The organism is Burkholderia sp. S-53 (assembly GCF_025560745.1).
Taxonomy (GTDB): domain Bacteria; phylum Pseudomonadota; class Gammaproteobacteria; order Burkholderiales; family Burkholderiaceae; genus Burkholderia; species Burkholderia pyrrocinia.
Genome location: NZ_CP090483.1, coordinates 2,730,660 through 2,784,394, shown reverse-complemented (window position 1 = coordinate 2,784,394; position 53,735 = coordinate 2,730,660). Strand labels below are relative to the sequence as shown.

Sequence of the window (53,735 nt, the reverse complement as noted above, 5' to 3'; positions counted from 1 at the left end):
ATACAAGCTCCTCGACTCACAGGGGATCATCTGGGTGGCCGTCGGCGTGGGAGTCTTGAGGCGCCGATTCGCCGCTGACCACCTGCCGCTTGCGGCGAACGTGATACGCCGTCAGGAGCCCGTGAGCAACCATATCGAGCGCCGGCTTCACGAGGCCATTCTTGTCAGTCCAGACCTTCGGCGTAAGCGCGCCTGAGAGCGATACGCTATCCGCGTCTCCGAGAGCGAGCAACGCGGTCTGGACGTCGTCGTTGAATGCGATCACATTCACGAATAGTGTTTCGCCGTCACCAGCAGTCGCGCGGACCTTGCATGTCACGAACCGCTTTCCATTCTGTCCTGTCCCGATCTGGGCTTCGCCGTAGAGGCGCCCACTCACCAAACCATCGATCATCATTTACCCCTCTGGTCGTGTGTTGCATCGAGCGGTGCTCTGCCACACCCGCATATGATCCCATGCCGTCAAGCTGAAGAGTCCGTCCTTCGTCGCCGACTCGCGGCTGCGTGTGTCGACGGCAATCATCGATGGAACTTCCATGCTCGCCGGCTTCAGTACACGGCCAGCGGTGGGAAAGGCGTCGACCGGAACGAACTGACCATCTTCAGTTGGGCCGATGCGGCGCAGCCGATGGGGCTGTTCTAACCGACGATGCCGACGCGGACTATCGCGCCGGCATCGCGCTTGCAGATCCTTGCAGGCGGGGAGGAGATCTTGCTCGACGAGTCGGATCTCGATCCGGTTTGACGTCTCGATGTGCTCGGGGTTCTTCATCGAGAAAGGAGCGTCTGTAGTGCTGACGATGATGGTGCCGGTCTGCAGTTTTCCTCAAGGTTGGCCGGGTCGACGCCGTACTCCGCAAGCAATGCGCGGGCTTCTTGCTGGACATCCGCACGCGTGGGATTGCGCAGCCGTTCGCATTCTTCGTCGCTCTGCTGGAGCAGCTTCTTGACATGGGGCGCGGCAACCCTCGGGTCCGACGTTTGCAGCGAGACCACGTAGTGGGTTTTCCCCGCGTACTTTGAGCCAGCAGGGAGCAACGGTTTCACATCGTCGGGGATGCGGCGGTAGAAGTAGAGCAGCGAGCTACCGGGCTTTGACCGGCTGTAACCGAGCTTCACGGACACGATGGAGGAGAGGCGCAACAAGGCCATGTAGTACCACCTGTAGTAACCAGTGTAGTACCTACACACGACCCTGGAATCCCTGTCAGGCAAGCCAGCCAAGGCTTTGCGAGGGATTTCCTGGTCCCCCCGACAGGAATCGAACCTGTATCTAGCGCTTAGGAGGCGCTTGTTCTATCCATTGAACTACGGGGAGCGGATAGCTTGAGCGGGGAGGACTGACCCCTTGCAAATCAGGCTCTTAGCCTTGTCCTGTGTGCGTCTCCGGGATTTTCGTCGTTCCGCGCATGACGCGAAATGACGAGTTGTGAAGCATAGTTTAACGCCCCGCCTGCTACAATTCTGCTACAAATCGACCCTGTAGCAGCGTATGTGGATGACGCATTGCTACAGTCCACAAACGGGGTGTTTCATGGCTTCGATCCTCAAGATCGGCGACCGCTGGCGGGCTCAAGTCCGCAGGCGGGGACAGAGTATATCAAAGACGTTTCGAACGAAGGGCGCGGCCGAAGCGTGGGCGCGCGAGATCGAGGGTGGTATCGACAAGGGGCAGGGTGCCGTCGACGAGGAGACGATCACGGTCGGCGAGTTGGTGCGCCTGTACCGAAATGCTCGGAACGATTCCGGCCGGGCAGTGGCCGACAAGTCGAACGAAGACTACATGCTCAAGCGGCTGGAAAGTCACTTTGACGATGAAGTGGCGGCGAAGCTGTCGACCAAGCGGCTGGTGAAGTTCGCCCAGGAGCGAAAGAAAGAGGGGGCTGGGCAGTACACGATTGACATGGACATATCCAAGCTCGGGACCGTGTACAAGCACATGGCGTCGCTACTCGATCTGCGATTGCCGCATGCTCCGAGCATCGCGCGTCCGACACTTGATCACCTGCAGCTCATCGGCCCCGGCAAGCATAGGGATCGTCGACCGACTCGCGACGAGATCGTAAAAATCTTCCAGTGGTTTGCAGAGCACCCGGAGCGCGAGCAGGCGGTGCCGGATGTGATTCGCGTTGCTATGAAAAGCGCATTCCGGCGGGGCGAGTTGTTTCGGTTGACGTGGTCGGATCTCGACGTCGAGCGGCGGCTCGCGCTCGTCCGTGATCGCAAACATCCGCGACAGAAGAAGGGTAACGATGAATGGGTGCCGCTGATCGGCGATTCGCTCGAGGTGTTGCTGCGTCAGGCACGATATCCGGTGCCGCCGACATACGAGGCGAAGCGAAAGGTGGACCCGACGATCGAGCCGCATCCAAACGAGTACATCTTTCGATTCAGCAAGAGCACGGCGAGCAAGTACTTCAAGTTGGCGTGCGACGACAAGGGCATTGTCGATTTACGTCTGCACGATATGCGACATGAGGCGACGAGTGCGCTCTTCGAGGGCGGGTGGGATATTCCGGAAGTCGCGGCGGTGACCGGTCACAAAGACTGGCGAAATTTGCGGCGGTACACAAATCTTGATCCGGCGCAAGTCTCAAGAAAGGGGCAAATGAAAGTCGGTTGACGACGTTGTTGCGCCGCAACAGCGCGATGGCCGAGGTCAAAGTGTCGCAGGCGTCGAAAAAATATCCTTATTTTTTCACCTGATTGAGAGAATTCCGCCGACATTGACAGAATCAAAGTCACTTTGCGAGTGCAAACTTTGTGCTGACGTGAATAGTCGCCGAAAGATCGAAAAATATAGTGAAAGCACTGGTTACCGTGGATGAAGTGGTGACAATTTTTCGCTAAGATCCTCCTAACACAGCTTGCACGTGCTGTGCGGGGCGCATCGAGGGTTACAAGTCTTGTGTTCGATTGATCTCCATGTTATGATCGCGCGCGATTTCCGCGCGCCTCTGTTTTTTTGGGGGTTATCATGAATTCACCATTTCGTCAAGGATCACCTGTGCCGTTTGTTCAAGTCCTACCTAACGACCTAGTCGAGTGGCTCGACTCGGCTGCCGGTCAGCAGGCTCTGAACGCTGCGGCGGAAACGGCTGACAAGTCCATTGCGGCGCTGAATTCGGAGCGCGAGATTCGCCGCGAGGATTTGCATCAACCGATTACTCTGTGACGATGAGGCGCGTTTGACAGCGTATAAGGTGTTGCCGTACACCGTCGACAATCTGGTCCAGTGTTTCGTCGATGGTTCCAAGTTGACTTCAGTGGATGCGGTGCGCGCGAAGCGGCACCGCATTTATTTTGAAGAGTACTTCAACGCACTTGGCGCTGCGACAATTGTCGCGGAACATGACTACATAGATCGCGACTATCTTGAGGATTACGCGGCGTACTACGACCGCTGCTTTCGCGAGTACCCGCGGCGAACCCATCGGCTGCACTTTTTCAGACTTGCATTCGATGCGGAACAATTCGCCGAAACAATTGCGAAGTCAGGCGCAAGACAGATGTCGGAAGCCGAGCTACGACAATCGTATCTCGGCTTTGTTGTTGTCAAACCTCTGCCCCTGACGATCGTTGGGCGCACGTGTCTTGCTACTTACTCCGACGATGGTGGTCGTCGGTGGTATCCGAGTTTACGCAAATACCCTGTCGGCTTGTTTGGGCTAGAGCTTGAAATTGAGACTCTCGCCTATCAGGAGCAGGACACCGTTGTCGCGGCATGTGCAACAAGTGCGCTCTGGTCTTGCTTCCAGGGGACGGGGAAACTCTTCCAGCATGTTATTCCTCCGCCAGTTGAGATTACCGATTGGGCGGGTGACCATCTTCCGGAAGATTTGGTCGCCGCGAGTTCTCGTGCGTTCCCTAACAGTGGTCTCACTGCTACACAGATGGCGCACGCAATTCGGCGCGTCGGGCTTGAAGCGTTTGCTGTAGGTACGGAAAGTCGATACGGCCTCAATGGCATCACATATGCCTACCTTCGAGGCCGAATTCCGTCGTTGCTCGCGTTTCAATTGCACAGTAACTATGGGACGCCGAACGCAATACACATGGGAGGGCACGCCGTTGCGCTAACGGGTTTCTCGTTAAGCGGTGTCGCGCCTATTCCTTATGGACCTACCGGCTTCCTTTTGCGTGCCTCTCGTATCGATCGACTGTACGGTCACGACGATCAGGTCGGGCCATTTGCTCGTATGGTTTGGGATGTAGTCTCTGTTCCGGCTGGTCCAGTAAACGCGACCGGCGCCGTGCCGACGAAGCAGGCGGATGTTCTTCGCACGGCTTGGGAGGGGGTGATCCACGCGGATCCGAATTTCGTTCTGCTACCCCTGTATCATAAGATTCGCATACCGTTCAGCCTCATTCACGACGCTGCGTTGGAACTGGACGCGGTATTGGAGCCGCTCCGTCAGCAATTCTTCGCAGCTACGCCACGCGCGGAATGGGATATTTTCCTCACCACGTGCAACGACTATAAGGCATCGGTGCGTGCGGACTACCCTCAATTCGGGTTCAATCTCTTACCGTCGCTAACCGCGAGCTTGCCAAGATTCCTTTGGCGGGTTATCGCTCGGACGGGCAACGATGTGCAGTTGGACATACTGTTTGATGCGACTGGCATTGGCCAGCACGACCTCGTGGAGCACGTCGTGTCGTCGGGTGGTGTATACGCGCAAATGATCGTTGCTATCGCGATCCACGGTCAGACCGCGCTGGCTCGCCTTACAACGCAAACCAGAGCGGTCTTTAATCGCTTCGTTGTTTCCCCTGTTGTGCCCCCTGCCCCTGCAGCTCCTTAATTGCCAACTGCCGCAGACTATGCGGCCTGTTGGCGAGCTTTGGCGGACATTTCGTCCAAGTAGTCCGCCACGGCATCGTACGCCGCGAAACGCGCGCCTCCTTCTTTGTAAGTCGGAATAGGAAACGTCTCTGCACTGACTTGGTTGCGGATTGTTCCCTCCGACATGAGCAGCAGCTGCGCGAGGTGCGCCAGCGTCATGCGAGGGCCGTACTTCTCCAGAATGTATGCGCGGGTCAGCAGGCTCATTCACATTCCCCTGCTCGGGCGGCCGTGCCGTCGATTTTGGGATGCCAAGCGTCGAGCCATACGCGTACGTCCTTCTTGCAATCGAAGGCTGAATGCTCGATGTCGACGTGACGTCGGCTGAACAGGCAGTTCCACTTCCCGTCATCTGCGCGCCAGATCGATACCGCACCATGATCGCCTGCGTCGGTACAGGCCCGATGCTGCCGAAGCAGGCGCATTGCGTGAGCGGGAGACTGGAAGAATGGTACGTTGTCGATGCGGCCGGTAGCGACGCCCGGAAGATTGATTAGGGAACCCATCATTGGTCTCCATGCTTCGAGTTGAAAGGGATTGCTCGAGCGAGCTGCATCAAGCCGGTTTCCAGCGTGATGCCGGCGGTTGCTGCCCAGGTGCGCGCGTCCTGCGCGGTTTTGTGGCGGGCGAACGATCCGATCTCGTCGGCCATCAGATCCAGCAGCTCGACGTCGGCCGCATGCGAGATCTCGGTGATCAGCGTGCGGATCTCGATGCGAAGGGCGTCGAGTCGCGCGAACCTGCCTTGGCGGGCATCCGCCAAGGCTTCATTCGTCTGGATTGGTTTGCGCCGCGCGAGCGGCGCTTCGTCTTTCTGGATCGCTTTTGCGGGCGTCAGCCCGCCGCATTCCGACTGCATCGAGGTGCCGTTGACGCTTGCCAGTTTGATAGCCGCGCGGCTCTTTGCGTTTTCCCGCTTTCGCGGCAGCGGACGTGGGGTAGAAAGGGCCGGGCGCGGCATCACGAGGCCTCCTGCGCGGCGGCATGCTTGGCTGCCAGCTCGGGCGTCCATTCGGGATCGGGCATTGCGTACAACTTGTCGAGCCACGCATTGACGATCGGTGCTTCCTTTGCCTTCGCATAACTGGGCGATTGCATGACCCGCGTCATGTCTGACACTGCGCCACGGATTGCTTGCCCGCGTGTCGGATACGTACTCGTGAAACTGCGCAGTGACGGCAGGCCGGTCATGCCGCCGGAACCGATCTCCAGCGTGAACGAGTGGATCCACGCGCCCTGTTCTACGTGAGCGAGGTGAATCGCAGCAGGACTTTTCCGGGTGCGCTTGCTGGCGGGGGACTTGATCGTCTCGCAGGCGTCGAAAACGCCGTGCTTGTTCGGAACGTGGATCGGATGATCGGTGCGTGTCGGTCCAACCCAGTCGAGTAGGTCGGCCATACCATTCAGACCCGCGTGCACGGCGTGCATCGTGCCCGGTGAGAGCTGGTCGAAGGCGGGGTCGTGCAGGACCGATTGCAGGGCCTGCAAAAGTTGCTTTGCACGGGCCTCGTTGACCTTCGCCGGGGCGCTTTGGCGCGGAGCTGTCTGTAACGGCGCGTGCGTTGCTACGGCGACGTCCGCGGTCGTCGACACGGCGAGCGGTGCAGCGTTGGTGGTGGCGGCTGCGGGTGCTGCCTGCTCGTGCGATTGTGCCGGGTCCGGGAGCGCATCGAGCAGGGGCACCGCTTCGAGATACTTCTTCGTCACCTTCGATTTACCGGCTTCCGCAGCTTTGGAGATGCCGACGACGATACGTTCGAGCGCCTTTTCGCCGCCGTGCAGGCGGATCTGTTCGATCGCCAGTGTGCCGGTACATTGTCCGTCCCGTACGAGTTGATGAAGTTCTGCCGGTGCCCGTTCGAGCAGGCCGACGTCGCGGATCGTTTGGTCGGTGACATTCAGGCGCTTGCAGATGGCTGCAAGCGTCATGCCATGAATGTCGCGCAGCTCTGCAACGGCGGCGGCCAGATCAAGCGGCGACGACTGTTTGCCGTTGTTGCTGAGATAGCCGTCGATCACCATTTCGGCGCGGTTGACGTTTTTGGCGTCGCGGACGACGACCGGGATCTTGCCCAGATTCTTCCCGGTCGCGATCACGTGTCCGGCTGCGAGATAGCGGTGCTGCCCCTTGTAGACGTAGAGAAGATCCTTGCCGTCAACCTTCCGGGCGTAGCAATGGAGGGGGGAACCCTTGTCGTATCCGTTCTCCCGCATCAACGCAGCGAGGTGTGCCACCCATTCGGTATCAACCGCACGGATGTTGTCAGCAGGGTCGTAGTGAAGCTGTTCGTAGGGGACCATCCACAGGTCCGCTGACGTTGCGCCGGCCGCTGCGGCTGCGGCCTTGATGTTTCCGGTCGGGATCGGCGCGGTCAGGTCGAGCTGTCGCGTGCGGTCGTCCATTACGCAACCTCCGGTGCTGCGGCGGTGCGCGCCTTGCCGGCCTTTTTTGCTTTGTCGATCGCGTTCGATGCCGTCATGCCCGCCGAACGCTTTTCGTCTCGCAAGCGCTTGATCGCGCTGGCGCAGTCGCCTTCGCTCGGGATCGAGATCTGCTTGTGGGCGATCTCCGTGCCGTCGAGGATCAAATACTCCGTATGCACGCTGTCCGCCAACGGACGGCGTCCGACAACGTACTTGCCGATCAGGATCGGTGTCGACGGACGGCGTTGGTTTCGATCGTATCGCGTGATGGTGCGAAGTGAGAGGGTGTCGCGACGCTCGACGTCGACGAGGGGAAGGGTTCGGACTTTGATTCGCGGCATGGCGGTCTCCATGACGCCGGGGGCGCACGCCCCGGCAGGGTCGGGGCGGATTAGACGGTGACGTGGTAAGCGGTCGTCGGTACGACGACCGGATCGTCTTGGAACACGTTCACGGCAACGAACAAGAGGGCAGCGACGATCGTCCAGCGGAAGATCGGCGATTTTTCAAAGTTGCTTTGGCGAGCGGGTTCGGACGGCGTGATGCGGGGCGTTTGTTCGTCGCGGAGCCAGTCGTGGCGGGCTTCCGCGTGCTGATCGGTTGTTTTCATGGTGGATCTCCGGGTCTGCGCGACATTGCGCAACCCGGAGATTAGTCTTTAATGGCTTATATGGTCAAGCCTAATATGACTTATTGTGACGGGTTGTTAGTCCGGGTGACGTTTCCAGCTCGTCTTATTTGTCTCGGATTGGTGCGTGTGTCCGATTGCGTCGCATAACGGCGACGCCGGCCAACAGTTGGCCGGCAACGGAAAGCGCAACGTCCATCCATGGCACGACGTTGATGTACGTTGCCGCAAGAATAGCGGCCGAGACGAGCGGGATAATTTGTGCGAACCCCGCCTGATTGCGTCGGCGACGTCGACTGGTGCGCTCGTCGATCCGGTCATGGATACGAGTCAGGCCGGACTGGATCGCCGGGGCGAACTCCGGTTCAATTCCTGCGGCTGACAAAGTGATGTCGCCGTTTTCCGACATGAAAACCGCGGCGTATGCGATGACAGGGGAGCTGCGCGAATTGAGTTCGCCCAGTAGGGCGTTGCGCGTGACGGCCTCCCGATCACGGCGGGGTTCTGGAGGCGTGCTGGATGTCGACTTGAACTTGAGTACGCGAAAGGCGGACAGGTTAGCGATGCCCGCGCTTTCCCTCGGTGGCGTGACTTTGGTCTTCATTGATGCTCAACGTTTTGTCTGATAATGGTCGTTGAGCTGCCCGTCGAACCGATGCGGTTTGTGCTTTCGACGCCGGCATTGTTTCAGAAATATTCAGTGTCTCCTGGCCCGCTGTGCGGGCCGTGCCGCTCGCGCTCAGGACGAACTCAATGTACGACTCGATCTTTTTCCGGTCCTCGCCGGACAGTTGCGCGACGGCCGTCGTGTCGTACTGAAGTTCACTCCCGCTCGCTGATTCATCGGAAATCAAGCTGACGAGAGACACGCCGAGTGCGTCGGCAACGGCCTCGACGTGGCCGAGCTGCGGATCGGCTTCATTGTTCCGCATGCGACCGACCGTTCGCTGCGCCAGTCCTGCGCGCGCAGCGAGTCTCCCCTGCGTGTTGAGCGTCGGGTGAGCATCCATCAATTGCCTCAGCTTGAGCGCGAGGATTTCGCGGGCGGGTGTCTTGTTCATCCCCTGATGTTGCCAAATATGGCTAGACATTCGTTACTTTTCCCCGGCTGTCAGCGGATTGAAAAATAGCCAAATAAGACTTAAAATCGATCCCGCACCTATTGGGGGAATGATATGAGTCAGCGTGTTAGTTCTTGGTTGGAGTTCGTCATCGAGCAACTGCATAAGAACAAGGGCAAATGGCGGCGCATCGCGCGTGACGCGGGTGTGCCGTACGACACGCTGACCAAGATCGCTCTTTCCAGAGTTACCGACCCGCGCGTATCGAACGTGCAGGCACTTCACGACTACTTCGTCGGGGCCGAAGCATCGCTCCAGAGCGTCCGGCGCGAGGAGCCGATCCCCGTCACAACATCCGCTTGATCAATCTTAGTCAATGCGTCTCCGCCGCGACAGCATGAAAGCGGCACATTCCCAAAGCTCCGATATGACCTGCCGATACGACAGTACCGAATGGCTGGACGTGCTCTATACGTCCGTTCGCAACACGCCGGGCGGCGTCGCCGACGCGGCGAACCATCTCACGATCCGGCGCGGTAAGAACATCACGCCAGAATCGCTTCGCCTCCGCCTGCGTGGTGTTGGCGACAGTCGTTTGTCGATGGAGATGTTCGAGCTGCTGATCGAATGGATGCAGGAAAAGGCCGAAGGCGAGGTGTATGCGCTCGACGCACTGCACGCGCTCAATGCGCGATTCGGACTGGTTGCCGAACACGTCGACGACCACGCCGCTGAAGATGCCGGCGAACCCGGCACGCTGCGTCTCGTCTCGACCGCACTGCACCTGCAGGCGCATGTGGGTCTCGTTGCTGACGACGTGACGCGCGCACTGGCGGATCAGCCGATTGACGATCAACACGCCGAGAAGATCATCGCGACGGGCCGAAAGGGCCAACGCCTGTTTCAGCGTCTGATTCACGCCGCTCGCAACCTTGCCGCACGTCGCCGTCGTCGTCATGGAACGGTTTAAGCACGGCATGGGGTGCTGCCGTCCCGACCGTGAACGGGTCGGCCTTTGCTGCTCGCCTGAACAGCAAGTGACGTGCGGTGTCACGACGCTCGCATCCCGATTCGAGTGTGCTCCCGCCGACGCGGGGCGCTTGCTATCCGAACTGATCGCCACGTTCCCCGATCGCCTCGCTCCGATTCTTGCGGAAGCGAACGCAGCGGGGCGCGTGCGTTTGTTCATCGAGCGAGCTGCTCGCCCATGCGCCGCGCTCGCAACCAAGGCGGAACGTCACGCGTTCCGCGACCAGCTTACCGATCGTCTCTGCGCGCTGGACCTTGCCGCATTCGACGATTCCATGTCGGCCGAGTGGCGTCGACTGCGCGGCAAATAAACGGAGATCCCTGTGAACGTGAACGGAATCAGTAGCGCGTTGCGACGCGGCACATCGCACTACAGCCGCTCGCCGAGTGGGCGGCAGTCGTATGCGGCGGGGCGTGGAGCGTGGCGCAGCTTCTCTCACAAGGTCGCACGCGACCGCCGCCTCGTCGAGCTGGATGCGGCCCGGCGTGCGAGCTAACGGGGCGCTACTTAACGATTTGTGATCTGGCCGCGACATGCGGCCAAAGTGACTTTGACAGAGGAAATTTTCAAATGGCGACACTGGACCAGATCATTCAGCAATTGCGTGCGGCGGGGCATCCTGACCTGCCCGCCGGCCATCCCGTCGCGGACGGCAAACATCATCGGTACGGGCCGCGCAAGAAATACTGGTATCAGCTTCGAGAGGTTGTCAGCAAGGGCGCAGTAATCGGCTACGGCGGCACGTTCGGCCATTTCTCGGGCGACGATCCGGGCACCGAGCGCTTCGAATGGAGCGGTGCACCGTTGAGCGAGGAAATGCTCGCCGAGACGCGTCGCCGGCAGGAAGCCGCCGACCGTGAGCAGGCGGAGCGTGACGCGCGTCAGGCGAAGCTCGCCGCGAACCGCGCGCGAGATCAGTGGAACCGCGCGGCAGAGCATGGCGAGTCCGCATATCTTGAACGCAAGCGCATCACGGCCGAAGGCGTACGTTTCGACGTGGACGGCACGATCTTCGTGCCGATGTATCAGTACGGCGACGACGTTCGTCTCGTCGGCCTGCAGAAGATCACGCCGGACGGCGCGAAGCGCTTCAACAAGGGCATGGAAAAGAAGGGCGCGTCGTATCTGCTTGGCGAGGTTGGTGCAGACGACCAGATCGTGCTGGTGGCCGAAGGCTATGCAACCGCGCGGGCGATCCGCATGGCGATCGACGACGCGTTCGCAGTCGATATCTGCTTTGACGCGGGCGGCATCCTGCCGGCCGTGCGCTACCTGCGCACAACGTATCCGGATGTGCACGTGCTGGTCTGCGCCGATGACGACTGGAAGATCGAGCAGCGCATGCGCGACTGGCTCGCCGACGAATTCGCTTTCCGGGGCGAACTGGTGTTTGGTGCCGATCCGGTGCGGATCGAGGCGAAGAACACGTGGTACATGGTTGCGGTGTCACGTCGACGTGACGACAACGGCGTGCCGTACGTCGAGGTGAGCTACGGTAACGATGTGATGCCGCAGCGCCGTAAGCGCTTCGAGAACACGGGCCTGAAGCGCGCGTACGAGGCGGCAGCAACGGTCGACGACGTCAGCGTCGTTTATCCGGCATTCGCCAATCGCGGCGAGCGCAAGCTGACGGACTTTAACGACCTGCTTGTCGAGGAGGGAGATGAAGCCGTCGAGCGACAGATCCAGTCGGCAATTTTGCGCGTCATCGCGCCAGCCAACGAAGAGATCCGGCCGGCGACGGTCAACGTGTCGACCGCGGACGTCACGCAGTCGAAACCTACCGCGACGGCCGCTGCCGCGAAACAGCCGGAATGGGACGGCTACGAGGCAGAGAACGGAGCGCACACGTGGGAGCAGGATCTCGCGCGGTCGGACAAGGGCCGACTGCTGCCGACACTCGGGAACGTGCACCTGATCCTGTCGAACCACAAGGCGTGGCAGGGCGTGATCGAACAGGATGACTTCGGTGGTCGCGTGATGAAGCGCAAAGCGCCGCCGTTCCCGCAGGGTGTGACGGGCGAATGGACCGACATGGACGACCAGCGCACCGTTCTCTGGTTGTCCCAACGGTACGGCCTTGATACACGCACTGATGTCGTGATGAACGCGGTCCTGTTGGTGGCGGATGCGACCCACTTCCATGACGTGCGCGAATACCTTGAAGGGCTGAAATGGGACGGCGTGTCGCGCGTGCGATCCATGCCGTCGACGTACCTGCGTGTGGCCGACAGCGAGTATGTGCGGCTCGCGTTCATGAAGTGGATGATCGCGGCCGTTGCGCGCGTGATGGAGCCGGGCTGCAAGGTCGACAACGTCCTGATCCTCGAAGGCAAGCAGGGGCATCGAAAGTCGACGGCGCTGAAGGTACTGGCCGGCGCTCCGTGGTTCACCGATACGCCGATCCAGATCGGCAACAAAGACACGTACGCGGTGCTTGCCGGGAAATGGGTGATCGAGCTGGCTGAACTGGACTCGTTGAACAAGGCCGACTCGTCGGCGGTGAAGAGCTTCTTCGCGACGGCCGTTGATCGGTTCCGCAATTTCTACGGTAAGCGTGCGACCGACGTCCCGCGTCAGTGTGTGTTCGCTGGCTCGGTCAACTTCGACACGTACCTGAAGGACGAATCGGGCAACCGGCGTTACTGGCCGCTGCGTGTCGGCGGTCTGGTCGACATCGACGGCATTGTGGCCGTTCGCGAACAGCTCTGGGCGGAAGCCGTGCACCTGTATCGCTCGGGCGTCGTGTGGCACGTAGAAGAGCATGAACGCCCGCTGTTCGAGATCGAGCAGGCGGAGCGCTACGAAGGCGACGTGTACGAGGACAAGATCGCCAAGGCCCTGGAATTCGTGTCGCGCACGACGATGGAAGAGATCCTCGCGGACATCCTGAAGCTGGATACGTCGAAGTGGACGCTGGCGGAACAGCGCCGCATCGGCAAGGCGCTGAAGTCGCTTGGTTGGGTGCGCAAGCGCGAGTCGACTGGTTCGCGTGGTTGGTACTACGTGAGCGAGCAGCAAGAGCCGGAGGTCGAACGTGAACTGGTCGCGGCGGGTGATGACGACAGTCCGCTGTGATCGCGTGGCGCGCTGTGCCTGCACGGTAAGCGCGCCACTTGCCCCGTCTTGGCGCGCTGCGGACGTCCCATGTCCCAATGTCCCAAGGCGCGGTCTCGGGCGCGGGTGCAGGGGCGCGACATGCGCGACGTGAGCGGCGCATGTCGCGCATGTCGCAGGCGCGCACCCCTGCAAGCTTTATCCCTTGGGACATTAGGACATTAGGACGAATAGGAGAGAGTCGTGATCGATTTGAAGGAGCGGGTGGGCGTTGCTATGAGCGTTCGTGGTCAGTTCACCGACCCGATTGCCGATCCTAAAGTTACTTTGGGCGCGCTCGCCTTTGCGAACGATCTCGGTAGCTCGCTGGCCCGAATCAAGGCAGGGCCGCTGCCGACGCCTGCGATGGTTCGACGTGCAACGTTGCTGTTGGCGCAGATGATCCGGACGTCGGGCCGATTCAAGCGTGCGCGGTTCACGGGCCTCTCGCGCGACGAGCGTCGCGATCAACGTGCGGGGCATGCTGTCGAGCGATCGAAGGTCGACATCGTCGAGCGGTTCGCGCTGCGATTGCTGGACGAGTGGGTGAACGACAAGTGTGTCGAGTGCGAGGGGCGCGGCGTTGTGCGTCGTGCGCGTCCCGTCACGACGTCAACGCATGCGTGTGATGTATGCGGGGGCAGCGGGAAGGTGTGTGTATCGGAGGAGCGTATCCCGTTCTTCGAAGGGCGTAACGGGCCGCTGGTCTTTCGGGAATACGAACCATGCGACGACTGCGGCGGGATGGGGCGGATCGCCGCCTCGCCGGTTTCGGACGCGAAGGGCCGGCACATTTGCCCCGACTGTTCCGGGTCCGGCAAGCGGCAGGTTGACGACGCGGGACGTGCGCACGCGCTCGGCGTTTCGCTCGATGAGTATCGGCGGAACTGGTCGTGGCGCTTTCACGACATGCTCGCGCTGTTGGATACAGTAGATGGATCGGTGTACGACACATTGCGTCGGCAATTGCGACGATGAAACGTATTCCATTTCAAGAGCGGATCGCTTACACTCTGCACATCCTTTACCGCGTCACTGGATACGTGAGCGACCGCACACTCGTGTCGCAACAATCGCCCGACAGGCGTACTGAATCGCGGGAGCGCCGCGACCAACAACGATAACTGTCAGTCGGGATCTGTTGGGAGGGCGTTCGCCCTTACGAAATGAATATCGAAGCCCTGAGTGCGAAAGCTCTCAGGGCTTTTTGCATTGGGGCGCTGAAATGCGAATCGAATCGGCGAGCGCCGGGCCGAGCGAGGTCTGGTCGACGTGGGATGAAGATCGAAGCATGGGGCGCGTTACCGCGCGGTGCTTCGTGTTTGACGACGCGATGGACCGTGTCGTGTGGGCGATGGACCGAGCGGGCGACGGCGCGACTGCCGATGTCGCGGTCGGTGCGGGTCTGCCTACTTTTTGAGCAGGCGGGGACCCTCTGGGCATCGCCATACGCGGGGGCTCGCACCCGCGTTTTTTCTCTACTGGCGAGTCTCCATAGGGGGTCATATTCATGCCGACTCAGCAGCAGATCGCTGACCATCTCGACCTTGATCAGTCGGCCGTTTCACGGTTCGTCGACAAGGTCCGGCTCGATTACCGCGCGGTGTCGATCGACGAGATCCGCATCGCCTACATTCGGCACCTGCGCGAAGTCGCGGCCGGCCGCTCCAGCGAGACCGGGATCGATCTCGTCGCCGAGCGGGCGATGACGGAGCGCGTCGATCGCGAGATCAAGCTGCTGACGCTGGCCGAGAAGAAGGGGCAACTCGTCAACGCGGCGCAGCTCGAACAGGCGTACGGCCTGATGGTCGGCGCATTTCAAACGGAGCTGCTGTCGCTCTCCGACAAGCTGGTGCAGGAGCTGCACACGCTATACGGCGTCGGGGTGGACGTCGAATGGTTGAACGAGCATATATATGGATGCCTTGAGCAGCTTTCTGAATACGACCCAGACAGTCAACGCGGTGATTCGCCGGATCGCGAAGATGCTGCGTCCGCCGGAGCGGATTGGGACGACGGAGTGGGCGCGCAAACATCGTAGGTTGAGCGCGAAGGGATCGGCCAGCCCCGGCCGGTATAACCCGAACATCACGCCGTGGGTGTTCGGCATGCACGAAGCGCTGGACGATCCGACCGTGCAGAAGGTCGTGTGCATGAAGTCGGCGCAGGTTGCGTGGACGGATGGCGTGCTGCTGAACTACATCGGCAAGCGGATCGACGTTGACCCGTGCCCGATGATCGTCATGTTCCCGAAAGAGAAGACGGCGAAGAAGTTCAACCTGGAGAAGTTCGAGCCGATGGTCGAGGTGACGCCTCGCCTGTCGGCGAAGTTGCCGGTTCACGCGGCCCGCGACAAGAACAACTTGTGGGACCACAAGACGTTCGCGCGCGGCTTCCTGAAGTTCATCACGTCGAACGCGCCGGACGATGTGAAGTCGACGCCGGCTCCGGTCGTCGCGGTCGAGGAGCCGGACGACGCGAACACGAACGTGCGCGAGCAGGGCGACTCGATCACGCTGCTGGAGGAGCGCAACAAGAGTTATTCAGATCGGCGACGCAAGATGATCTTGGGCGGCACGCCGACCGTCGACGGCCTATCGCGCATCCAGCAGGGCTATGCGGCATCGGATCAGCGCGTGTATCTGGTGCCGTGTCCTGATTGCGATGAGGAGCATGAGCTGGCGTGGGAAAACGTCACCTGGAGCGATGGCGCCGAAGTTGTGCACGAGGTCTACGGCCGCGCACAACCGGAGACGGCCCGTTACACCTGCCCGCATTGCGGCTCGTTGTGGGATGACGCGACGCGCATTCGCGCCGTCCGTCGCGGTCGATGGGTCGCGACGGCACCGTTTCACGGAGTTGCGGGCTTCCGCATCAACGAGCTGGTGTCGCCGTTCCCCGGCTCGAACATGGCCGAGCTGGTGAAGAAGTGGCTGACGGCCGACAAGGCGCTGCGCGAGGGCGACGATACGAAGATGCGTTCGTTCGTGAACAACTCGCAGGGGCGAGCGTACAAATACAAGACCGACCTGCCCGAGCTGGACGTGCTCGCGCAACGAGCGCTGCCGTACGCGGAGCTGACGATACCGACCGGCGGTCTGCTGTTGACGCTGGGCGTCGACGTGCAGCACGACCGCCTCGCGATCGTACTGCGTGCATGGGGGCGCGGCGAGGAAAGCTGGCTCGTCGTGTGGGGCGAGATCTACGGCAATGTGACGGAGCAGCAGCAAGACCCGCTGACGGGCGGTGTATGGGGCGCGTTGACGATGCTGCTGTCGCATGCGTACCGGCACGAGAATGGCTGGCTGCTGCGTGTACGTGCAATGTCGATCGACTCCTCGGACGGAGCGACGTCGGACGCGGTATACAAGTATGTGCGCGCGGCGCAGCAGGCCGGTTACAACGTGATGGCCGTCAAGGGCAGTAGCAACGTCGACGCGGAGATCTTCAGCGTGCCGAAGGCGTCGATCGACTCGACGCGCAACAACAGCAAGGCAGCGAAGTACGGGCTGCGACCGTATATGGTCGGCGTGAGCCGTGCGAAGGATCTGATCCTCGAAAACCGGCTGAAGCTCGAAGGCGACGGGCCGGGCCGCATGCACTGGTATAGCGGCGTGCGCAGCGATTACCTGTCGCAGCTCACGGCCGAGGTAAAGGTGCCGGGGCCACGTGGCGGTAAGCGCGTGTGGAAGAAGATCAGCCCGAGAAACGAGGCGCTGGACTGCGAAGGGTACGCGTTGCACGCGGCCCGCAGCGTGAAGGTGCACCTGATGACCGAGGCGCACTGGCAGGTCGAGCAGCATCGCGCGTCGCAGGTCTCGCTGTTCGATGCGGTTCCGGTGCTGGAGGCGCTGCCTACGGTTATGCCTGTCGAGGCGCTACCCGATCCGCCGGCCGAAGAGGTCGTTACAGAGGCTCCGCGGCCGTCGCCGCAGGTAGCAAAACCCGCCGAAACCCCGCCACCGAGCGGGGTTTCGCGCATTCAGGGCCGCCGTGTTGGTCGTTCGACGTACCTGAAGCGCCGCTAAACGAGGGAATCGCATGGCATACACAAAGCAGGATCTGGAGCGTATCCAGTCGGCAATCGCGAAGGGCGAGCTGGAAGTCCAGTATGCCGACCGGCGAGTGAAATATCGCTCGATTGGCGAGCTGCGCGAAGCACGCACCGAGATCATTCGCGACCTGAATGGCGCTGCCGGACGTTCGTCGATCGTCCGAATTCGTCACGCGGGCAAGGGGGTGCGATGAAGCGCGGTTATCCGTCACTCGCGCAGCGCGGGTTCGTGGTGCCGACGCGGCTTAAGGCGGCGGCCTACGAGTCGGCGAGCACTGCGGGCGCACGGGCGAAGTCGTGGCGGGTGTCGGGCGCTGGACCGAATGCGGCGGCGGTGCAAAACCTACCGCTGCTGCGGTCTCGCGCACGCGACGCGATTCGGAATGAGGGGTGGGCGAAAGCAGTCATCGAGCGACTTGTATCGAACACGATCGGCACCGGGATTCAAGCGCATCCGCAACATTCGAACGACGCGGTACGCAAGATGCAAAAGCAACTTTGGGAGGACAGCGGGGAGGAGATCGACGCGGACGAGCTGTACGACATCGCCGGGGTGCAGACCCTCGCCGGGCGTGCGTTTTTCAGCGACGGCGAGGTGCTGGTGCGCCGCCGGCTGCGTAGTCCGCGCGATGGTTTGGCGGTCCCCATGCAGATTCAACTTCTCGAAGGCGACCTGCTGCCGGTGGAGAAGAACGAGATCGTTCCGGGCGGGGAGATCATCAACGGCGTCGAATTCGACACGGACGGTCGACGCGTTGCGTATCACCTGCTGCAGCGCCATCCCGGCGAGTATGGGCGTGCGTCGATGACCAACATGCAGACCGTGCGCGTACCGGCCGACGAAATCGTGCATGTATTTCACGCGCTTCGCCCCGGCCAGGTGCGCGGCGTGCCCGTGCTGTCGACCGTGCTGCTGCGGCTCAATTCGTTGGACAACTTCGACGACGCTGTGCTGTTCCGGCAAGAGGTTAGCAACCTCTTCGCAGGGTTCATCACGAAGCCGCCCGCCGAGCCGGGAATGATGGGAGATCCGATCGCGGGCGGCGCAATGGAATACGACGTCGACGGCTTCTCTCCGGTCGTGTCGCTCGAACCGGGGAGCATGCAGGAGCTGGCACCGGGTGAAAGCGTCACGTTCGCGGAGCCGCCGGGCGCAGGGACCGACTACGGGCCGTTCATGCGTCAGCAACTGATGGCCGCTGCTGCTTCGGTCGGCATGCCGTACGAAGTCATGACGGGCGATCTGCGCGATGTGAGCGATCGCGTGCTGCGCGTGATCCTGAACGAGTTCAGGCGATCGATCGAGCAGATCCAGTGGAACGTGTTCATTCACCAGTTTTGCCGGAAGGTCTGGCGCTGGTGGGTCGATGCGTGCGCGTTGTCGGGCGCGATGCCGATGCCGGACTACTACCGTAACCGGCGCGACTATCTGCGCGTGCGGTGGGTGCCGCAGGGCTGGCCGTACATCCACCCGGTGCAGGACGTCACGGCGAAGCGGATGGAGATCCGATCCGGGCTGGCGAGCCGGTCGGGGGCAGTGCTATCGCGTGGTGACGATCCCGAGCAGGTCGACCGGGAGAACGCGGACGATCTCGCGCGCGAGCGCCGGCTCGGGATTCGATACGACACGCTCGATCCGGTCGACGGGGCGGGCGATCTTTCAAATGGGGATGGCGAATGAAAGGGAAGAAGCGCTGGTGGGACATCCGCGCGCAAGCGAACGCGGACGGTGGGAATGTGGTCGAGATCCGGATCTATGGCGAGATCGGATTCTGGGGCACCGACGCGGAGCTGTTCGCGTCGAAGCTCGATGAGGCAGCAACAACGGCGACATCGATCGTCGTCGCGATCAACTCGATGGGTGGTGACGTGTTCGACGCGTTCACGATCTACAACGCGTTGCGTCGGCATGCGGGCAAGGTGACAGGTCGTGTCGACGGCGTTGCCGCGTCCGCCGCATCGCTGCTTCTGATGGCATGCGACACGATCGAGATGCCGTCGAACGCGATGCTGATGATTCACAACCCGCACACGGTCGCGGCCGGCGAGGCGGGCGATCTGCGCAAGCTCGCTGATCTGCTCGACAGCACGTCCGACAACATGCTGTCGGCTTATGTCGAGCGCAGCGGTCGGACCGAGGAGGAGGTCCGCGCGATCATGGATGCCGAGACCTGGCTGACGGCAGCGCAGGCGAAGGAGCAAGGGTTTTGCGACGCGATAGTCGATCCGATTCGCATTGCAGCGTACGCGGGCGCAGCGCGGCTCGCTGCGCGTTTCTCGGCGGTCCCGGCCGAGATCCGGGCGGTGCTGGAAGACGACGGCGAGGTGCCGCAGTCTGATCCGCAACCCAATCCGCCGGCCGATCCTACTCCGCAGCCGCAGCCGCCGGAATCGCCGGACGTCACGGCGCTGGCGTCGCATGTGTACGCGTCGTGTCGTGACGCACGGATCGAACACTGCGCAGAGGGCATCGTGCTGGCGACTGGTCTGCGCGATCGCGCGACTGTCGATGCGGCGATCCGCAGCGCGCAGGACATCGCGGGTATCTGTCTCGCGGCGAGCCTGACCGAGCTGACGGCCGGCTTCGTCGCGAACGGCCTGACGCCGGATCAGGTTCGCGCGCGGCTGTTCGAGCGCGTGACGGCGTCGCAGAAGCCGATCAATCATCGTGCTGCCCCGGTTGCGTCGCAAGACGCGCCCGTGGTCGCAAATGCGCCGCGTGCGGCGTCGATCTACGCGGCTCGCAAGGGCGGCAAGTAACTTTGACGTAACCCGAGGAGGGGCAAACTCATGTCGAACTGGAAGGTACAGGCCAATCTGACGGCCGAATTTCTCGTGTCGGAGGGCAACGGGCAGATCTCGCGCGAGCACATCATCGTCAAGGCCGGCCCGGCGCTGCCGGCCGGGCAGGTGCTCGGCGTGACGAGTACCGGCGAGTATGCGCCGTACGACAACGCGGCGAACGACGGTTCCGAAGTCGCTGCGGCAATTCTCTACGCCCAGCTGGCCGCGTCGGAATCTCCCCGGCCGGCTACGGGAATCGTCCGTCTCGCCGAGGTCGCTGCCGGGCTGCTGGCCGGGCTGGATGCCGCCGGTCGCGGGGATCTCGCCGAGCGGCACGTGATCGTCCGCTGATCGCAGTACAACTGATTCCGAAGGCCACGCAATCGCGCGTGGCCTTTTTTGTATCCATTTCCCTGTTGGAGGCTGTATGGCGGATATCGCCCTGTTTCAAGACGATGCGTTCTCGCTGTCGTCCCTGAGTGCTGCGATCAACGAGCAGCCGTATATTCCCGGCCGGATCGGCACGCTCGGGCTGTTCGAAGAGGACGGCATCACGACGACGACGATCCAGATCGAGCGCGACGGCGACACGCTGTCGCTCGTTGCAGCAGGTGAACGCGGTTCGCCGGCCGCCGTCGTCGGTGGCAGCAAGCGCAAGATGATCCCGTTCAATACGGTGCACCTGCCGCAGCGTGCGGTGATCAAGGCGGACGAGATCCAGAATCTGCGCGCGTTCGGTTCGGAGACCGAGCTGGAGGCACTGCAGACTGTCGTGAATCGCCGGCTCGCAAAGATGCGTCGCCAGCTCGATGCGACGCACGAATTCCATCGCATCGGCGCGATCAAGGGCGCGGTGCTGGACGCGGACGGCAAGACGGTGCTGATCGACTTGCTGCAGTACTTCGGAATCGAGCAGACGGTGATCCCGTTCGAGTTGAGCAAGGCCGACACGGAGATCCGGGTGAAGTGTGTCGACGTCCAGGACGCCATCGAAGATGCGCTCGGTGCGACGACGTACACGGGTGTGCGCGTGCTCTGCGGTCGGGCGTTCTGGAACAAGCTGATCGTCGCGAAGACCGTGAAGGAAACGTATCTCGCGACCGCGATGGCGGCGTCCCTGCGCGGCGATGCGCGTGATGCGTTCGACTTCGGCGGCTGCACCTTCGAGCGCTATCGTGGGCGCGTCGGCGACATCGGCTATGTGGCCGACGACGAGGCGCATGCGATTCCCGAGGGCGTGCCGGACCTGTTCATCACGCGCTTCGCGCCGGCCGACTACGTCGAGGCGGTCAACACAACCGGCCTGCCGTACTACGCGAAGCAGGAGCTGATGGACTTCGGCAAGGGCGTCGAGATCGAGGCGCAGTCGAATCCCATCCACCTGTGTACACGCCCGAAGGCGCTGATCAAGCTGAAGGCGTGACGTGGCGTTCCGGGATCTGATCTCCGACGTCGACACTGCGGTGCTGCGCGACCTGGGCGACGCGGATATCACGATCGACGGCAAACCCGTCGACGGGATGTTCGCGTCACCGTGGCTCGGGCCGGATCTCGGTGGTCAGCGTACACAGCTGGTTGCGCCGGTGTTTCACCTGCGCGATCGCGATGCGGTCGCGGTTCGGCAGGGCAGCATCCTGATTACGAACGGCGAGCGGTACCGCGTACTCGAGGCGCATCCGGATGGCACCGGCTGGACGGTCCTCATTCTCCAGTAGGTCATATGGACGATCTGAAGATCGAAATCGACATCAAGGAGGTGACGACCGTTCTGCAAGGGTTGTCACCGTCCGCGATGCAGGCCGCGTGGCGGCGGACGTTGCGCAAGACTGCGGGCTGGATCAAGAGCCAGACCGCGAAAGAGGTCGGGGCGGCGACGAAGATCCCTCAGAAGGCGATCCGGCGTCGCCTCTACTTCTTCCTGCGCTCGGCTGACACCGGCAAGGTATGGCTCGGCTTGAATCCGATTGAGGCGCATCGCCTTGGGAATGCGACGAGAACACGCAAGGGGATGCGGGTCGGCCGCCAGTCGTTCGAAGGCGCGTGGCGGCAAACGACGCGAAAGCCCAATGGACCGATCTACGAGCGTGTCGGCAAGGAGCGGATGCCGTATCGGATGGTCACGGTTGCGTGGCAGCAATCGGGCGATCCGGCGTTTCGACGTGCCGCGAAAGCCTGCGAGGCTCGGCTGATGGTGATTCTCCGTCAGGAAGTGAACTACGAACTGCAGAAGGTGATGCGCCGTGCTTGAGAATCTGAAAGCGCTACATGAGGCAATCGAGCGTGGCATGCGCGCGAAGCTGCCCACGATGAAGCGAATCGAGGCATATCCGCGGCTCGGCCAGAAGATCGACACGCCGTTGATCGCGATCGAGCTGAACGAGTTCGAACCCGGTCACGACGACGGGACCGGCGACGTGGCGCTGATTGCACGCATGCAGGCCCGTGTCGTGTTCGATCCGATCGAGGACGGTGCGGAGCTGGCCGTGCGCGAGGTCGCGGCCCGCGTCGCGATGGTCGTGCACGGGAACACGTGGGAATTGCCCATCACGCCGGGAAAGGTCGTGCAGGTTGCGGAGGATCCGTTCCGGCCGCAACTCGATACCTACTGTGTTTGGCTCGTCGAATGGACGCATGAATTCGGCCTCGGCATCGAGCTGGACGATATCCCGGACGGGCGGGCGATCTTATGGGGCGTAGATCCCGACACTGGCCCCGATAGCCAAGGTCAGTACTGGGATCCCGGTGCGGAAGGCAGCGAATCATGAGCGACTACGAGCTGGGCGAGATCGATCGCCGCATGGCCTGCATGGTGCAGCACGGCACTGTCGAGCATGTCTCGTATCAGCCGCCACAGTGCCGCGTTCGAATCGGGGATTGGGTTAGCGACTGGATGCCGTGGAAGACGGCAGCAGCGGGCGTGGTTCGCTTTTGGCGTCCGCCGTCCGTTGGCGAGCAGGCGTCGATGTTCGCGCCGTCCGGTGATTTGGCTGGTGCGTACGCGGCTCCGGGATATTACTCCGATCAGCATGGCGGCTCGGCGCGGTCCAATCCGAACGAGACCGCGTGGGATTACCCGGACGGGGCGTCGGAGGTCTATGACCACGAGAGGCATGAATACCGCGTCGATGTCCCGGCAGGTGGGCGCATCGTGTTTCGCATCGGCGCAACGGAGCTGGAGCTACGTGCGGACGGCGTGACGTTGCGCACGGAGAAATTGCTCGGCGACGTTCCTGATTCGACGTTCACGGGCAGCACGACGACGGAGAAGCTGTTGACGTTCAACGGCGGGATGCAGGGCAAGGGCGGCGGTGACGGTGGCCCTGCCGTCAAGGTGGAGGGCGGGGCGCGTTACACGGACGACGTCGAAATTGGCGGCAAGTCGTTCCTCAAACATTCGCACATGGAAGAGGGTGACGGTGCGCCCGTGTCGCCCCCGCTGTAACACGCACATTCGCAAAGTTGCTTTGCCCCGCTTCGGCGGGGCTTTGTTTTTGAGGGAGTCATCATGGCAAAAGACACTCCGCAGGCGGTTACTCAGGCTGTTCCGTCTGTCGCGCGGTTCCTCGATACGCGGTTCCGCAGCCGCGTGATCGTGTTTCCGAGCGGCGATGTCGTGCACGTCCTCTCCGGCGAAGCGATCGCAAGAACGGCCGAGCAGATCGAATACCTCGACGCGCATCCGGACTTCAAGCGGCTGGAGGAGCGCGGATGAGCCGGCCGGGTGTGCTCGTCGGCATGGACCGATGGACAGGTGCGCCGATCAGTGGCGTCGCGCACCTGAAGCAAAGTCTCGGCGACATCCTCAGCACGCGCAAGGGCGCTCGCCGCGAACTACCTGAATACGGTTCGGACATTCCGTTGATGGTCGACCTTCCGGTCACGCGCGGATGGATCTCGGCGGCACAGGCCGAGGCCGCACGTGCGATCGGCCGATGGGAGCCGCGCATCAAGCTTGCTCAGGTCAAGGTGCTGTCGGTCATCGACGGCAGGCCAATGTTCGCGATTCGCGGCGAATACGACGGTACGGCCGTCGAAATCGAGGTACCAACATGACGATTATCGATCTCGCTTCGCTGGACCCGCCTGATCTTGTCGAGGTACTCGACTTCGAGGCGGCGTTCCAGATGAAGCTGGAGTACTTCAAATCGATCTATCCCGACTGGACCGCGGCGCTGAAGTCGGATCCGGTCGTCAAGCTGATTGAGTTGGCAGCGTATGACGAGATCCGCGCAGCAGCGCGCCTCAACGACGCTGCCCGCGCGGGCATGCTCGCTTTCTCGACGGGCGCTGACCTGGAGCATCTAGCCGTGCTGCTGGATACGGAGCGCGCAGTCGTTGAGCCTGGCGATCCCGAGGCGAATCCGCCAGTCGAGCGGCGCATGGAATCCGACGACCGGCTGAAGTTGCGCACTCAGATGTCGATGGAGCGAGCGACGGTCGCCGGGCCATTCGCGGCATACCGCGCGTTCGCAATGGATGCGTCGGCCGATGTCCTCGATGTCGCTGTCGACCGGCCGGTGGCGGGCACGGTGCGGCTCACGATCATGTCTGCACGTGGCGACGGTGTACCGGATCGGGCGTTGCTCGATCTAGTCCGCGCGAAGGTTTCGCCCGAAACGACTCGCCCGCTCAACGACACGGTTCTGGTCGAGCCGGCGATCAAGATCGAGTATGCGATCGATGGGCTGATCTACGTCGGCAGCGGGCCGGATCCGAACATTGTGCTCGACGCACGACGCAAGGTGCTTGATGGCGTGGTGGCTAAATCGCGCCGGCTTCGTGCCGGCATGCCGCGATCTGCGATTGAGGGGGCGCTGCACGCGCCGGACAGTGGCGTCACGCGCATCGAATTGCGCTCGCCGGTTGCCGACGTCGTGTGTGGCTCGCGCGAATTCGCGCACTGTACGAGCATCAATCTGGAGGTCAAGGCCGATGACGCGTGAGCCACTGCTGCCGTCCAATCAGACGCCGCTGGAGGCGGCGCTCGCGCGCGTGCTGCGCCCGAGCGTCGATCCCGAGATCTTGCGCACGTTGTGGGACGCGGATCGTTGTCCGACCGCATGGTTGCCGTGGCTCGCATGGGCGCTCGCCGTCGATGGCTGGGAACTGGCCGAATCCGAAGACGCGAGGCGAGCGCTGGTGAAGGGCTCGATGGCGCTGCACCGGAAGAAGGGGACGCCGTGGGCGGTGCGGGAGGTGATTCGACGGCTCGGTTTCGGCGAAGTAACGATCATCGAGGGGCGCAGCGGTCGACGGCGCGACGGCTCGTTTGTCCGTAATGGCGAGCAACTGCACGGGAAGGCAAGTGCATGGGCCGAGTACATCGTGAAGCTGGGAGTGCCGATTACACGCGATCAAGGCGACAAGCTGTGGCGGGCAATTGAGCGTTACGCGCCTGCGCGCAGCCAGCTTGCTGCGCTCGACTATGCGGCCGTTCCGATCCGACACAACGGCGTTGCGCGGCGGGACGGGCAATACACGAGAGGGAGTATTACAACATGACGAACCTGATTGAGATCGAGCGATGGGAGGATGGGGTCTATCAGCTCGAAACGTCGGACCCGGTGGTGGGCGGCCCCGACGGTATCGACAACCTGCAAGCGAAGCAGCTCGCGAACCGCACGCGCTTCCTGAAAAAGGTGGTTGAAGCGGGGCAAAGTGACTTTGATGCGCACGTTGCAGCGGCCGATCCGCACCCGCAGTATGCGACACATGCTGATCTCGCTGAGAAGTTGGCTGCGCTCGTGGCGCAGTCCCCCGAGACGCTCGATACGCTCAGTGAACTCGCGAAGGCGCTCGGTAATGATCCGAATTTCGCGACGACGATCACGAATCAGCTCGGGCTAAAAGCGGCGCTTGACTCGCCGGTTTTCACCGGTACGCCGAAGGGGCCGACCCCGCCGCAGTTCGACGGTACCGAAGCGCTTGCGACAGCCGCATTCGTGCAGCGTGCGCTTGGGAATAACGCGGGTCTGCTGCTTGTCAATGCAGCTCAAGCGCTCACTGCTTCTGCGGCCGGGAAGCTGATCTTGCTCGGAGGAACGACGGGATTCCCCCTCACACTTCCTCCGATCTCGAGCGTGCCATCAGGAACCGTCATTGAAGTTCAGAACATTCAGCCGTCCGGTTGCTCGATTGTCCCATCCGGAACAGACCTCCTTCAATCGGGCAACGGTACGTTCGGCTCATACACGGGTATTGGGTCGGGTTGGTCTGGTCGTTTCGTCGCGAACAAAGTTGGTGTTGCGCCCTATGTTTGGCAGGTGATTGGGGGATCACTACTACTCCGCGATCCGGGCGGTCCGTTTGCCGCCTCGCTGGGGGGCAGCGGCTACCAAAAGCTGCCGAGCGGGATGATTTTTCAGTGGGTCACGGGTGGGAGCGATGGGAACGGAATCATGAACGTGACGCTTCCGATCGCGTTTCCAAACGCAGTGCTCGGAGGAATCGCGAACGAGGGTTTTCCGGGTGGATGGGGTGTTAACACCACGACCATCTGGGCCTTCGATATTGCGGGATCGACACTATCGACCGCATTTGCTCGGGTACGCAGCATCGACGGAACAAACGGGCCGGGCGTCTCCAGTGGCATTGCTGGCCGAATCTTTTGCTGGGGAAAGTGACATGGGAAAAAAACTCGCCGCGTACAACGCGGAAGGCCACATCACGGCCATTTACGACACGGTCGATAGTCCCGCTCCCGATGGAGTCGCTGTGATCGAGATTACAGCCGACCAATGGCACGATCTCATGCGTGCACAGGGGATCGGAAAGCGCCTCGCGGTCAAGGACGGAGCGCCCATCGCTGTCGACCCACCGCCGCCAACGCGAGCGGAACTTGCCAGTGCAAAACGTGCGCAGCGCGACTTCGCGCTGAAAGGGACGGACTGGCTCGTTTCCCGGCATCAGGACGAACAGTTACTTGGTGATGGCACGACGCTGACGGCGGATCAGTTTGCGATGCTGCTGCGGTATCGGCAGTCATTGCGGGAAGCCAGTGATCTGCCGGGGTGGCCGATTGCGGATCTGCCGTTGCCACCACCGTTTGCAAGTGCGCAGCCGGCTGCAACGGTGTAGTGCGGCTGTTGATTCACCCCTATGTCAGGCCGCTCGGTGAGCGGCCTTTCTATTTGTAGCGTTCTCGGAGATCTGAATGCCTGCTACTTCTTTCTACCACGGCGTAACGACCGTACTGGTCGATACCGGCCCGCGCACGATCGCAGTGCCGTCGACGTCGGTCGTCGGCATTGCCGATACCTACACGCCGGGCCCGGACCTCGTTGCGCCGCACGTGCCCGTGCGCATTACCAGCGAATACGACGCCGCCGCTGCGTTCGGCGAGACGAGCGCGATCACGCGCGCAATTCAGGGCATCTACAAGCAGAGCAAGACGGTCATGGTGGCGGTCGGCGTGCCGGCCGATCAGACCGACGCCGAGCTGACGTCCGCGATCATCGGTGGCGTGTCAGCAGGCGGTGCACGCACTGGCATGCAGGCACTGCTCGACGGCAAATCGCTGTTCGACCTGAAGCCGCGGCTGCTGATCGCGCCCGGACACACGGCCAAGCAACCGGTCGCGACGGCGGCCGACGAGCTGGCCGCGAAGCTGCGCGCAATCGCAATCCTCGACGGGCCGAACAAGACCGATGAGGACGCGATCGCGTACGCGAAGAACTTCGGCAGCAAGCGGCTGTATCTCGTCGATCCAGGCGTGCGGTATTGGGACACGGCGAAGAACGCGGACGTCGACGCGCCGGCATCTGCGTACGCTGCGGGTCTGTTCTGTCAGACCGACGCGGCCATCGGCTTCTGGGCGTCGCCGTCGAACAAGGAGATCGTCGGGATCAGCGGCACGAAGCGGCCGATCGAATTCCTCGACGGCGACGAGACCTGCCGCGCGAACTTGCTGAACAACTCATTCATCACGACGATCATCCGCGACGGCGGCTATCGCCTGTGGGGGAACCGGACGCTGTCGGCTGATCAGAAGTGGTCGTTCGTGACGCGCGTACGCACGCTCGACATCGTGATGGATGCGGTGCAGGCAGGCCACAAGTGGGCAGTCGATCGAGGCATTACTGCGACATACGTAAAGGACGTCACCGAAGGGCTGCAGGCTTTCATGCGCGATCTGCGTGCGCAGGGGGCGATTATCAACTTCGAGGTGTACCCGGATCCGAAGCTCAATTCGGCGTCGCAGCTCGAACAGGGCAAGGTGTACTGGAACATCCGCTTCACGGACGTTCCGCCGGCAGAAAACCCGATCTTCCGCTTTGAAGTCACGAACGAGTGGCTGACGGAAGTTCTCGACACGCAATCGTAAGAGGTGACGCATGGTCCCGGAAACTCTCAACAACATGGCGCTGTACGTCGACGGGCGCGGCTTTGCCGGCCGCTCGCCCGAACTCAGTCCGCCGAAGCTGAAGATCAAGACGGAGGATTATCGCGCGGGCGGCATGGACGCGCCGGTCAAGGTCGACCAAGGCATGGAGGGGCTGCAGGCGGCGTTCTCCATGGGCAGCGTCGAGCGTGACGTGCTGAAGTTCTTCGGGCTGGCCGACAACAACGCGTTCAACGCGACGTTTCGCGGTGCGTTCCGCGACACGCGCGGCAAGGTGAAGTCGGTCGCGCTCATCATGCGCGGCATGCTGTCCGAATACGACCCGGGCAGTTGGAAGCCGGGTTCGACGTCGGAGCTGAAGTACACGGTCGAGCTGACGTACTACAAGGCCGAGATCGACGGTGCGGTGATCTGCGAGATCGACGTGCTCAACATGATCCGCATCATCGACGGCGTCGACCAACTCGCCGACGTGCGTAAGGCGCTTGGCATGTAGGAGCGTCGGCCGGCGGCAACGCCGGCAAAGTAACTTTTCGATAACCCGAGGGGCGGTCCGTTGACCGCCCCTTTGTCATTTCTGAGGTGCTGAATGGAAACCGTGAAGATCACGCTGAAGTATCCCGTCTCGTTCGACGGCGTTGTGCGCAACGAGCTGGTGATGCGCCGCCCGAAGGTCCGCGACATGCGCACCGCGAGCAAGCAGGCGCAGGGCGACGACGAGCTGCGCGAAATCGTGCTGTTCGCGACGCTGGCCGAAGTCGCTCCCGACGATATCGAAGCAATGGACATGGTCGATTACGACGCCATGCAGCGTGCGTACGAATCCTTTCGATCCGTTCGTCCGGCTTCCAATCGGGACGGTGAAGGCACTGGCTCGGCGGATGATGAAGGAGTACGGAACGCAGCCGCAGTCGGTTGACGACATGACGATCGACGAATTGTTGTGGTGGCTGACGGATTGAGCGAGGACTGACATGGCGCGCGATATTGCACTTGGCATCGTCATCGGCGGTGCGGTGTCGGCAACGCTCGGTAAGGCGTTTGCAGATACGAATTCGAAGATCACCGGATTGCGCAAAGCGGCGAGTGAACGCGGGATGTGGCAGCGGCAGATCGGCGAAACGATCAAGCTGCAGGAGGAGTTTCGCCGGCTGCATCTTGCGGGTGACAGCGCGGCGGACGGGATCCGGCGCAAGCTGGACAACAACGTGCGTGCGCTGCGTGATGCCGGTTTCGAGGTGGATCGGCTCGACCGCGCGTATGCGCGGCTCGGCCGCACCGTGCGGGGGCTTGAGCTGAAGGCCGCCGGCCATGAGCGTCTGGCCGCCGGCCGCGAGGGTATGCGCAGTGCCGCCGGTGACGCAGTGAAGCTTGGCGCGGCCGTTGCGGTGCCGACCGCAGTGTCTGCGCAGTATCAGGCAATCATCCGGGATATCGCGATCAAGGCCGGCATCGCGCGCACCGAGCAGGAGCGCGCGATGTCCGAGCGCATCCGCCGCGACGCGCTGTCGAACGGCATGGGGCGCAACGAGCTGGCCGATGCCGTCAACCAGATGGTTGCGGCCGGGATGGACGTCGATCGTGCGATGAACTTCGGCCCGGCCGTCGCGAAATTCTCGGTGGGTCAGGGTGCGTCGAGCGTCGAGACCGCGCAGATGATTCAGGCGCTGCAGCAGAACGCGAACATCGCGGATCCCAAGGCGATGATGAAGGCGCTCGAAGCGATCGCGTATCTCGGCAAGGAGGGCTCGTTCGAGTCTGTCGACATGGCACGTTGGTTCCCGGTGCTGTTGGCGGAGATGAAGAAGATCGGCATCACGGGGCAGGACTCGGTGACGCAGCTCGGCGCGATGCTCCAGGTCCAGATGAAGACAGCCGGCAATGCCGACGAGGCGGCGAACAACCTGAAGAACTGGTTTTCGAAGATCGGTTCGGGCGAAACCGAGCGCAACTACAAGAAAGCCGGCGTCGACTACGAAGGCAAGATGAAGGAGGCGATCGGCAAGGGCTGGTCGACGCTTGAGGCGTCGTTCGTTCTCGCGCGGGCCTACATCGAACGTGTCGATCCGAAGAAGGCTGCACAGCTTGCAGCAGTGGCGAAGCAACTCAACAGCGAACTGGACCCGGCCAAGCGTCAGGCGCAGATGCGGGCCTTCGAGGACACGATGAAGACCGGCGACCTGTTCAACGACATGCAGGTCAAAGCCGCGTTGACGGCCTACATGCAGAACGCCGATCTGTACCAGAAGCTGAAGCGCAACGCGGCGGGTGCGAATGGGGAGATCGACAAGGATCTCGCTGATCGGCGTGCAACGTCGAAGCAGATCTGGAGCGAGGTCGTCCAGCAGTGGGACGACGCGATGCGCAGCATCGGCGACGCGCTGCGGCCCGTGACGGATCTGGCCGGCAAGGTCGCGAAACGGACGGGCGAAACGGTGCAGCGCGCGTCGGACGCTGCGCCCGGCGCGACGGCGGCGGTCGTCGGTGTCATTGGCACGGCCATTGCCGTTCGCGGCGCACGCGCTGCTTGGAACATTGGGCGCGGGGTGTTCGACATCTTGCGCGGTGGCTGGATGGCACGACGCGGAGGCGGGGCCGCAGCGGGTGGTGGCGCAGGTGGCGGCCGGCTCGGCAAGGCGCTCGATGCGTTGAGCGGTGCTGCCGGGGGCGTGCAGCGTGTGTTTGTTGTGAACCTGCCCGGCGGTGGCCTTGGCGGTGGAATCGGCGGGGCGGCTGGCGACGTGCTCGGTGATCTGGCCGGGGGCGGCTCTGGCGGCGGCCGGGTTCCGCGCGGTCGTCTCGGTCGTGTCATCGGTGCATTTCGGGCGGTCGCCGGCCGTTTCGCGCCTTACGCGGGGAAACTGGCCGTCGCCGGCAGTGTCCTGAAAATCGCATTCGCAGCCAAGGATGCGTACGCGGTCGCACGCAGCGATCAGCCGTCCGCGCGCAAGGCGGAAGGGTACGCAAGCATCGGTGGCTCGCTCGCAGGGGGGATCGTCGGGGCGAAGCTCGGGGCAGGTATTGGGGCGCTCGGCGGGCCGATTGGCGTGGCGGTTGGTGGTGTTCTCGGCGGTGCGATCGGTACGTTCGCCGGTGGAAAGTTACTTGGGGCGATGGCGCGGTGGGCGACGGGTTCGAAGGACGGCGACAGCGACGCGGCGAAGGCGGCCGCGAAGGTAGCGGCTGGCCCGGACTCTCCGCAGTCGCGACCGTTCAAGGTCGAGCAGCAAAACTCGTTCGCCCCGGTGTTCCACATCAAGGTCGAGGGCGGCACGGACGCGGAGATCGCGGACAAGCTGCTCGCGCGCATCAATCCGCTGATTCAGCGAACGATGACCGAGTCGATGGACAAGAGCAACCGGTCGGCGATGTTCGACGCACCGCATCTGTAAGGGGTAGTGGATGGACTTCATTTCGAGTGTGACGCAGGCGGCAATGCACGCGAGCATCGCGTCCGAACGCGTTCGGCACGTGGTGCGCGTGTTCGATCGGAACCGGAGCGCGAGTCAGAACACGGTCGACACGTTGACGAAGCTGGCGACGGGGAATCTCACGTCGGCCGCCGACCTACTGCGCGGGGCGACGAGCCTGCTGTCGGTGGCGGGCGATCTGAGTCCGCAGATTGGCACGGTGATGCGCAGCTTCTCGGCAACCGGTGCGGCCGTGAGTGGTGTGCTGAAGATGGTCGGTGGCGTCAATCATGCGGTGATCCAGTCGGCGGCGCAGTCGGTCATGGGCGCGTTGGGTGACGCGAAGACGCAGTTCACGGCGCTGGTCGGCGAACAGACGATGGGTGCGATGAAGTCGTTCGCGCAGACGACGGGCCTCAGTTCGGTTTTCTCCGGCCTGTTCGATAGCGCGACGTCGTCTACCCCTCATCTGCTGACGCTATCAACGGATGACGGGGACGCGTTCCACTTCGGACTGTCGACGGCGGCGTACGACAAGCTGCGGCGTTCGACGCGCTTCAAGATCGCGTCGCAGGAACGCTTGAATCGCGAAGAGGCGCAGCAGCCAGTGAGTCAAGGCGGCGACACGATCACGCTGTCGGGCGTTGTGTTCCCGTCGCTCGGTGCCGGTTTCCGCCAGTTGGAGACGCTGCGCGTGATTGGCGCGAAGTTGAAGCCGGTGCAGCTGACGGCCGGCACGGGCGATGTGCTCGGGCGCTGGTATCTGCACAGCGTCGACGAAGAGCAGGAGGCGCTGATGTCGGACGGTGCGCCCCGCAAGCAAACCTACAGCCTGGAGTTTGGCCGCTATGGCGAAGATTTTGCGAACCTCTGACGGGGACATCCTCGACACGCTCTGCTACGCCCATTACGGGATGTTGAAGGGCACCGTCGAGGCCGTGTACGAAGCGAATCCCGGCCTCGCGCGCGAGCCGCAGCCGTTCAGGTCGGGCGTCTTGATCACGATGCCGGATCTCGACATGCCGCGCGACGAACCGATTCAGCTGTGGTCGTGAGGGAGGGGCGATGCAAGCAATTTTTCAGGTCGTCGCGAACGGCGACGACATCACGCGTGTGATTCAGGACCGCGTGCTGCGGATCCAGACAACCGACAAACCGGGCCTTGAGGCCGACGAATGCGAGATCGAGCTGGACGACCGGGATGGCAAGGTCCGATTTCCGCCGAAGGGCGCGACGTTGAAGATCTCGCTCGGATGGGAAGGGCAGGGGCTGTCGATGCTCGGCGAGTATGCCGTCGACGAGATCGTGCTGCGCGGTCCGCCGGCGACGATCATCATCCGCGGCCGGCCGGCCAACATGCGGGCGACATCGAAGACGCAGCGCAACGGTAGTTGGACGAACGTGAAGCTGGCCGACATCGTCGGCGACGTCGCGCGGCGCAACAAATGGGTTGCCGCGTGCTCGGTCGACGCGGCGATTCCGCGCGCGGATCAGTTCGGCGAGAGTGACCTGCACTTCATCACGCGAATCGCGCGGCAGTACGGCGCAACTGCGACGGTGAAGGCGGGCAAGCTGATCGTCGGGCCGATAGGCGGCGGCAGGAGCGCAAGCGGCAAGCCGCTGCCGGCCATCACGTTGACGCCGAACGATCTGACGGACTACGAGATCTCGTTTCCTGACCGTGCCAGCTTCGTTGCCGTACGGACGAAGGTGCACGACAAGAAAACGGGGAAGAAGATCGACCTGACGATCCCGAATCCGGACGCACCGCCGGGCGCGGCCGCTGTACATACCGAGCGCCATGCGTTCGCCAGTCCGGAGGCCGCGAAGGCCGGTGCGAAGTCGCGTCTCGAGAAGCTGAACCGGCACACCGCGCGCAGCGTGTTGCGCATGAAGGGACGCACGGACATATCGGCCGAGAAGACCGTGAAGCTTTCCGGCTTCAAACAGGAGGCGGACGGCGATTTTCTGGTCGATTCCGTACGGCACACATATGCCGGTAACGGGTGGGAGACGTCGGTTGAGCTGAACGCCGGCAACAAGGGCAAGGCGAAGGTTGGCCATCGCAAGAAGCCGACGAAGAAAGTCGACCTGATCGTACCGTCGCCGCCAAAGTAACACGCGTACATCAATTTCTGGCAGCCGCCTCGAGGCAACTCGGGCGGCTTTTTATTTTTGTATGGGGGTGGAATGCAGGACCACGAGAAAACCATTTTGGAGCTGATCGTCATGGGCGGATTGATCGGCATCGCGAAGGTGTTGGTCGGCGGGGAGCAATTGACGCTTCGGCTCGTCGCCGGCCGTGCCGTGTTGGGGTCGGCTACGTCGATGGTGGCCGGGCTCGCGCTGCTGCAGATTCCGGATCTGCCGCCGCTCGCGCTGCTCGGCCTTGGGAGCGCGCTCGGCATTGTGGGGTCGCAGTACCTCGAAGTGCTGCTGCGCCGGAATGCAAAGCGCTTGTTCGGGGAGAAGTGAAGATGGCGCGTATCAGTGTTGCCGCCGCAGGCGGAAAGAACCGGGTCGCGTTTCTCGACACCATCGCGGTAAGTGAGATCGGCTCGGCGCTGCTGGCTAAGTCGGACGACGGTTACAACGTGCTGGTCGGGGCGACGGCATTGCGGCCGCTGCTGTTCGCAAGCTATGCCGCGCATCCGAACGTGCTCAACCGACAGATCCGCGTTCCGTCGACGGCAGCCGGCCGCTACCAGATCCTCACGCGCTGGTGGCGGATCTATCAGGCGCAGATGAAGCTGCCGGATTTCGGGCCGGTGTCGCAGGATCGGTACGCGTTGCAGCAGCTGCGCGAGCACGGCGCATTGCTGTTGATCGATGCCGGGCGGTTTCGCGAAGCCATCGCGAAGGTGTCGAACGTGTGGGCCAGTCTGCCGGGGGCCGGGTATGGCCAGCATGAGAACGACATCGAGCATTTGCTGGCCGCGTATCGCGCGGCCGGCGGGGAGACGGTCGCATGACATGGATCGATCCGCGTATCTGGCTGCTCGTCGTTGCCGGGGTAATTGCCGGCTCGGCCTGCGGGTATTTCAAGGGGCACCATGACGCTGACCAGTCCGCGAAAGTCGCGGATCAGGCACGGCAGATCGATGACCTGAAGACCGAGCGTAACGAAATTCGCCGCCGGTTGGCGGCACAACTGGAGATCGCAACCGATGCTGCGAAAGAACGTGATCAGGCACGCGCTGATGCTGCTGTTGCCGATGGTGCTGCTGATGGGCTGCGCAAGCAGGTCGTCGCGCTTGTTGCCGACGTCCGGCGTGCCGGCACTTCGGCCGGAAGCTCGGCAACCGGCGACGCCCTCGATCTGCTCGCCGACCTGCTCGGCCGGACTGACGAAGCTGCGGGAGAGTTGGCGCGAATCGCTGACGAACGCGGCATCGCCGGCCGACAGTGCGAGCGCAGTTACGACGCGTTGATCGGCGACGTGCAATTCAATCGGCCGCATTAATGCGGCATCGAAGCCGAGCGGCTTCGAGAGAAACAGGGCGACCGAGGGGCGTGCGGGAACACGCTCCCCGGTCGCCTTTCCACTGTGCGTGCCAGTGAATCGGCCAAGGCCCTGCTACCTACCGGTAGGCGGGCCGGATTCTACACCAAGTTTAAAAACGGCTTTCACAATGGCAAATCCCATCATTCCTTGGATCGGCGGCAAGCGCCGTCTTGCAGATCACATCATCCCGCGCTTTCCGGCACACGACTGCTATGTCGAGGTGTTCGCTGGCGGGGCAGCGCTGTATTTCCTTCGTCCGCCGGCAAAGGTCGAGGTGGTCAACGACGTCAACGGCGAGTTGATCAACCTATACCGCGTCGTGCAGCATCACCTGGAGGAGTTCGTGCGTCAGTTCAAATGGGCACTGACGAGCCGGCAGGTGTTCGAATGGCTGAAGCAGACGCTCCCGGAAACCCTCACCGATATCCAGCGGGCGGCCCGTTTCTACTACCTGCAGAAAAGTTGCTTTGGGGCGAAGCTCGAAGGACAGACGTTCGGAACGGCGACGACGACGCCACCGGGCCTGAACCTGCTGCGGATCGAGGAGGAACTGTCAGCGGCGCACCTGCGGCTTGCGAATACATTCGTAGAGCGGCTGGATTGGGCTGCGTGCATTGATCGATACGATCGGGCGCACACGCTGTTTTATCTGGACCCGCCGTACTACGAGACGGAGGGCTATGGCGTGGCATTTCCGTTTGGGGAATACGAAAAGATGGCGCAGCGCCTTCGATCGTTGAAGGGCCGGGCGATCGTCAGCCTGAATGATCATCCTGATATTCGGCGTGCATTCGACGGGTTCCACATCGAGACCGTGCCGATTCAATATACGGTAGGTGGGGGGAAAGGTGTCGAGCGCAACGAACTGATCATCTTCAGTTGGGATGACGCTGCGCAGCCGGCAGGGTTGTTCTAACAGGATGTCGCCGGCGCGGTCGACCGCGCCGGCTTTATCAGATATCTGCGTATTGCGGCAGCAGATCTTGGTCGACGAGACGGATCTCGATCCTATTCGCCGCCTCGACATGCTCGGGATTGTCGACTGAGAACGTCGCGTCTGTAACGCTGACGATGATCGTGCCGGTTTGCTTTCCGGAAGTCGGGACCGGGATAAGGGCGCGTGCCTCCGGTACCTGCTGTTGCGTGATGACCTTCGGTAGATACACCATCCAACCGACGCCGGGCTTGTCGTCGAAGACCTGCTTCTCAAAGTAGCCTTTTGGCGATACTTCTACGATAAGCGGGCGAAAGGCGTCGACAATGGCACGGACAATGTCTGCCATGTCGCTGAAGGATGCGCAGCAGCGGGGAGAGTCAATATCGAGTGAGACGCGATCCGGGAGTATCTTTGCATCCGAAACGAAACAGGAAATAGCCGCTCCGTCGTCTGCGCTAGCTTCGACGTTCCATATAGCGGCGTGAGATACGTTGCGTTTCTTGCGACCGCCGCGCTCGTTAAGAACGGCGAGCGCTGCAGTAGACGGAGCGCCATCATCATCGAACGCAGGATACAGGCTTGCTTCTTCGAGAGAATCGCCCGTCAGACGCCAGTTTGTGTGCGCCATCACGCCCTCTTTCGCAGCCAGCGCAGTGACGAGACGTGATTGTCGGGAAAGCATTTCCGAGTAATCGCTGGACGCCATCGAAGCGTCGCGGAACATTGCATTGATTTCCATAATCGATCACGGTTGGTAGACGGACAAGGCGCCTACGCGAGAGAGTAGTGGGGCCATTTTCCGATACGTCAATGGCGTCTGGAAATACCAAGTGAGACGTGCTGGAGGATTGGCGCGTGTAAGACCACCTTGCTCGATGATCTGCTCTTCCATCGTGCGAAACCCATCGAACCACTTTTCAGCTTTGGGAATCGATCCGTCGAGGAACTGATCGTAGTTCCCCTTTGCCTCTTGCAGCATGCATTCACCCGGCTGGAACCCGTCGAAGTGTGTGCCGAGCCAGTCCCATTCATCGCTCCACCGGCACTCTTCGGTGTCGAACGCGAAGCCAGTGATTCGCGCCTGATAGCGGTACGCGTTCCAATTTACCCCGTGATTGCGACGGATCTTCGCGCCAAGTTCAGGAGGGCACTTCTTGCAGCTCTCGCCTGTGCGTGGAATCGCTCGGACGTCCGGTTTTGCCTTGCTCTGGTCTTTTGAAGTATCACCCGACAGACTCCCCGTTCCCGCCACTGCCGCCCCGCCCAACAAGGCTACGCCAGCGCGCGCCAATAGCGGCCCAAGCTCCACTGCCGCCGCTTCGATTATCGGTACCACCAATCCCGCCATCTCGAGATCCCCCGTTGTATTGCGGATGTTCGATGCGCCATTTGATGACGCGTACGTAATCGTGAAAACGTTCGTCGGCCGAGCGGCCGGGCCGAGTAAGCCACGTGCGTGTTGCGGGCTTCTCGTAGAAGTTCGGAGCGTATGCCTCGATTCGAAGAAACGCAGCGACATTTTCGTCGGACTGGATGCCGAGTCGCCGGGCCGCGACGTATGCGTTCCAGAGGCGCGTCGGCAGGGTGTCGTCGTCGGCCAGCTTTGGGTCCGCTTTGATGAGATCTAGTCGGGTGCGTTCGACATATCCGCGTGCATCGATCTCGGCAAGGCCGGCAACCTGTTCGCTTGTCAGCTCAAGCATGCGGGTGCACTCCCTTCAGTTTTCCATTCACTTCGATGAGCCAGTTAAATGTCGGAACAAAGAACTGCATGCGCTGAGTGAATTCCATCAGCGATGCCACGTCGGCCATGACACGGGCATCGTAGAACCGGAGGAGGGCTGTTCGGCCATCAGGCAAGCGCGCGTCGAGCCGGCCACGCAGCTCGTCGGCGAGCGATTCAATTGGATATGCGCTGATCAGCCAGGACACACCCGCCGAGCCGCCCGCCATCACGGATAGCGAGCGTCGCACGTTGCCGGTCGCACGCTCATAGTCGAGCAGCCACGGACCCGCATCGGCCAGTGATGCGTCCGGTGTGCCGTCGAATAGCGGTACGGCTGCCTGCGATCGCTGGGGGGGCGATCCGCCGGCAGCGTCCTCGAACAGGAGGCCGTCGACGAGGGCGTACAAGTGCGCCTGCATGGTCAACTGTTGTTGCCGCATTAAGTAGAACGCTTCGATCGAATTGCCGGTCATGGTTCTACCCGCGAGCGATCATCGTTGCCGCATTCTCGGCTGCCGACTTCAGGCATTCGAGGCAGAGCGTCGGCGAAGGGGCCAACGCGGCAGCGGTAGCTGCGACTGCGCCGCCGGTCGATGCCTCGCCGACTCCGACGTCGTCTAGCGTCGCAGACGACTGCGAGGCAATCAGCGTTGCGCCGCATGCGGTTTTCATGCCCTCGATGGCCGTTTCCCGGCCTGCGATTTGGTGCGGGTAGCGTCGCCCGGTGGCGGGCAGGATCGGAAAGACCCCCTTGCACTGCGGGCAAAGTACCTTGTGCCCGACGCCGGCAATGGGTTTTCCGTCAATCGTTGCGGCCGCGCTGCCCTCCAGCACGCGGCCGCCGTGCGTCGTCGTGTCGCCGACGCAGATCATGGCTCGGGCCATATGTTCTCTCGTAGGTGTGGTTTTCGTATGAATTTACCATTTCCCGGAGACCGGCCGGCCGTTGGCCATGTCGTAGTCAGTCAACTATTGTCAATCGAAGCGAGCGCTGTCGATCATGCGACGGAGCTGGTCGAGCGCGAACAAGTCAGGGGAGCCGTTCTTCTTCAGTTCCAATTCGGCGGCGCAGACCATTTTTTCCATAAGTCGCAGTGTTCGGCGCACATGCACGATTTCCAACACGAAGCGCTGCTCTAGCGTCAGCGATCGATTTTTCTTGAAATTGGCCGCGCTCCACGCGTCGCGCAATTCCGCCCAAGTCAGGCGCTGGAATTCAGGCAACTTGGTCGCCTTGTCGGAGCCGGGATCTGGTTCTCCGGGGACGTCGTGGAGCCTGCATTTCATGGCTTCACGTGCGCGCCACTCGTCGGAGAAAGGTGCGATGGGCGCACGTGGGTTGCCCATTCGGCCGGCACGCGTGATCTCCCTGTCGATCTTGTTCGACAGGCGGCGCAGCGGCGCTGCGTACTTCAACTCGTCGGCCCGGTCGAGGTACGCGATCATGCGAGTAGCGTCGCCGGTAAGGGAGCTCATCTCGGTCAACGTAATCCGCAGGTGCAGCACCTCTAGAATCAGCCGATGAACCTCGGCGTATGTGCACGTGTTCCACCATTCCGACATAGCGTCGAACCGGGGCGGGTCAAATGGGGGCAATATCATGATGCGCGCGAGGCACTGTATGGATATACAGTTTATCGCGCGGTAAGATGGAGCCGTCAAGTCTCAAAAATGGGGGCGGGCAGTGTGCACAAACTACAAAGCGCCAGACGAAGATCCGGGCATCAACGAGCTGAGAATCGGGATCGGCGATCTGTATCGACGCGATCCGTGGGAGCCGGATGTGTATCCGGACTATGCAGCGCCGATCGCATGGTCGGACGGTGATGGCCCTGGCGTCGTCAAGGCCGTGTTTGGCTTCTGGCCGAAGTTTATGCAGCCTGAGCGCGTCGACGACAACGGGAAGAAGCGGAGAAAGCTCGACACGGTCAATGCCCGTTCAGAAACGGTCGGTGAGTCCCGGCTTTACGGTAAGGCGTGGCGAGCTGGTCAGCGCTGCTTGATTCCGGTCCGATGGATATACGAGCCGTGTTACGAAACGGGCCGGAACGTCTGGCAGCGGATCGGGCTAACGGATTGGCAGCCGTATTGTGTCGCCGGCATCTGGCGGCGTTACGAAGATGCAGACGGCCGCTCGCTGGTCGGCATGACCATGATGACCGTCAACGCTGACGGCCATGCCGTGATGGGGCGAATGCACAAGCCCGGCGACGAGAAGCGATCGGTGGTCATATTGCGCCCGGCCGACTATGACGAATGGCTGAACACGAAGAATGTCGAAGCTGCACGCACGCTGCTGCAGCTCTATCCGGCTGACGACATGGTCGCCGGACCAAAGTAGCTTGGCTGCGCTCAGATACACGAAAGTCCGCTGCCGGCCATGAAGCGACGGTCCAGATGCATATCCGAACGACTGGTCATCGGCGCACAACCGTCGCTCGATCAACGCGGTATCGCGAATCGCTTCATACAGATTCGATTGCTAGTCGTCGCGCTGGGTCCGGCCTCTCAACTGACATCAGTCTCAATGGTCACTTCAACGTCGAATACTTGAGAGTGATCGGGCTAGTGACAGATTTCCTTGCTAGACTCCGTTGTGACCGCTCTTAACATCACCTGTATGCCAGAAGAAAACCTCGCCGCAGTGATTGGACAACGCATCGAAGCTTTCAAGGCGTCGCTGCGACACGGGGCCGACGTCGCGTTAGACCAGCATGTGCTTCGCCACAACTGTTCTCTTGTTGGCATAGAAATCGAGCAAGGCGTGCGCGAGAGCATAGCCGTAGAGTTCGGAGCCGCTGTTGACCACGTCTACATGGTCGGATCAGCCAAACTAGGGTTTAGTCCGAAGCCGGGCCAATACTTCAAGCACTTCTCGGATCAGTCAGATATCGATGTGGCTGTCGTCAGTTCCGACCTGTATACGGCGATCTGGCATGAGGTGCACCAGATGGATCGCGCTGGCGAGTTTTATAGTCGAGAGAAGTTTGCGCACTATCATTTGATGGGATGGATTCGTCCGGACGTGCTTCCTTCGCGAACTGAGTACACTCGCTGCCATGACTGGTGGAAATTTTTCAAACAGCTTTCCGCAAAAGAGGATTTTCTTCGGATTAAAATTAATGGCGGACTGTACTACGATACTAATTTTTTGCGTCAGTATCAACTTGGCGGACTCACTGTCTTGCGCGAACAATTATTGAGTGGATCGGCATGAAAACATCCGCAACAAATCGGCGCGTTCATCAGCTCCTAACGGCGATATCCGATAAGAAACTCAATCCGCGCCCGGATTTTCAGCGTCGCTTGGTTTGGACAAACGACGACAAAATTTCCTTCATTAAGACAGTGCTCCGCGGGCTCCCATTTCCTGAAATATACGTATGTGCGGGATCGTTGGACCCTGACACGGGACAAGCCACGGAATTCCTGGTCGACGGGCAACAGCGCATAACCACCCTGTATCAATATTTCAAGGCGATCCCCGGTCTGCGTCTAGGCGATCTTCGGCAGTACGCTGAATTAACCACTGCAGAAAAAGAGGCATTTCTGGAGTATGAGGTAGTCGTACGTGATCTCGGAAAGCAGCCATTGGATGAGATACATGAAATATTCGAATTGATCAATTCCGCAAACTACGCACTGAATTCGATAGAGATTAAGAACGCACGGTATGCGGGTGAATTCAAGAAATTTGCCGAAGAAGTTTCAAAATGGCCCGAGTTCAAGAAATGGAAAATTTTCAATGCTGGTGACGTGCGTCGGATGCAGGATGTTCGATACTGCTTGGTGCTTCTCGCCACTCTTTTGTCTACCTACTTCAATCGTGATGAGGATATCGAGGAGTATCTAAGCAAGTACAACGACATCTTTCCCGAGAAAGAGGATCTCCGAACTGAGTTATCGGCATGTCTAGCTTTCGTTGACGGCCTTGGGTTGCCCGACAAATCGCGCGCATTCCGCAAGACTGACCTGTTTTCCCTACTCGTCGAGGTTTATCGTGCAAAGTACAAACGGCATGTCCAGCTCGACGCTGGTGCGACGGCGGGGCGGCTGGAAACGTTCTTTGCGCAGATCGACGGTGTGGCTGCAACGGGCACGGCAGAGAACATGCTCGCGCTCGTGTACTATCGAAGCACCGTGCGGGCTGCAATCGATAGGGCTAATCGCTACAGGCGAGGCGAAATCTTGCAGTCAATTCTTGATCCTAGCTATAAGCCAAATACAAGATTTTCAACTTCCGAAGGAGACTGGCCGCGACAAGAACAACTTGCGCTGGATGGAATCGAAGAAGGTGATTACTAGCAATGGGGCCGTGAGTCCGTGCAGGCGCCGAATGTTGACTTAGCTATACAACGGACATTTGCGATTGAGTCTTGAGTGACAGATGTGGGTCGGTAGCGGCCCGTCGCCAAAACTATCGGCGTAGGTCTCGGCGCGGCTTTGTGCGTCAGGCCTTGTCAGATAATGCGCAGGTACTGCTACATCATCGGGTACTGCAAGTGGCTTTGCAACCCAGTGGCTGGATCTGAATACAGAAGCACAAAAGCCCGCTGCGAGCGGGCTTTTTCACGTGCTACAAATTTGCTACAGCAAGGGGTGTGAGCCTTGCTAGATAAGCCCTGCGCTTATCATTCCATCCCCTGAACTACGGGGAGAGCCATGTCCGGGCGATCGCGCGAAACACGCGAACCGGACGGCGGTGTGGACAGCGCGCAGAGTATAGCAAACGCGCGGCGCATCGGCGGGCGGATTGCACGCGCGACGCGCGTATCGCGCGATCGGCCGCGATCAGAAATCGACGACGACGAAATCTTCCTTGCCCACGTCGCACAGCGGGCACCGCCAGTCGGCGGGAATGTCGGCAAAACGGGTGCCGGCTGCGATGCCCTCGTCGGGCAGCCCTTCCGCTTCGTTGTAGACCCACCCGCAAATCAGGCAGACCCAGCTCTGGTATTCGGTTACTTCGCTCATGTGGTGCTCGGGATAATGAAAACTCGGTGATGCCGTCCGCGGCCTGGCCGGCGGACGAAAGGCGCAATGTTACCGGAATTTCGCCGAACGCCTGCGCAACGTCGTTTTAAACGTACGCATCGCGAACAATGGAGCCGAAACGCGCACGTAGTGTGAGCGGTGTATGCTTCCCGGGCTGTCCAATCATAAGGAGAAAGCGATGCTCAACAGAAAGTGGATCGCGGGTGCGGTTTGTGTCGCGACGCTGGCCGTGTCGACGCTCGCGCGCGCCGAAGCGCGCGTGTTCTTTGTCGAACCGAAGGACGGCGCGACGGTGTCGAGCCCCGTGCGCGTGAAGTTCGGTCTCGAAGGCATGGAGCTCAAGCCGGCCGGCGACATGACGCCGGATACGGGCCACCATCACCTGCTGATCGACGGCAAGCCGGTGTCGAAGGGCGACGTGATCCCGGCGACCGACCATTCGCTGCATTTCGGCAAGGGCCAGACCGAAACCGATCTGAAGCTGCCGCCCGGCCAGCACACGCTGACGCTGCAGCTCGGCGAAGGTGCGCACCGTTCGTACGGTCCCGAAATGAGTTCGACGATCACGGTCAACGTGAAGTAATCGCGCATCCCGCGCCGGCGCCCGATGCGCCAGGCGCGGAATGGCCGATTGACCGGTCGCGGGCATCCGGCCGGCATTCGCCCGTTCATCCGGTCGTGCGCAACCCGCAATCCACAGCCGGTATCCGGCGCAGGAAACCGGCCGCAAGCCGTACATGACACCGCTCCATCGCACCGCGCCGACGCGGTTCGGACGTTGCCCGCAGGCCTAGTCCATCCGGCCATACCGGTGACGGCGTCCGCGACCGGTACAATGGGCGCTTCCGATTCCTCTCTCCGCCGTCTCCCCATGTCGCTCTATTCCATTACCGGCGCGCAGCTCGCGTTCGGTCACGTCGCGTTGCTCGATCACGCGGATTTCTCGCTGGAAGCCGGCGAGCGCGTCGGCCTGATCGGCCGCAACGGCGCGGGCAAGTCGTCGCTGCTGAAGATCGTCGCCGACCTCGCGAAGCCCGACGACGGGCTGGTCACGCGCCAGCAGGAACTGGTGACCGTCTACGTGCCGCAGGAGCCCGAATTCGAGCCGGGCGCGACAGTGTTCGACGCGGTCGCGTCGGGGCTCACGCACACGCGCGTACTGCTCGAAGAATACGATTCGATCGTGCACCGCCTCGCGGATATACCGGAAGGCGCCGAGCACGATGCGCTGCTCGCGCGGATGAACGCGCTGCAGTCGTCGCTCGACGCGCACGACGCGTGGAACTGGCGCACGCGCGTGTCGATGACGCTCGCGCAGATCGGCCTGTCGGATGTCGACGCGAGGGTCGACGCGCTGTCGGGCGGGATGCAGAAGCGCGTCGCGCTGGCGCGCGCGCTGGTGCTGCAGCCCGACGTGCTGTTGCTCGACGAACCGACCAACCACCTCGACTTCGACGGCATCCGCTGGCTCGAAGATCTGCTCGTCGCGCAGCGCGCGGGCCTGCTGTTCATCACCCACGATCGCGCGTTCCTCGACCGCGTCGCGACGCGCATCGTCGAGCTCGATCGCGGCCGGCTGCTGTCCTACCCGGGCAATTTCTCCGCGTACCAGACGCGCAAGGCGCAGCAGCTCGAAGTCGAGCGCGTGGAAAACGACAAGTTCGACAAGCTGCTCGCGCAGGAAGAAGTGTGGATCCGCAAGGGCGTCGAGGCGCGCCGCACGCGCAGCGTCGGCCGTATCGCGCGGCTCGAGCAGATGCGTCACGAGCGCGCGGAGCGCCGCAATTCGCAGGGCAACGTGAAGCTCGACGTCGCGCAGGGCGAGAAGTCCGGCAAGATCGTCGCGGAGCTGACCGACGTGACGAAGCGCTACGGCGGCCGCACGGTTGTCGACCGCATCACGACGACGGTCATGCGCGGCGACAAGATCGGCTTCGTCGGCCCGAACGGCGCGGGCAAGACCACGCTGCTCAAGCTGATCCTCGGCGAGCTGAAACCCGACGAAGGCACGGTGCGCACCGGCACGAACCTGCAGGTCGCGTATTTCGACCAGATGCGCGCGCAGCTCGACCAGGAGAAGAGCCTCGCGGATACCATCAGCCCCGGCAGCGAATGGGTCGAGATCGGTGGCGTGCGCAAGCATGTGATGAGCTATCTCGGCGACTTCCTGTTCGCGCCGGAGCGCGCGCGTTCGCCGGTGAAGTCGCTGTCGGGCGGCGAGCGCAACCGGCTGCTGCTCGCGCGCCTGTTCGCGCGTCCGGCGAACGTGCTGGTGCTCGACGAACCGACCAACGACCTCGACATCCCGACGCTCGAACTGCTCGAGGAGCTGCTGGCCGACTACGACGGCACGGTGCTGCTCGTCAGCCATGATCGCGCGTTCCTCGACAACGTCGTGACGTCGGTGATCGCGGCGGAGGGCGACGGCAAGTGGCGCGAATACGTCGGCGGTTTCACCGACTGGCAGATCCAGAGCGAGCGCTCGGAGCAGCTCGCGCAGCAGGAAGCCGCGAAGCGCGCGGTGAAGGAAGCGGTGCCGGTCAAGGAAGAACCGGCGAAGAGCGCCGCGGGCCGTAATGCGCAGCGCACGGTGAAGCTGTCGTTCAACGAGCAGCGCGAACTCGATTCGCTGCCGGAGAAGATTGCATCGCTCGAAGAGGAACAGAAGACGATCAACGCGCAGCTCGAGGACGGCTCGATTTTCGCGAAGGATCCGCAGGAAGGCACGCGCCTGACCGAGCGGTTCGCGGCGATCGACGACGAATTGCTCGCCGCGCTCGAACGGTGGGAAACGCTCGAGGCGAAGCGCAAGCCGGCATGACGCGCCGCGCGGCCGGTGGCGGCCGCGCGCCAATCTCGCGATTGGCGTGCCACGCGGAACCAGTAGAATACCGCGCGTCCCGGGCAGCGCAGCGCACGCCGCGCGCCCGCTTTCGGAGCAGTCCAAGCACACCGTTGTTTCGATTCGCTTTTTTACGGAACTCAACGTTTTGTCCACGACGTTATCCACACCAGGTGTGGACAACGTCCCGATGAATGACGAAATACAGCGCCTATGTCAACGAAGAAACCCAGCGCGGCCTATAGCGAAGCATCGATCAAGGTGCTCAAGGGTCTCGAGCCGGTCAAGCAGCGGCCCGGCATGTACACCCGTACCGAGAATCCGCTGCACATCATCCAGGAAGTCATCGACAACGCGTCCGACGAGGCGCTCGGCGGCTACGGCAAGCAGATCACGGTCACGCTGCACACCGATCAGTCGGTATCGGTCGAGGACGACGGCCGCGGCATCCCGTTCGGCATGCACCCCGAAGAAGGCGTGCCGGTCGTCGAGATCGTGTTCACGCGCCTGCACGCGGGCGGCAAGTTCGACAAGGCCGCGGGCGGCGCTTATACGTTCTCGGGTGGCCTGCACGGCGTCGGCGTGTCGGTGACGAACGCGCTCGCGACGCGCCTCGACGTAACGGTCTGGCGCGACGGCAAGATCGCCGAGCTCGGCTTCGCCGAAGGCGATGTCGTGAAGGCGCTCACGACGCAAGGCGCGGGCCGGGGCGAGAAGAAATCCGGCACGCGCGTGCAGGTGTGGCCGAATCCGAAGTACTTCGATTCGCCGAACCTGCCGCTCGGCGAACTGCAGCGCCTGCTGCGCTCGAAGGCCGTGCTGCTGCCGGGCGTCGAGGTCGTGCTCGTCAACGAGAAAACCGGCGAGCGCCAGACGTGGAAGTACGAGGACGGCCTGCGCGGCTACCTGCTCGACGAAATGAACGGCAGCGAGCTGCTGATCCCGCTGTTCGAAGGCGAGCGTTTCGCCGATTCGCGTTCGGGCGACGATACGTTCGCCGAGGGCGAGGGCGCATCGTGGGTCGTCGCCTGGAGCGAGGAAGGCTCGCTCGTGCGCGAATCGTACGTGAACCTGATCCCGACGCCGGCCGGCGGCACGCATGAATCGGGCCTGCGCGACGGCCTGTACCAGGCCGTGAAGAGCTTCGTCGAGCTGCACAACCTGCAGCCGAAGGGCGTGAAGCTGCTCGCGGAAGACGTGTTCGCGCGCGTGTCGTTCGTGCTGTCCGCGAAGGTGCTCGATCCGCAGTTCCAGGGGCAGATCAAGGAACGCCTGAACAGCCGCGACGCGGTGAAGCTCGTGTCGTCGTTCTCGCGTCCCGCGCTCGAACTGTGGCTGAACCAGCACGTCGAGCACGGCAAGAAGCTGGCCGAACTCGTGATCAAGCAGGCGCAGGCGCGCACGCGCGCGGGCCAGAAGGTCGAGAAGCGCAAGAGCTCGGGCGTCGCGGTGCTGCCCGGCAAGCTGACCGACTGCGAGACCGAGGACATCGCGCGCAACGAGCTGTTCCTCGTCGAGGGCGACTCGGCGGGCGGCTCCGCGAAGATGGGCCGCGACAAGGAGTACCAGGCGATCCTGCCGCTGCGCGGCAAGGTGCTGAACACGTGGGAAACCGAGCGCGACCGCCTGTTCGCGAACAACGAAGTGCACGACATCTCGGTCGCGATCGGCGTCGATCCGCACAGCCCGGACGACACCGTCGACCTGTCGAACCTGCGCTACGGCAAGATCTGCATCCTGTCGGACGCGGACGTCGACGGCTCGCACATCCAGGTGCTGCTGCTCACGCTGTTCTTCAAGCATTTCCCGCAACTGATCGAGCGCGGCCACGTGTGCGTCGCGCGGCCGCCGTTGTTCCGCGTCGACGCGCCGGCGCGCGGCAAGAAAGCCGCGCAGAAGCTCTATGCGCTCGACGACGGCGAGCTGGAAGCGATCCTCGACAAGCTGCGCAAGGACGGCGTGCGCGAGACGCAATGGAGCATCAGCCGCTTCAAGGGTCTCGGCGAAATGAGCGCCGAGCAGCTGTGGGACACGACGATGAACCCGGACACGCGTCGCCTGATGCCGGTGAAGCTCGGCGAGCTCGACTACGAGGCGACCGTCGCGCGGATGACGATGCTGATGGGCAAGGGCGAGGCAGCCGCGCGGCGCGGCTGGCTCGAGGAAAAGGGCAACGACGTCGAAGCGGATATCTAGGCGGACGCAACCAGCCCCTGTGCGCGGCCGGGCATGACGCCCGGCCCGGCCTCACGCCACTTACGAATACGGAATTCAGATGGACGACAACACTTCCGATCTCTTTGCCAGCCCCGACGCGCCGGAGAGCGACGCGCTGACGCTCGGCAACTACGCGGAGCAGGCGTATCTCAGCTACGCGGTCAGCGTCGTGAAGAGCCGCGCGCTGCCCGACGTGTGCGACGGCCAGAAGCCGGTGCAGCGCCGGATCCTGTTCGCGATGAACGAAATGGGCCTCGGCCCGGACGCGAAGCCGGTGAAGTCGGCGCGCGTGGTCGGCGACGTGCTCGGTAAATACCACCCGCACGGCGACCAGTCGGCGTACGACGCGCTCGTGCGTCTCGCGCAGGATTTCTCGCTGCGCTACCCGCTGATCGACGGGCAGGGCAACTTCGGCTCACGCGATGGCGACGGCGCGGCGGCGATGCGGTACACCGAAGCGCGGCTCACGCCGATCGCGAAGCTGCTGCTCGACGAGATCGACCAGGGCACGGTCGACTTCATGCCGAACTACGACGGCTCGTTCGACGAACCGAAGACGCTGCCGAGCCGCATGCCGTTCGTGCTGCTGAACGGCGCGTCGGGCATCGCGGTCGGCCTTGCGACGGAAATCCCGTCGCACAACCTGCGCGAAGTCGCGGCCGCGGCGGTCGCACTGATCCGCAATCCGAAGCTGTCGCACGCGGAGCTGATGAACCTGATTCCGGGCCCGGATTTCCCGGGCGGCGGCCAGATCATCTCGAGCGACACCGAAATCGCGGCGGCCTACGAAACGGGCCGCGGCAGCCTGAAGGTGCGCGCGCGCTGGAAGATCGAGGATCTCGCGCGCGGCCAGTGGCAACTCGTCGTCACCGAGCTGCCGCCGAGCACGTCGGGCCAGAAGGTGCTCGAGGAAATCGAGGAGCTGACCAACCCGAAGCTCAAGCTCGGCAAGAAGACGCTGACGCCCGAGCAGCTCAACACGAAGAAGGCGATGCTCGACCTGCTCGACGCGGTGCGCGACGAGTCGGGCAAGGAAGCGGCGGTGCGGCTCGTGTTCGAGCCGAAGTCGCGCACGATCGACCAGACGGAATTCGTGAACACGCTGCTCGCGTACACGAGCCTCGAATCGAACGCGACACTGAACCTCGTGATGATCGGCGCCGACGGCCGGCCGGGCCAGAAGGGCCTGCTGACGATCCTCGACGAATGGGTGAAGTTCCGCCAGCTGACGATGACGCGGCGCACGCGCCACCGCCTCGGCAAGGTCGACGACCGCATCCATATCCTCGAAGGGCGGATGATCGTCTTCCTGAACATCGACGAGGTGATCCGCATCATCCGCGAGTCGGACGAGCCGAAGTCTGCGCTGATGAGCGCGTTCGGCCTCAGCGAACGGCAGGCCGAGGACATTCTCGAAATCCGGCTGCGCCAGCTCGCGCGGCTCGAGAAGATCAAGATCGAGAAGGAACTCGAAGCGCTGCGCGACGAGAAGGCGAAGCTCGAGGAACTGCTCGCGAACGAAAGCGCGATGAAGCGGCTGATGATCAAGGAGATCGAGGCCGACGCGAAGCAGTACGGCGACGAGCGCCGCACGCTGATCCAGCAGGAAAAGCGCGCGACGTTCGAAGCGAAGGTGGTCGACGAGCCGGTGACGGTCGTCGTGTCGCAGAAGGGCTGGGTGCGTGCGTTGAAGGGCCACGGGCTCGACCCGGCGGGCTTCACGTTCAAGGCCGGCGACCATCTGTACGCGGCGTTCCAGTGCCGCACGCCGGATCGCCTGATTGCGTGGGGCAGCAGCGGCCGCGTGTACTCGGTCGACGTGTCGGTGCTGCCGGGCGGGCGCGGTGACGGCGTGCCGGTCACGTCGCTGATCGAGCTCGAATCGGGCTCGCACCTGATGCACTACTACGCGGCGCCCGCCGACCAGCAACTGCTGCTCGCATCGAGCAACGGCTTCGGCTTCCTCGCGAAGGTCGGCGACATGGTGAGCCGCGTGAAGGCCGGCAAGTCGTTCATGACGATCGATGCGGGCGCGGTGCCGCTCGCGCCGATGCCGGTGCTGCCGAACGCGACGCAGGTCGCGTGCCTGTCGAGCGGCGGCCGGCTGCTCGTGTTCGGGATGGACGAGATGAAGACGCTGTCCGGCGGCGGCCGTGGCGTGATCCTGATGGCGCTCGACGACAAGGAAACGCTCGTGCAGGCGCTCGCGATCGATCCGGCGGGCGTCGTGCTGATCGGCACCGGCCGTGGCGGCAAGGCGCAGGACGACACGCTGTCGTATGCGGGGCTCGCGCCGCATATCGGCAAGCGCGCACGCAAGGGCCGCGCGCCGGAGTCGAAGCTCAAGGTCGTCAACGAGTTGCGTCCGTTGCTCGGCTGATACCGCGCGCGGGTCGTCCGGTTCGGCCGTGATCGAAGGCCGCACTTCCGCTTCGGCGGACGTGCGGCCTGTTCTTTTGGGCCGCGGATTCGGGTAAGCAAGCGTGGCGCTGTCACGCGGAACTTGCAAAATATTGTGAAATCGCGCGTGGGGCCTGAACCGCGCGGCGACGGGCCGGTCGAACGACGTTCGATGCCGCGTGCGACGCGGCCGTTCGCCGCACCCAACCCATCACAGGATTGTCGCCATGTCCCACGCCGTTGCCGTCGCGCTGTTTCTTCATCTGCTGGCCGTTGCCGTGTGGGTGGGCGGGATGGTCTTCGCGAACTTCTGCCTGCGTCCGGCACTGTCGGACCTGTCGCCGCAGCTCCGGTTGCCGCTGATCGAAGGCGTGTACGGCCGCTTCTTCAACTGGGTGGCGGGTTCCGTGATCGTGATCCTGCTGTCCGGCGGCTTCCTGCTCGTGAAATTCGGCGGCGCGCACGCGACGTGGTCGCTGCACGCAATGGCCGGGCTCGGCGTCGTGATGATGCTGATCTTCGGGCACATCCGCTTCGCGCTGTTCCCGCGCATCCGCCGCGCGGTGCAGGCGCAGAACTGGCCGGACGGCGCGCGCGCGGTGAACGGGGTGCGCCTGCTCGTCGTCGTGAACCTCGTGCTCGGTGTCGTCACGGTCGGCGCGGCCGTGCTGTCGCGCGGCTTCTGATCGTCCGGCGCCGGTCGGCGTCAACCGCAGGCACGCCGGTGTGCGCCGCTACGCGGCGAGCATCGCGTCGAGCAGCCAGGAGCCGGCCGGGCCGAGCGGCCGGTTGCGCGACCATACCGCATCCACCCGCACACGCCGCGGCCAGCCGCGTGCACGCAGTTCGCACAGGCGATCGCGCGCGAAGTGGTCGACCATCCAGCGCGGCAGCTCGGCCCAGCCGAACCCCAGCACGGCCATCTCCAGCAGCATCAGGTAGCTCGGCGCCAGCCAGTGCTGTGTGCCGACGACGATCCGGCCGTCGGCGCTGCGGCCTTCCGTTTTCACATAGGTATTGAGGCGCAGTTCGCGCACGTCGCGCAGCGCCGCGTGCGGCACTTCCGCGTCGCCGTATTCGGCGAGCGCGTGCGTGCGTCCGACGAACAGCCCGATCTCCGATTCCTCCGCCACCGTCGCCGCGCCGATATCGGCCGGGTAGGCCGCGCGCGCGGCCATCAGCCCGAGCTGCGCGCGACCTTGCTGGATCAGGTCGAGCACGTCCTCGTGCTCGGCGATCTGGCATTCGAGTTCGAGCGCCGGAAAGCGCCGTTCGAGCGCCATCAACGTTTCCTCGTAGCGCTTCGACTGGTACGTATCGGACACGACGAGCGTCAGCCGCGCTTCTTCGCCCTGCGCGAGCCGCGCGGCCGTGCGGTTGATCGCCGCCCCGGCCTCGAGCGCGCGCTGCACCTGCGGCAGCAGTGCGCGCCCGGCGTCGGTCAGCGTCGGCGCGCGCGTCGAGCGGTCGAACAACTGCACGCCGAGATCGATCTCGAGGTTCGCGATCGCCTCCGACACGGTCGACTGGCGCTTGCCGAGCTTGCGCGCGGCGGCCGTGAACGAGCCGAGCAGCGCGGCTTCGGCGAATGCGAGCAGGGCTTCGGGGGCGTGGCGCATGCGGTGCTCCGGACTTTGTTGTATCGGTAAAACCGATGATATCAAACTGGATTCATACGGTTTAGCCGATAAAAATGGCCGACATGAATGAAGCAACGAATCGGAGGGAACCATGAAACAGATGAACAAGACGGTGACGGAACGGCTGCTGCATGCGCTGACGTTCGAGCTGGTCGCGATCGCGCTGTGCGCGCCGATCGGCGCGTGGCTGCTCGACATGCCGGTATCGCACGTCGGCGTGCTGACGGTGATGGTGTCGCTGATCGCGATGGCCTGGAACATGACCTTCAACACGCTGTTCGACCGCTTCGAACGCCGTGCGGGGCTGACGCGCACGCTCGGCATGCGGATCGCGCACGCGGTCATCTTCGAGCTCGGCCTCGTCGCGATGGTGGTGCCGGTTGCCGCGTGGTGGCTGAACGTGAGCCTCGTCGAGGCGTTGCTGCTCGACCTCGGCATCGTGCTGTTCTTCCTGCCGTACACGTTCTGCTTCAACCTCGCATACGACGCACTGCGTGCTCGCTGGATGGCACGCCGGGTCGCGGTGCAGGCGGGTTGAAGTCGCTTGGTACCGGTGAGAGCCGGTTGAGCCGGCGGCCGTCGCCCGTCAGCGCGCGACGACCCACAGCCACACGCCGCAGGCAATCGCGACCGCGCCGTAGACGGCATAGACGGGCACCCTGAGGCGCGTGAAGCACAGCGTCGCGAACGCGCCCGTCAGCCAGTAGATCGGGTCGGCCGGCTCGCGATGCAGGATCTTCACGACGGCGACGACGAGAAAGCCCGTCGTTGCCGCGCGCAGCAGGCGCATCCCGTGCTCGAAGCGCGAATGGCGCTTGAGCCGGGACAGGTGGTTCTGCGCAAACACGACGAGAAAACCCGACGGAATGAACAGCGCGGCCGTTGCGAGCAGCGCGCCGACCCAGCCGTCGGTCAGGTAGCCGAGAAACGGCACGACGTTCAGCAGCGGCCCCGGCGCCACCGGCGACAGCGCGAACGCCAGCGTGAAGTCGTGATCGGAGATGCCCGTTGCCGGCGAGACGAACAGCGTCTTGAGCACCGGCAGCGCGGAAAAGCCGCCGCCGAACAGCGTCATGCCGGCGCCCGCGAGGCGCGGCCACAGCAGTTGCTCCTGGTAATCGCCGGGCAGCGGCAGCGCGAACAACGCGACGAGCACGCCAAGCAGCACGAGCAGGTTGCGGTCGCGTCTCGACAGCGTGAAATCGACCGTGTCGCGTTGCGGCGGCCCGGTCAGCCAGCCCGCTGCAAACGCAGCGAAAAGAATCCCGACGAAGGCGGCCGGACTATGCGCGAAAGCGAGCAGAATCGTCGACAGTGCGGCGATCACCTGTTCGAGCCGCGTGCGCGCGAGCGAGCGCACCTGCTTGACCCACGTGATGCCGATCAGCGCGGCGAGCACCATCCCGAAGTGATTGATCAGCACCGGCGACGCAAGCGAACGCACGAGCGGCGTGCGATAGAAGATCGCGAACAGCGTCATCAGGATGGAGAACGGCAGCACGCTCGCGATGCCGGCGACCCATGCGCCGGCGCGGCCGTGCAGCGTCTGGCCGACCTGCACCGCAACGTTGCAGCCGACGGGGCCCGGCACGAGCCACGCGAGCGCGACGAGATCGCCGAATATGTGCGGTTCGATGCGCTGCAGCCGTTCTACGTAGTGGCGTTCGAGTTGCGCCATCATCGAAAGCCCGCCCCACGAGATTGCCGAAATGCCGGCGATGACCTTGAACAAGGTCCATAGGGATGCCTGTGCCTCTTCGACACGAGCGCTTGCTTCGACTTCGACGGTTGTCATGGTT

At 62.7% G+C, this 53,735-nt stretch carries 64 protein-coding genes, 1 tRNA gene and 1 pseudogene; 46 read left to right on the top strand and 20 right to left on the bottom strand.

Going from position 1 to position 53,735, the window contains the following annotated elements:
* Window positions 1-16 precede the first annotated feature (16 nt).
* From LXM88_RS17930 to LXM88_RS17915, 4 genes and pseudogenes are all read right to left on the bottom strand, one after another.
* On the bottom strand, window positions 17-394 hold the full coding sequence (locus LXM88_RS17930; protein WP_262542873.1) for a single-stranded DNA-binding protein: 378 nt from the start codon (window positions 392-394) through the stop codon (window positions 17-19).
* A gap of 291 nt (window positions 395-685) precedes the next feature.
* Window positions 686-826: pseudogene (locus LXM88_RS17925) on the bottom strand (LysR family transcriptional regulator); the annotation flags it as partial.
* Complete coding sequence (locus LXM88_RS17920) at window positions 769-1,152, bottom strand: DUF6538 domain-containing protein (protein WP_262535439.1); 384 nt, start codon at window positions 1,150-1,152, stop codon at window positions 769-771. The pseudogene LXM88_RS17925 and the gene LXM88_RS17920, both read right to left, overlap by 58 nt.
* Before the next feature lie 91 nt (window positions 1,153-1,243).
* Window positions 1,244-1,318, bottom strand: a tRNA-Arg gene (locus LXM88_RS17915).
* Window positions 1,319-1,492: 174 nt separating this feature from the next.
* Between LXM88_RS17915 and LXM88_RS17910 the strand changes: the two genes are divergently transcribed.
* The 3 genes from LXM88_RS17910 to LXM88_RS17900 all read left to right on the top strand — a co-directional run bounded on the left by LXM88_RS17910 (window position 1,493) and on the right by LXM88_RS17900 (window position 4,805).
* Window positions 1,493-2,623, top strand: coding sequence for a site-specific integrase (locus tag LXM88_RS17910; RefSeq protein ID WP_262535437.1), 1,131 nt, complete (start codon window positions 1,493-1,495; stop codon window positions 2,621-2,623).
* A gap of 354 nt (window positions 2,624-2,977) precedes the next feature.
* Window positions 2,978-3,175 (top strand): hypothetical protein, encoded by a 198-nt coding sequence (locus tag LXM88_RS17905; protein ID WP_262535436.1) that lies wholly within the window; start codon window positions 2,978-2,980, stop codon window positions 3,173-3,175.
* Window positions 3,176-3,188: 13 nt separating this feature from the next.
* Entirely contained in the window at window positions 3,189-4,805 is a 1,617-nt protein-coding gene (locus LXM88_RS17900) for a hypothetical protein (protein WP_262535434.1), read from the top strand.
* Window positions 4,806-4,822: 17 nt separating this feature from the next.
* On the opposite strand, the gene LXM88_RS17895 is transcribed toward LXM88_RS17900, so the two are convergent.
* Window positions 4,823-5,053 carry a hypothetical protein gene (locus LXM88_RS17895; RefSeq protein WP_262535432.1) on the bottom strand — a complete coding sequence of 77 codons (231 nt, stop codon included), beginning with the start codon at window positions 5,051-5,053 and terminating at the stop codon, window positions 4,823-4,825.
* 92 nt (window positions 5,054-5,145) lie between these two features.
* On the opposite strand from LXM88_RS17895, the gene LXM88_RS17890 reads away from it, so the two are divergent.
* Window positions 5,146-5,343, top strand: coding sequence for a hypothetical protein (locus tag LXM88_RS17890; RefSeq protein ID WP_262535430.1), 198 nt, complete (start codon window positions 5,146-5,148; stop codon window positions 5,341-5,343).
* A gap of 8 nt (window positions 5,344-5,351) precedes the next feature.
* On the opposite strand, the gene LXM88_RS17885 is transcribed toward LXM88_RS17890, so the two are convergent.
* The 6 genes from LXM88_RS17885 to LXM88_RS17860 all read right to left on the bottom strand — a co-directional run bounded on the left by LXM88_RS17885 (window position 5,352) and on the right by LXM88_RS17860 (window position 8,959).
* The gene (locus LXM88_RS17885) at window positions 5,352-5,807 is read right to left on the bottom strand and encodes a hypothetical protein (protein WP_318654692.1); all 456 of its coding nucleotides are present in this window, start codon (window positions 5,805-5,807) and stop codon (window positions 5,352-5,354) included.
* Window positions 5,807-7,249 carry a ParB/RepB/Spo0J family partition protein gene (locus LXM88_RS17880; protein ID WP_262535427.1) on the bottom strand — a complete coding sequence of 481 codons (1,443 nt, stop codon included), beginning with the start codon at window positions 7,247-7,249 and terminating at the stop codon, window positions 5,807-5,809. Before LXM88_RS17880 ends, LXM88_RS17885 begins: the two co-directional genes overlap by 1 nt.
* Window positions 7,249-7,611: a beta-hexosaminidase gene (locus tag LXM88_RS17875; RefSeq protein WP_262535424.1), complete on the bottom strand. Its 363-nt coding sequence runs from the start codon at window positions 7,609-7,611 to the stop codon at window positions 7,249-7,251. Before LXM88_RS17875 ends, LXM88_RS17880 begins: the two co-directional genes overlap by 1 nt.
* A gap of 50 nt (window positions 7,612-7,661) precedes the next feature.
* A complete protein-coding gene (locus LXM88_RS17870; protein WP_256085155.1) occupies window positions 7,662-7,880 on the bottom strand; it encodes a hypothetical protein in 219 nt (72 codons plus the stop codon).
* 124 nt (window positions 7,881-8,004) lie between these two features.
* Window positions 8,005-8,502 carry a hypothetical protein gene (locus LXM88_RS17865; protein ID WP_262535422.1) on the bottom strand — a complete coding sequence of 166 codons (498 nt, stop codon included), beginning with the start codon at window positions 8,500-8,502 and terminating at the stop codon, window positions 8,005-8,007.
* On the bottom strand, window positions 8,456-8,959 hold the full coding sequence (locus tag LXM88_RS17860; protein ID WP_262535420.1) for a helix-turn-helix domain-containing protein: 504 nt from the start codon (window positions 8,957-8,959) through the stop codon (window positions 8,456-8,458). Before LXM88_RS17860 ends, LXM88_RS17865 begins: the two co-directional genes overlap by 47 nt.
* 138 nt (window positions 8,960-9,097) lie before the next feature.
* Between LXM88_RS17860 and LXM88_RS17855 the strand changes: the two genes are divergently transcribed.
* The 33 genes from LXM88_RS17855 to LXM88_RS17690 all read left to right on the top strand — a co-directional run bounded on the left by LXM88_RS17855 (window position 9,098) and on the right by LXM88_RS17690 (window position 36,095).
* Window positions 9,098-9,322, top strand: coding sequence for a hypothetical protein (locus LXM88_RS17855; RefSeq protein ID WP_262535419.1), 225 nt, complete (start codon window positions 9,098-9,100; stop codon window positions 9,320-9,322).
* A 64-nt stretch (window positions 9,323-9,386) separates the two neighbouring features.
* Window positions 9,387-9,929 carry a hypothetical protein gene (locus tag LXM88_RS17850; RefSeq protein ID WP_262542872.1) on the top strand — a complete coding sequence of 181 codons (543 nt, stop codon included), beginning with the start codon at window positions 9,387-9,389 and terminating at the stop codon, window positions 9,927-9,929.
* Entirely contained in the window at window positions 9,916-10,299 is a 384-nt protein-coding gene (locus tag LXM88_RS17845; protein ID WP_262535417.1) for a hypothetical protein, read from the top strand. The genes LXM88_RS17850 and LXM88_RS17845 overlap by 14 nt, the downstream gene beginning before the upstream one ends.
* Before the next feature lie 260 nt (window positions 10,300-10,559).
* On the top strand, window positions 10,560-13,067 hold the full coding sequence (locus LXM88_RS17840; RefSeq protein ID WP_262542871.1) for a VapE domain-containing protein: 2,508 nt from the start codon (window positions 10,560-10,562) through the stop codon (window positions 13,065-13,067).
* Window positions 13,068-13,289: 222 nt separating this feature from the next.
* Window positions 13,290-14,063: a hypothetical protein gene (locus LXM88_RS17835; protein ID WP_262535415.1), complete on the top strand. Its 774-nt coding sequence runs from the start codon at window positions 13,290-13,292 to the stop codon at window positions 14,061-14,063.
* Between the two features lie 532 nt (window positions 14,064-14,595).
* Window positions 14,596-15,126, top strand: a complete 531-nt coding sequence (locus tag LXM88_RS17825) for a MarR family transcriptional regulator (protein WP_262535411.1) — start codon at window positions 14,596-14,598, stop codon at window positions 15,124-15,126.
* Entirely contained in the window at window positions 15,071-17,113 is a 2,043-nt protein-coding gene (locus LXM88_RS17820) for a phage terminase large subunit family protein (RefSeq protein ID WP_318654691.1), read from the top strand. Before LXM88_RS17825 ends, LXM88_RS17820 begins: the two co-directional genes overlap by 56 nt.
* 13 nt (window positions 17,114-17,126) lie before the next feature.
* The gene (locus LXM88_RS17815; protein WP_034188735.1) at window positions 17,127-17,333 is read left to right on the top strand and encodes a phage head-tail joining protein; all 207 of its coding nucleotides are present in this window, start codon (window positions 17,127-17,129) and stop codon (window positions 17,331-17,333) included.
* Entirely contained in the window at window positions 17,330-18,820 is a 1,491-nt protein-coding gene (locus LXM88_RS17810) for a phage portal protein (RefSeq protein WP_262535408.1), read from the top strand. The genes LXM88_RS17815 and LXM88_RS17810 overlap by 4 nt, the downstream gene beginning before the upstream one ends.
* A complete protein-coding gene (locus LXM88_RS17805) occupies window positions 18,817-19,899 on the top strand; it encodes a head maturation protease, ClpP-related (RefSeq protein ID WP_262535406.1) in 1,083 nt (360 codons plus the stop codon). Before LXM88_RS17810 ends, LXM88_RS17805 begins: the two co-directional genes overlap by 4 nt.
* A 30-nt stretch (window positions 19,900-19,929) precedes the next feature.
* Window positions 19,930-20,274, top strand: a complete 345-nt coding sequence (locus LXM88_RS17800) for a head decoration protein (RefSeq protein WP_262535405.1) — start codon at window positions 19,930-19,932, stop codon at window positions 20,272-20,274.
* 76 nt (window positions 20,275-20,350) lie between these two features.
* Entirely contained in the window at window positions 20,351-21,346 is a 996-nt protein-coding gene (locus LXM88_RS17795) for a major capsid protein (RefSeq protein ID WP_262535403.1), read from the top strand.
* 1 nt (window position 21,347) lies between these two features.
* Complete coding sequence (locus LXM88_RS17790; protein WP_262535402.1) at window positions 21,348-21,638, top strand: head-tail joining protein; 291 nt, start codon at window positions 21,348-21,350, stop codon at window positions 21,636-21,638.
* A 5-nt stretch (window positions 21,639-21,643) separates the two neighbouring features.
* Window positions 21,644-22,171 carry a phage tail protein gene (locus LXM88_RS17785; RefSeq protein WP_249471646.1) on the top strand — a complete coding sequence of 176 codons (528 nt, stop codon included), beginning with the start codon at window positions 21,644-21,646 and terminating at the stop codon, window positions 22,169-22,171.
* Window positions 22,164-22,688 (top strand): hypothetical protein, encoded by a 525-nt coding sequence (locus tag LXM88_RS17780; RefSeq protein WP_258281616.1) that lies wholly within the window; start codon window positions 22,164-22,166, stop codon window positions 22,686-22,688. The genes LXM88_RS17785 and LXM88_RS17780 overlap by 8 nt, the downstream gene beginning before the upstream one ends.
* Window positions 22,685-23,365: a phage baseplate assembly protein V gene (locus LXM88_RS17775; RefSeq protein ID WP_262535397.1), complete on the top strand. Its 681-nt coding sequence runs from the start codon at window positions 22,685-22,687 to the stop codon at window positions 23,363-23,365. The genes LXM88_RS17780 and LXM88_RS17775 overlap by 4 nt, the downstream gene beginning before the upstream one ends.
* 63 nt (window positions 23,366-23,428) lie before the next feature.
* A complete protein-coding gene (locus LXM88_RS17770; protein ID WP_262535395.1) occupies window positions 23,429-23,635 on the top strand; it encodes a hypothetical protein in 207 nt (68 codons plus the stop codon).
* A complete protein-coding gene (locus LXM88_RS17765) occupies window positions 23,632-23,976 on the top strand; it encodes a GPW/gp25 family protein (RefSeq protein WP_262535393.1) in 345 nt (114 codons plus the stop codon). The genes LXM88_RS17770 and LXM88_RS17765 overlap by 4 nt, the downstream gene beginning before the upstream one ends.
* Window positions 23,973-24,866 (top strand): baseplate assembly protein, encoded by an 894-nt coding sequence (locus tag LXM88_RS17760; protein WP_262535391.1) that lies wholly within the window; start codon window positions 23,973-23,975, stop codon window positions 24,864-24,866. Before LXM88_RS17765 ends, LXM88_RS17760 begins: the two co-directional genes overlap by 4 nt.
* Window positions 24,856-25,425: a phage tail protein I gene (locus LXM88_RS17755; RefSeq protein WP_262535389.1), complete on the top strand. Its 570-nt coding sequence runs from the start codon at window positions 24,856-24,858 to the stop codon at window positions 25,423-25,425. Before LXM88_RS17760 ends, LXM88_RS17755 begins: the two co-directional genes overlap by 11 nt.
* Window positions 25,422-26,546 carry a gp53-like domain-containing protein gene (locus LXM88_RS17750; RefSeq protein WP_243712148.1) on the top strand — a complete coding sequence of 375 codons (1,125 nt, stop codon included), beginning with the start codon at window positions 25,422-25,424 and terminating at the stop codon, window positions 26,544-26,546. The genes LXM88_RS17755 and LXM88_RS17750 overlap by 4 nt, the downstream gene beginning before the upstream one ends.
* 1 nt (window position 26,547) lies before the next feature.
* A complete protein-coding gene (locus LXM88_RS17745; protein WP_262535385.1) occupies window positions 26,548-27,000 on the top strand; it encodes a phage tail protein in 453 nt (150 codons plus the stop codon).
* A gap of 76 nt (window positions 27,001-27,076) precedes the next feature.
* Window positions 27,077-28,246: a phage tail sheath family protein gene (locus LXM88_RS17740; protein ID WP_262535383.1), complete on the top strand. Its 1,170-nt coding sequence runs from the start codon at window positions 27,077-27,079 to the stop codon at window positions 28,244-28,246.
* Window positions 28,247-28,256: 10 nt separating this feature from the next.
* Window positions 28,257-28,760 (top strand): phage major tail tube protein, encoded by a 504-nt coding sequence (locus tag LXM88_RS17735; RefSeq protein ID WP_258281625.1) that lies wholly within the window; start codon window positions 28,257-28,259, stop codon window positions 28,758-28,760.
* Between the two features lie 93 nt (window positions 28,761-28,853).
* Entirely contained in the window at window positions 28,854-29,183 is a 330-nt protein-coding gene (locus tag LXM88_RS17730; RefSeq protein WP_258281626.1) for a phage tail assembly protein, read from the top strand.
* Window positions 29,184-29,238: 55 nt separating this feature from the next.
* Window positions 29,239-31,656 (top strand): phage tail tape measure protein, encoded by a 2,418-nt coding sequence (locus tag LXM88_RS17725; RefSeq protein WP_262535380.1) that lies wholly within the window; start codon window positions 29,239-29,241, stop codon window positions 31,654-31,656.
* A 10-nt stretch (window positions 31,657-31,666) separates the two neighbouring features.
* Entirely contained in the window at window positions 31,667-32,548 is an 882-nt protein-coding gene (locus tag LXM88_RS17720; protein WP_262535378.1) for a phage tail protein, read from the top strand.
* Complete coding sequence (locus LXM88_RS17715) at window positions 32,523-32,729, top strand: tail protein X (protein WP_131945585.1); 207 nt, start codon at window positions 32,523-32,525, stop codon at window positions 32,727-32,729. The genes LXM88_RS17720 and LXM88_RS17715 overlap by 26 nt, the downstream gene beginning before the upstream one ends.
* A gap of 10 nt (window positions 32,730-32,739) precedes the next feature.
* Window positions 32,740-33,792, top strand: coding sequence for a phage late control D family protein (locus LXM88_RS17710; RefSeq protein WP_262535375.1), 1,053 nt, complete (start codon window positions 32,740-32,742; stop codon window positions 33,790-33,792).
* Between the two features lie 72 nt (window positions 33,793-33,864).
* Entirely contained in the window at window positions 33,865-34,149 is a 285-nt protein-coding gene (locus tag LXM88_RS17705) for a phage holin family protein (protein WP_243565354.1), read from the top strand.
* Window positions 34,150-34,151: 2 nt separating this feature from the next.
* Window positions 34,152-34,646: a glycoside hydrolase family 24 protein gene (locus tag LXM88_RS17700; protein ID WP_243565355.1), complete on the top strand. Its 495-nt coding sequence runs from the start codon at window positions 34,152-34,154 to the stop codon at window positions 34,644-34,646.
* A complete protein-coding gene (locus LXM88_RS17695; RefSeq protein ID WP_243565356.1) occupies window positions 34,643-35,137 on the top strand; it encodes a DUF2514 family protein in 495 nt (164 codons plus the stop codon). The genes LXM88_RS17700 and LXM88_RS17695 overlap by 4 nt, the downstream gene beginning before the upstream one ends.
* Window positions 35,138-35,306: 169 nt before the next feature.
* Window positions 35,307-36,095: a DNA adenine methylase gene (locus LXM88_RS17690; RefSeq protein WP_131948528.1), complete on the top strand. Its 789-nt coding sequence runs from the start codon at window positions 35,307-35,309 to the stop codon at window positions 36,093-36,095.
* 37 nt (window positions 36,096-36,132) lie between these two features.
* Here LXM88_RS17690 and LXM88_RS17685 read toward each other — a convergent pair whose 3' ends face one another.
* From LXM88_RS17685 to LXM88_RS17660, 6 genes are all read right to left on the bottom strand, one after another.
* Window positions 36,133-36,855 (bottom strand): immunity 52 family protein, encoded by a 723-nt coding sequence (locus LXM88_RS17685; RefSeq protein ID WP_131948529.1) that lies wholly within the window; start codon window positions 36,853-36,855, stop codon window positions 36,133-36,135.
* 6 nt (window positions 36,856-36,861) lie between these two features.
* Window positions 36,862-37,455, bottom strand: coding sequence for a restriction endonuclease fold toxin 5 domain-containing protein (locus LXM88_RS17680; RefSeq protein ID WP_262542869.1), 594 nt, complete (start codon window positions 37,453-37,455; stop codon window positions 36,862-36,864).
* Complete coding sequence (locus LXM88_RS17675) at window positions 37,340-37,819, bottom strand: hypothetical protein (protein WP_243565358.1); 480 nt, start codon at window positions 37,817-37,819, stop codon at window positions 37,340-37,342. Before LXM88_RS17675 ends, LXM88_RS17680 begins: the two co-directional genes overlap by 116 nt.
* Complete coding sequence (locus LXM88_RS17670) at window positions 37,812-38,315, bottom strand: DUF4123 domain-containing protein (protein WP_131948531.1); 504 nt, start codon at window positions 38,313-38,315, stop codon at window positions 37,812-37,814. The genes LXM88_RS17675 and LXM88_RS17670 overlap by 8 nt, the downstream gene beginning before the upstream one ends.
* 4 nt (window positions 38,316-38,319) lie before the next feature.
* Window positions 38,320-38,727, bottom strand: a complete 408-nt coding sequence (locus LXM88_RS17665; RefSeq protein ID WP_243565359.1) for a PAAR domain-containing protein — start codon at window positions 38,725-38,727, stop codon at window positions 38,320-38,322.
* Between the two features lie 90 nt (window positions 38,728-38,817).
* Window positions 38,818-39,288, bottom strand: a complete 471-nt coding sequence (locus LXM88_RS17660) for a hypothetical protein (protein WP_243565360.1) — start codon at window positions 39,286-39,288, stop codon at window positions 38,818-38,820.
* 238 nt (window positions 39,289-39,526) lie between these two features.
* Between LXM88_RS17660 and LXM88_RS17655 the strand changes: the two genes are divergently transcribed.
* From LXM88_RS17655 to LXM88_RS17645, 3 genes are all read left to right on the top strand, one after another.
* Complete coding sequence (locus LXM88_RS17655) at window positions 39,527-40,183, top strand: SOS response-associated peptidase (RefSeq protein WP_262535364.1); 657 nt, start codon at window positions 39,527-39,529, stop codon at window positions 40,181-40,183.
* A 255-nt stretch (window positions 40,184-40,438) separates the two neighbouring features.
* Window positions 40,439-41,059: a hypothetical protein gene (locus tag LXM88_RS17650; RefSeq protein ID WP_262535362.1), complete on the top strand. Its 621-nt coding sequence runs from the start codon at window positions 40,439-40,441 to the stop codon at window positions 41,057-41,059.
* Window positions 41,056-42,147 (top strand): DUF262 domain-containing protein, encoded by a 1,092-nt coding sequence (locus LXM88_RS17645; RefSeq protein WP_262535361.1) that lies wholly within the window; start codon window positions 41,056-41,058, stop codon window positions 42,145-42,147. The genes LXM88_RS17650 and LXM88_RS17645 overlap by 4 nt, the downstream gene beginning before the upstream one ends.
* A 486-nt stretch (window positions 42,148-42,633) precedes the next feature.
* Here the strand turns inward: LXM88_RS17645 and LXM88_RS17640 are convergent, their stop codons facing one another.
* Complete coding sequence (locus LXM88_RS17640; RefSeq protein ID WP_034190709.1) at window positions 42,634-42,816, bottom strand: rubredoxin; 183 nt, start codon at window positions 42,814-42,816, stop codon at window positions 42,634-42,636.
* A gap of 199 nt (window positions 42,817-43,015) precedes the next feature.
* On the opposite strand from LXM88_RS17640, the gene LXM88_RS17635 reads away from it, so the two are divergent.
* From LXM88_RS17635 to LXM88_RS17615, 5 genes are all read left to right on the top strand, one after another.
* Window positions 43,016-43,420 (top strand): DUF4399 domain-containing protein, encoded by a 405-nt coding sequence (locus LXM88_RS17635; protein WP_262535356.1) that lies wholly within the window; start codon window positions 43,016-43,018, stop codon window positions 43,418-43,420.
* Between the two features lie 288 nt (window positions 43,421-43,708).
* The gene (locus tag LXM88_RS17630; RefSeq protein ID WP_262535354.1) at window positions 43,709-45,658 is read left to right on the top strand and encodes an ATP-binding cassette domain-containing protein; all 1,950 of its coding nucleotides are present in this window, start codon (window positions 43,709-43,711) and stop codon (window positions 45,656-45,658) included.
* 234 nt (window positions 45,659-45,892) lie between these two features.
* Window positions 45,893-47,875 carry a DNA topoisomerase IV subunit B gene (locus LXM88_RS17625; protein WP_262535353.1) on the top strand — a complete coding sequence of 661 codons (1,983 nt, stop codon included), beginning with the start codon at window positions 45,893-45,895 and terminating at the stop codon, window positions 47,873-47,875.
* 79 nt (window positions 47,876-47,954) lie between these two features.
* The gene (gene parC, locus LXM88_RS17620; protein ID WP_262535352.1) at window positions 47,955-50,276 is read left to right on the top strand and encodes a DNA topoisomerase IV subunit A; all 2,322 of its coding nucleotides are present in this window, start codon (window positions 47,955-47,957) and stop codon (window positions 50,274-50,276) included.
* Between the two features lie 247 nt (window positions 50,277-50,523).
* Window positions 50,524-50,982 carry a CopD family protein gene (locus LXM88_RS17615; protein WP_262535351.1) on the top strand — a complete coding sequence of 153 codons (459 nt, stop codon included), beginning with the start codon at window positions 50,524-50,526 and terminating at the stop codon, window positions 50,980-50,982.
* A 48-nt stretch (window positions 50,983-51,030) separates the two neighbouring features.
* On the opposite strand, the gene LXM88_RS17610 is transcribed toward LXM88_RS17615, so the two are convergent.
* The gene (locus LXM88_RS17610) at window positions 51,031-51,915 is read right to left on the bottom strand and encodes a LysR family transcriptional regulator (protein WP_262535349.1); all 885 of its coding nucleotides are present in this window, start codon (window positions 51,913-51,915) and stop codon (window positions 51,031-51,033) included.
* A gap of 112 nt (window positions 51,916-52,027) precedes the next feature.
* Between LXM88_RS17610 and LXM88_RS17605 the strand changes: the two genes are divergently transcribed.
* The gene (locus tag LXM88_RS17605; RefSeq protein ID WP_047898698.1) at window positions 52,028-52,474 is read left to right on the top strand and encodes a multidrug/biocide efflux PACE transporter; all 447 of its coding nucleotides are present in this window, start codon (window positions 52,028-52,030) and stop codon (window positions 52,472-52,474) included.
* 48 nt (window positions 52,475-52,522) lie between these two features.
* On the opposite strand, the gene LXM88_RS17600 is transcribed toward LXM88_RS17605, so the two are convergent.
* Window positions 52,523-53,731 (bottom strand): chromate transporter, encoded by a 1,209-nt coding sequence (locus LXM88_RS17600; RefSeq protein ID WP_262535347.1) that lies wholly within the window; start codon window positions 53,729-53,731, stop codon window positions 52,523-52,525.
* Window positions 53,732-53,735: the final 4 nt, after the last annotated feature.

Coding starts and splice junctions, on each gene's coding strand:
- LXM88_RS17690 (WP_131948528.1), top strand. CDS start 35,307: ATGGCAAATCCCATCATTCCTTGGATCGGCGGCAAGCGCCGTCTTGCA.
- LXM88_RS17820 (WP_318654691.1), top strand. CDS start 15,071: ATGCTGCGTCCGCCGGAGCGGATTGGGACGACGGAGTGGGCGCGCAAA.
- LXM88_RS17880 (WP_262535427.1), bottom strand. CDS start 7,249: ATGGACGACCGCACGCGACAGCTCGACCTGACCGCGCCGATCCCGACC.
- LXM88_RS17765 (WP_262535393.1), top strand. CDS start 23,632: ATGAGCCGGCCGGGTGTGCTCGTCGGCATGGACCGATGGACAGGTGCG.
- LXM88_RS17625 (WP_262535353.1), top strand. CDS start 45,893: ATGTCAACGAAGAAACCCAGCGCGGCCTATAGCGAAGCATCGATCAAG.
- LXM88_RS17630 (WP_262535354.1), top strand. CDS start 43,709: ATGTCGCTCTATTCCATTACCGGCGCGCAGCTCGCGTTCGGTCACGTC.
- LXM88_RS17885 (WP_318654692.1), bottom strand. CDS start 5,807: ATGCCGCGCCCGGCCCTTTCTACCCCACGTCCGCTGCCGCGAAAGCGG.
- LXM88_RS17815 (WP_034188735.1), top strand. CDS start 17,127: ATGGCATACACAAAGCAGGATCTGGAGCGTATCCAGTCGGCAATCGCG.
- LXM88_RS17745 (WP_262535385.1), top strand. CDS start 26,548: ATGGGAAAAAAACTCGCCGCGTACAACGCGGAAGGCCACATCACGGCC.
- LXM88_RS17770 (WP_262535395.1), top strand. CDS start 23,429: ATGGCAAAAGACACTCCGCAGGCGGTTACTCAGGCTGTTCCGTCTGTC.
- LXM88_RS17800 (WP_262535405.1), top strand. CDS start 19,930: ATGTCGAACTGGAAGGTACAGGCCAATCTGACGGCCGAATTTCTCGTG.
- parC (WP_262535352.1), top strand. CDS start 47,955: ATGGACGACAACACTTCCGATCTCTTTGCCAGCCCCGACGCGCCGGAG.
- LXM88_RS17645 (WP_262535361.1), top strand. CDS start 41,056: ATGAAAACATCCGCAACAAATCGGCGCGTTCATCAGCTCCTAACGGCG.
- LXM88_RS17890 (WP_262535430.1), top strand. CDS start 5,146: ATGCTCGATGTCGACGTGACGTCGGCTGAACAGGCAGTTCCACTTCCC.
- LXM88_RS17875 (WP_262535424.1), bottom strand. CDS start 7,611: ATGCCGCGAATCAAAGTCCGAACCCTTCCCCTCGTCGACGTCGAGCGT.
- LXM88_RS17930 (WP_262542873.1), bottom strand. CDS start 394: ATGATCGATGGTTTGGTGAGTGGGCGCCTCTACGGCGAAGCCCAGATC.
- LXM88_RS17810 (WP_262535408.1), top strand. CDS start 17,330: ATGAAGCGCGGTTATCCGTCACTCGCGCAGCGCGGGTTCGTGGTGCCG.
- LXM88_RS17920 (WP_262535439.1), bottom strand. CDS start 1,152: ATGGCCTTGTTGCGCCTCTCCTCCATCGTGTCCGTGAAGCTCGGTTAC.
- LXM88_RS17840 (WP_262542871.1), top strand. CDS start 10,560: ATGGCGACACTGGACCAGATCATTCAGCAATTGCGTGCGGCGGGGCAT.
- LXM88_RS17600 (WP_262535347.1), bottom strand. CDS start 53,731: ATGACAACCGTCGAAGTCGAAGCAAGCGCTCGTGTCGAAGAGGCACAG.
- LXM88_RS17895 (WP_262535432.1), bottom strand. CDS start 5,053: ATGAGCCTGCTGACCCGCGCATACATTCTGGAGAAGTACGGCCCTCGC.
- LXM88_RS17740 (WP_262535383.1), top strand. CDS start 27,077: ATGCCTGCTACTTCTTTCTACCACGGCGTAACGACCGTACTGGTCGAT.
- LXM88_RS17850 (WP_262542872.1), top strand. CDS start 9,387: ATGACCTGCCGATACGACAGTACCGAATGGCTGGACGTGCTCTATACG.
- LXM88_RS17610 (WP_262535349.1), bottom strand. CDS start 51,915: ATGCGCCACGCCCCCGAAGCCCTGCTCGCATTCGCCGAAGCCGCGCTG.
- LXM88_RS17760 (WP_262535391.1), top strand. CDS start 23,973: ATGACGATTATCGATCTCGCTTCGCTGGACCCGCCTGATCTTGTCGAG.
- LXM88_RS17775 (WP_262535397.1), top strand. CDS start 22,685: ATGAGCGACTACGAGCTGGGCGAGATCGATCGCCGCATGGCCTGCATG.
- LXM88_RS17795 (WP_262535403.1), top strand. CDS start 20,351: ATGGCGGATATCGCCCTGTTTCAAGACGATGCGTTCTCGCTGTCGTCC.
- LXM88_RS17735 (WP_258281625.1), top strand. CDS start 28,257: ATGGTCCCGGAAACTCTCAACAACATGGCGCTGTACGTCGACGGGCGC.
- LXM88_RS17710 (WP_262535375.1), top strand. CDS start 32,740: ATGCAAGCAATTTTTCAGGTCGTCGCGAACGGCGACGACATCACGCGT.
- LXM88_RS17805 (WP_262535406.1), top strand. CDS start 18,817: ATGAAAGGGAAGAAGCGCTGGTGGGACATCCGCGCGCAAGCGAACGCG.
- LXM88_RS17860 (WP_262535420.1), bottom strand. CDS start 8,959: ATGAACAAGACACCCGCCCGCGAAATCCTCGCGCTCAAGCTGAGGCAA.
- LXM88_RS17910 (WP_262535437.1), top strand. CDS start 1,493: ATGTGGATGACGCATTGCTACAGTCCACAAACGGGGTGTTTCATGGCT.
- LXM88_RS17870 (WP_256085155.1), bottom strand. CDS start 7,880: ATGAAAACAACCGATCAGCACGCGGAAGCCCGCCACGACTGGCTCCGC.
- LXM88_RS17695 (WP_243565356.1), top strand. CDS start 34,643: ATGACATGGATCGATCCGCGTATCTGGCTGCTCGTCGTTGCCGGGGTA.
- LXM88_RS17905 (WP_262535436.1), top strand. CDS start 2,978: ATGAATTCACCATTTCGTCAAGGATCACCTGTGCCGTTTGTTCAAGTC.
- LXM88_RS17640 (WP_034190709.1), bottom strand. CDS start 42,816: ATGAGCGAAGTAACCGAATACCAGAGCTGGGTCTGCCTGATTTGCGGG.
- LXM88_RS17845 (WP_262535417.1), top strand. CDS start 9,916: ATGGAACGGTTTAAGCACGGCATGGGGTGCTGCCGTCCCGACCGTGAA.
- LXM88_RS17615 (WP_262535351.1), top strand. CDS start 50,524: ATGTCCCACGCCGTTGCCGTCGCGCTGTTTCTTCATCTGCTGGCCGTT.
- LXM88_RS17865 (WP_262535422.1), bottom strand. CDS start 8,502: ATGAAGACCAAAGTCACGCCACCGAGGGAAAGCGCGGGCATCGCTAAC.
- LXM88_RS17700 (WP_243565355.1), top strand. CDS start 34,152: ATGGCGCGTATCAGTGTTGCCGCCGCAGGCGGAAAGAACCGGGTCGCG.
- LXM88_RS17685 (WP_131948529.1), bottom strand. CDS start 36,855: ATGGAAATCAATGCAATGTTCCGCGACGCTTCGATGGCGTCCAGCGAT.
- LXM88_RS17605 (WP_047898698.1), top strand. CDS start 52,028: ATGAAACAGATGAACAAGACGGTGACGGAACGGCTGCTGCATGCGCTG.
- LXM88_RS17670 (WP_131948531.1), bottom strand. CDS start 38,315: ATGACCGGCAATTCGATCGAAGCGTTCTACTTAATGCGGCAACAACAG.
- LXM88_RS17825 (WP_262535411.1), top strand. CDS start 14,596: ATGCCGACTCAGCAGCAGATCGCTGACCATCTCGACCTTGATCAGTCG.
- LXM88_RS17750 (WP_243712148.1), top strand. CDS start 25,422: ATGACGAACCTGATTGAGATCGAGCGATGGGAGGATGGGGTCTATCAG.
- LXM88_RS17785 (WP_249471646.1), top strand. CDS start 21,644: ATGGACGATCTGAAGATCGAAATCGACATCAAGGAGGTGACGACCGTT.
- LXM88_RS17675 (WP_243565358.1), bottom strand. CDS start 37,819: ATGCTTGAGCTGACAAGCGAACAGGTTGCCGGCCTTGCCGAGATCGAT.
- LXM88_RS17660 (WP_243565360.1), bottom strand. CDS start 39,288: ATGATCGCGTACCTCGACCGGGCCGACGAGTTGAAGTACGCAGCGCCG.
- LXM88_RS17720 (WP_262535378.1), top strand. CDS start 31,667: ATGGACTTCATTTCGAGTGTGACGCAGGCGGCAATGCACGCGAGCATC.
- LXM88_RS17665 (WP_243565359.1), bottom strand. CDS start 38,727: ATGGCCCGAGCCATGATCTGCGTCGGCGACACGACGACGCACGGCGGC.
- LXM88_RS17755 (WP_262535389.1), top strand. CDS start 24,856: ATGACGCGTGAGCCACTGCTGCCGTCCAATCAGACGCCGCTGGAGGCG.
- LXM88_RS17730 (WP_258281626.1), top strand. CDS start 28,854: ATGGAAACCGTGAAGATCACGCTGAAGTATCCCGTCTCGTTCGACGGC.
- LXM88_RS17725 (WP_262535380.1), top strand. CDS start 29,239: ATGGCGCGCGATATTGCACTTGGCATCGTCATCGGCGGTGCGGTGTCG.
- LXM88_RS17635 (WP_262535356.1), top strand. CDS start 43,016: ATGCTCAACAGAAAGTGGATCGCGGGTGCGGTTTGTGTCGCGACGCTG.
- LXM88_RS17715 (WP_131945585.1), top strand. CDS start 32,523: ATGGCGAAGATTTTGCGAACCTCTGACGGGGACATCCTCGACACGCTC.
- LXM88_RS17705 (WP_243565354.1), top strand. CDS start 33,865: ATGCAGGACCACGAGAAAACCATTTTGGAGCTGATCGTCATGGGCGGA.